This window comes from Rhodoferax fermentans (assembly GCF_002017865.1).
Taxonomy (GTDB): domain Bacteria; phylum Pseudomonadota; class Gammaproteobacteria; order Burkholderiales; family Burkholderiaceae_C; genus Rhodoferax; species Rhodoferax fermentans.
On record NZ_MTJN01000002.1, the window covers coordinates 2,164,543 to 2,222,213 of the forward strand.

Consider the following 57,671-nt stretch of genomic DNA (forward strand, 5'->3'; position numbering starts at 1 on the left):
ACAACATAGTGCGCCGAATATCGTTCATGAAGACTTCTTTTCAGGGGAAGTTGAGATCAACCGGGTCAACAGGCGACGCGGAGAAACAGTGTTGGGCGGCGGGACGGGGTCAAGCCCTCCCTCACACCAAGGATGGCAACGCCCCAAACGCCTGAGCGTGAGGTAGCTGCCTTGTGCCGCACCATGGGTTTGCAAAGCTTGCAGGGCATACGCAGAACAGGTCGGCTCAAAACGACAAGCCGACCCCAGCGACGGGCTCAAAAACAGCCGGTAGCCTTTAACCAGGCCAATCAACAGACGCGCCATCATGGCTGTTGCGGGCGTGCTGCCACGGCCCGAGCGAACAACTGTTGCAACTCACTGCGCACCGCTGCCTTCAGCACCTCAGACGTGGCACTGACAAAGTGCTGGCGATCAAAACCGCTGCGCAGTCGCACCACATGGGCAGACCGCGTCAGTGAAGAGGCAAAGTCCTGGCTCACGGCGTACACCTGGCGCTTGATGGTATTGCGGGTGACCGCACGTTTGGCCCAGCGTTTGGGCACCATGGCACCCAGCCAGACATCATCCACCGCAAACAGTGGTTGACGGGCTTCATCGGTTTGATTGGCATTCAGGGCCACGCAATGCAAGGCAAAGTGAGGGGTCCGCGCCAAAGTGGAGCCAGCCAATACCGCCTGGAACTGTGGGCGGTTTGCAAGACGCTGCAAGGTCAGGCCGCGTGGAGAAGGCTGGACAGCCGCTGACCCATCTCGCGACGGGAGTTAGACAGCCAGACGCTTGCGACCCTTGGCGCGGCGCGCATTGATCACAGCGCGGCCGCCACGGGTTTTCATGCGGACCAAAAAGCCGTGGGTGCGAGCGCGACGAATTTTGGAGGGTTGGTATGTGCGTTTCATTTTGGAAATCCTAAGAGGCTAAAGCAGCTGATTGCTCCACGGAACAAGTGCCCGTGCCAAATCAACCGACGTTCGGTTTTCTCCTGAAATGTTCAGGGAACCGCGGATTATCGCAAATTTTTGTGACCAGCGGTTCACTACTACTTTCATCGATGCTCGCAACTGCCTGCCAGCAGCAAGATTTGCGGGTTGCCACGGGGTGTGGATAAGGCTTTGATAAATTAGAATACAGGGCACAGCAATTTAAAACTATCCACACCAAGCTGACACCACATGACGCAGGGATCCCCACCGCAGCCAGACACCCACGAGGTCCTGGCCAGCCCCGATTTTTGGCAGACCTGCATCGAACAACTGGCGCAGGAGTTGCCTGACCAACAGTTCCAGACCTGGATCAAGCCACTAACAGCACAGGTCTCTGACGACCTGTCCAAAGTCACGATTTTTGTCGCCAACCGCTTCAAGATGGACTGGATCCGGGCGCAATACAGCGCCCGCCTGGCCGCCCTGATGGAGCGCCTCACAGGGCAACCCGTCAGCATTGAACTGGCTTTGGCCGCACGTGAGCCGACCCCCAGGGCTCCCATGCTCGGTAAACCCGCCATTGCGCCGGGCCCGGCGGCCGCCCCCAGTCCGGACAACAGCAACGAGCCCCTCAAAAGTCGACTCAATGCCGCTTTGACCTTTGACGCTCTGGTCGAGGGTAGCGCCAACCGCATGGCGCGCGCCGCTGCCATGCATGTGGCGGGCATGCCCGGCCATCTGTACAACCCACTGTTCATTTACGGCGGTGTCGGCTTGGGCAAAACCCATTTGATGCACGCTGTGGGTAACCAGCTGATCAGTGAGCGGCCCAACGCCAAGGTGCTCTACATCCACGCCGAACAATTTGTGACCGATGTGGTGAAAGCCTACCAGCGCAAAGCGTTCGACGAGTTCAAAGAGCGTTACCACTCGCTGGACCTGCTGCTGATCGATGACGTGCAGTTTTTTGCCAACAAGGAACGCACCCAGGAAGAGTTTTTCAACGCCTTTGAGGCCTTGCTGGCCCGCAAATCACACATCGTGATGACCAGCGACACCTACCCCAAAGGCCTGGCCGACATCCACGAGCGACTCGTCTCGCGCTTTGATTCGGGTTTGACGGTGGCCATCGAGCCGCCCGAGCTGGAAATGCGGGTGGCGATTCTGATCAACAAGGCACATGCCGAAGGCATCGTGATGCCCGAAGAGGTGGCATTTTTTGTCGCCAAAAATGTGCGCTCGAACGTGCGTGAGCTCGAAGGTGCTCTGCGCAAAATTCTGGCCTATTCACGCTTCAACCAGAAAGAGATCTCGATTGCGCTGGCACGCGAGGCGCTGCGCGACCTGCTGTCGATCCAGAACCGGCAGATTTCTGTGGAAAACATCCAGAAAACGGTGGCCGACTACTACAAAATCAAGATCGCCGACATGTACTCCAAAAAGCGCCCGGCCAGCATCGCCCGGCCGCGCCAGATTGCCATGTACCTGGCCAAGGAGTTGACACAAAAGAGTCTGCCGGAAATCGGCGAGTTGTTTGGCGGGCGCGACCACACCACGGTGTTGCATGCGGTGCGAAAAATAGGGGGGGAACGCCAACAATTGACGGAGCTCAACCAGCAGTTGCACGTGCTGGAGCAGACCCTCAAAGGTTGAAACAAATGAGTGGGAAAATAGCCGCAACACATCGACCAATCCATTAGAAACAGACCGGAAGAAGACAACATGATTGTGATCAAAGACACCCAAAGTAAAGTGCTCTCCGTGCTGCAGGCAGTCTCCGGCATTGTGGAGCGGCGTCATACCCTGCCGATTCTGGCCAACATCATGTTGCGCAAAACCGGCGCCAGCGTGCAGCTCACCACCAGCGACCTCGAGATCCAGATCCGCACCACCGCCGATCTGGGCGGTGATACCGGCGACTTCACCACCACCGTGGGTGCGCGCAAACTCATCGACATCCTGCGCAGCATGCCCAGCGACCAGGTGGTGTCCCTCGAATCCAGCGCGGCCAAGCTGATCCTCAAAGGTGGCAAGAGCAAGTTCACCCTGCAGACCATGCCCGCCGAAGACTTCCCGCTGGTGCAGGAATCGGCCAACTTTGGTCCGGTGTTCAGCGTGCCGCAAAAAACCCTCAAAAATTTGCTCAGCCAGGTGTCTTTTGCCATGGCGGTGCATGACATCCGTTATTACCTCAACGGCATCCTGTTTGTGGCCGAAGGCCAGCAGCTCAGCCTGGTCTCCACCGACGGCCACCGCCTGGCGTTTGCCAGCGCCACGCTGGATGTAGAAGTGCCCAAACAGGAAGTGATCCTGCCGCGCAAGACGGTGCTGGAGTTGCAGCGCCTGCTCTCTGATGCCGAAGGCGCCATCGAGATGCAGTTTGCCAACAACCAGGCCAAGTTCAGTTTTGACGGCATGGAGTTTGTCACCAAGCTGGTGGAAGGCAAGTTCCCGGACTACAACCGCGTCATCCCGCGCAACCACCAGAACGGCATCACTCTGGGCCGTGCGGCCTTGTTGTCCACCCTGCAGCGCACCGCCATCCTGACCAGCGACAAGTTCAAGGGTGTGCGCCTGAACATTGACCCCGGCACCCTGCGTGTGGCCGCCAACAACGCCGAGCAGGAAGAGGCCGTGGACGAGCTGGACATCGACTACAGCGGTGACAGCATCGAAATTGGTTTCAACGTGACCTACCTGATTGATGCGCTGTCCAACATGAGCCAGGAGATGGTCAAGATTGAGCTCTCTGACGGCAACAGTTCGGCCTTGATGACCATTCCCGACAACGACACGTTCAAGTACGTGGTAATGCCCATGCGAATCTAGACGCACAGGCTGCACCCGTGCACCCCACCAAACCCGCGATGAGCAGCTTGTTCCTTGCGGGTTTGATGTTTCCAGACTTCCCGAAATTTACGATGTTTTGCGACAGCGCTGACCGCCAAAAGCCTGTCTAACCTGATCAAGAGTGTGTCATGACCGAAGAAAACAAGCCCATCCCTGCCCCTGAAGCCACCGACAGCGGGGTTCACACGGGTGAAGGCAGCGCTGACAGCTCCAACTATCAGCCCACCATCGACGCACACCAGGCCGGCGCCTCCGAGGCCTACGGCGAAGGCTCGATCCAGATCCTCGAAGGCCTGGAAGCGGTGCGCAAGCGCCCGGGCATGTATATCGGCGACACATCTGACGGCACCGGTTTGCACCACCTGGTGTTTGAGGTGGTGGACAACTCGATTGACGAGTCGCTGGCGGGCCATTGCGACGACATCTTGGTCACCATCCACGCAGACAACTCGGTGTCGGTGGTGGACAACGGGCGCGGTATCCCCACTGGCGTCAAGATGGACGACAAACACGAGCCCAAGCGCTCTGCGGCCGAAATCGCGCTGACCGAATTGCACGCCGGTGGCAAGTTCAACCAGAACAGCTACAAGGTGTCTGGCGGTCTGCACGGTGTGGGTGTGAGTTGTGTCAACGCCCTCTCCAAAATGCTGCGCCTCACGGTGCGCCGCGATGGCAAGGTGCATGTGCTCGAGTTCAGCAAGGGTTTTGTGCAAAACCGCATCACCGAGGTGCAAGACGGCATCGAGGTCTCGCCGATGAAGGTCATTGGTGACACCGAACGCCGCGGGACTGAGGTGCACTTCCTGCCCGACACCGACATCTTCCAGCAGAACAACGACTTCCACTACGACGTGCTGGCCAAACGCCTGCGCGAGCTGAGCTTTTTGAACCACGGTGTGCGCATCCGCCTGAAAGACGAGCGCACTGGCAAGGAAGACGACTTTTCCGGCGCGGACGGCGTGCGTGGTTTTGTGAACTTCATCAACAAGGGCAAGACCATCCTCAACCCCAACATCTTCCACGCCCTGGGTGACCGCCAGAGTGACCAGAACACCAACATCGGTGTGGAAGTGGCGATGCAATGGAACAGCGGCTACAACGAACAGGTGCTGTGTTTCACCAACAACATTCCCCAGCGTGACGGTGGCACCCACCTGACCGGCCTGCGCGCCGCCATGACCCGGGTCATCAACAAATACATCGACGACACCGAAGTCGCCAAAAAAGCCAAGGTCGAAGTCACCGGCGACGACATGCGCGAAGGCTTGACCTGTGTGCTGAGCGTCAAGGTACCCGAGCCCAAGTTCAGCAGCCAGACCAAAGACAAGCTGGTGTCATCCGAAGTGCGCGGCCCGGTGGAAGACATCGTGTCCAAACTGCTGTACGACTACCTGCAAGAGCGCCCGGCCGACGCCAAGATCATCGTTGGCAAAATCATCGAAGCCGCGCGCGCCCGCGAAGCGGCCCGCAAGGCACGCGACATGACCCGCCGCAAGGGTGTGCTCGACGGCATGGGCCTGCCCGGCAAACTGGCCGACTGCCAGGAAAAAGACCCGGCTGGCTGCGAGATCTACATCGTCGAAGGGGACTCCGCCGGTGGCTCGGCCAAACAGGGACGCGACCGCAAGTTCCAGGCGATCCTGCCGCTGCGCGGCAAGATCCTGAACGTGGAAAAAGCGCGCTACGAAAAGCTGCTGACCAGCAATGAAATCTTGACGCTGATCACCGCTCTGGGCACCGGCATCGGCAAGGCTGGTGGCTCCACCGGCAACGACGACTTTGACGTGGCCAAGCTGCGTTACCACCGCATCATCATCATGACCGATGCCGACGTGGACGGCGCCCACATCCGCACCCTGCTGCTGACCTTCTTCTACCGCCAGATGCCCGAACTGGTGGAGCGCGGCCACATCTACATCGCCCAGCCACCGCTGTACAAGGTCAAGGCCGGGCGCGAAGAGCTCTACCTGCAAGGCCCGACCGACCTGGACAACTTCCTGCTGCGTGTGGCCCTGGTGAACGCCACCGTCCACACCGGTGGTGAGGCCAACACACCGCTCACGGGTGACACCCTGACCGAGCTGGCACGCAAACACCAGGTGGCGCAGACCGTGATTGCCCGCCTGGGCAACTTCATGGACGTGTCCGCCCTGCGTGCCATTGCCGACGGCGTGGCGCTCAACCTCGACACGGTGGCCGATGCCGAAGTCTCTGCCGCCGCGATGCAGGCCTTTTTGCCCGATGCCGAAGTGGCCGGGGAGTTTGACACGCGCACCGACAAACCGATTCTGCGCATCAGCCGTCGTTTGCACGGCAACATCAAGAGCAGCGTGCTCACGCAAGACTTTGTCCACGGCGCGGACTACGGTGCGCTGGCCGAGGCCGCCAAAACCTTCAAGGGCCTGCTGGGCGCGGGTGCCCGGGTCACACGCGGTGAAGGCGAGCGCCAAAAAGAGCAAAAAGTGGCAGATTTCCGCGAAGCCATGGACTGGCTCATCACCCAGGCCGAAGGCGCCACCAGCCGCCAGCGCTACAAAGGGCTGGGCGAAATGAACCCCGAACAACTATGGGAAACCACCATGGACCCGGCCGTGCGCACCTTGCTGCGGGTGCAGATTGACGACGCGATCGAGGCCGACAAGGTGTTCACCATGCTGATGGGTGACGAAGTAGAGCCAAGGCGAGAATTTATCGAAACCAACGCGCTGCGGGCGGGCAACATCGATATTTGACGCGATTGTAGCTGGAACCATAACCTGAGATTTTGGGAAGCATCCGTTGAGACTTTTATTGATGGATGTGTCTTGATAGCTCAGGCCTAAGCACCCAACATGATTAAAAAGGGCCACATTAACGTGGCCCTTTTTTATTTCTGCCTCTACTTTGCCAACTTGACAAGTTGACCGCCAACGCCTACGGTGGAGGTCCGAGCCAGTGCAATGCTGGCCCGTATTTGAGCTTGATCCACCAGTCTTAGCCCTGCGACCAGTGCGCCAGGGTTAGTCCCCCTTTTTGTGAGAGGGTACGAACGGGGGCTGGCGATGAAGCATGTCAAGCTTAGGACGAATCCGAGGTACGAGGTAGTACGCTGTAAGCGTGCCCGTCTGCATCTAGTCGAGCGATATCGTCTTCACTCCCATGGCACGCAGACATGCAACGAGAAATGCCGCACTGAACCGCTTGCGATTGACCTTGCGATTTATCTGTTCAGGCGACTCTTCGATTCCAAGCTCTTCGAGCATGCGCGCAAGCTGTTTGTAGCGGATACCGCGGCGTGCCATCTCAATCTCGATGAACTCCTTGGCTGTCTGTTCCCAGGCTTCATATGGCTGAGCACTCTCTTTTGGCGGTCTGTTCATCACCTTCCCACGGACTTCCAGTTGCAACCGCGAGATTCAATCGGGCGGCTTCCAACGAACATTTTAGGTCGTATACGACTGGTCTCAAATCCTCAGAACTATACGTTTCATGAGAGAAATTTATATGAGGCCCTCGTGATAGCAGATCATTTAACCGACCCAATCAGCCCATTGTTTGTGCCGACGTCAGGAGTTGCGCGATGAGAGTCGCACCCACCTTTGGTGTTCGCAGCAGCCGGACTGCAGTGAACACTGGCATCCGGCCCACGGCCCGCACTTATGGCAAAGCCCGCATTGGCACTTATGCAGCAAAAGCCGGAGGTCAAATTACTGTCGACTCCGACGCTGAGCGTCTGATGGGACACATCCTCGGCATCGACCCTCGGGTGCGATCCTTCAAGCAACAACCGTTTACCGTCGACTTGGTCGGCGAGCGGCTGCTGTTCACCCGCGAAGAAGTGTCCGAAGCACGCCGCAGCCGTGGCGGACGCAGAGGTACTGCGGAGTACACACCCGATTTCGCAACGATTCAAGCCGATGGCACGCAGTGCGCCTACGAAGTCAAACTTGAAGGCTACGAGGGTGACTGCGCTTACTGGGCAAAAGTCAAACAGGCCAAAGTCATTATGGAGGCGTACTGCTACTCCTTGTCTACTGTAGTGGTGCCCACAGACGAACGCCACCCGGTTCTAGTTAATGCCCAGCTACTCAAACCTGCACAAATGCGTGCGCGTACATACCTCAACTCGGACATCAGCGGCAGGGTCGAGCAATATTGCTCATCCGGCCCGGTATTGCAGCGAGACCTTTGCACTGACCTCCAGATTCCCACAGGCGTGATTCCCATTCTGCTTGTCAGCGGTGTGCTGCAGGCCGACCTGGCCCACCAGCACATCTGCGCCACCCTTGAGCTCTCTGCTGCCTTCGGTGATGTCAGCCATCTTTGCCTGATAGAACAGCTCGTGTCGAATGAGCTTTGTTCCGAGAGGTTTCTACCATGATGTCCGACCTGCGCAGGGGCGACAAACTGGCACTACCCAACCAGACCGAACACTACTGGGAGGTGTTAGATACCTGCAGTCATGCCGGAACCATCCATGTCTTCGACTCAGACAAGCGCGAGGCACGCTACGTCGATGAAGCAGGAATTCGAGCAGGACTGTCTAACGGTAGCCTCATTTTGCGTCGACAAGGAAAACCGCGTGTCAATGTCGCGGCCCAGTACGAAGCCTCGGAACTGCATGCCAATGTTTGTCATCTGCATGATGTACTGCGACGGATCGACGCCATACAGCGCAAACTGGACCTGTCCTTTGACGCAGCAATTTCGAGGGCGCGTGAAAACTACACGAAGGAGAACTCAAACAACAGTGAAGCGATCAAGTTTCCATCCCGCGCCACGCTTTACCGAGCGCACAAGAATCAGTTGCTGGGTCTGCCAGTTCTCAAGGGTGACAAAAACAAAGGAAACGCCACCTCCAGATATTCGAAGGAACTGCGCGATTTCATCGACCAGGCCATCCTTGACAAGTACTTGGTCCCAGGTTCCCAATGGACACTGTCGAACTTTACAGATTACATCAACCGCGAGGCCCGTCGGCAACTCCTCCTCAATGCCAAACACGACATCAGCCAAAAGTTTGTCTACAGGGCGATTCAAATCCAGTCGGTAGATGCCGAAGGCGACAGGATGGACCCGCTCACCCGGGTTGCTGGCAAGTCATTTGCCAAGAAGCGCATCCGGGCTGCGCTTCCCTTCGCGCGCATCGAGCAAGACGCCGTGCATCTACCTTTTGTGGTGCGCACTTTGCACGGTGTTGCTCGTACTGTCTATTTGGTGCTTGCCATTGATGTGTGCACTGCATATCCCGTGGGCTGGCACCTCACTCTTGGCGCACCGCGCGAGATGGATTCGCTATTGTGCCTGGAGATGTATCTGACACCTGCTAAAGCTGCTCGCTTCAAGGAACTGGGCATTGCCCATGCACTGAATGTCTACGGCACACCTTTGCAAGTCATTTTTGATAACGGTCCGGAAACCAAAGGTGGCCGTATCGTGCGTCTTGAGCTACTGGGCATAGACGTCAAGCACTGCAAAGCAAGAGAAGCGCAAGGCAAACCTTTCATCGAACGGCTGAACAGGTCCCTGAAGGAGGCGCTGGAACGCCTGCCAGGTTGCACAAGATTTGAGGGCAAGGACGGCAAGCGCGACCCCGAGGCGCTAGGCGACGAACTAATGACCATAGGCGATCTTGAGAAATGGGTTGTCCGCTGGCTCTATGAGTCCTGGGTCAACACACCGTTGGAGCGGCTGCGCTGGGACGAACTGCTGGTCGACACTGTCAGGGGCAAAACAGCCTTGGAGCGCCTGCGGTATTTGACTGAAGAGATGGGACACCCCATCACGATGCCTCCATCACGTCAAGAATGGATGACTGCGCTCTATGAGCACAAGACCTGCACGCTCAGCGCCAAGACGGGCATCACGCTGGAACATGGATTTCGCTTTAAGGGCGATGCGATGTCCTACTTGCTCAGCAAATACGGCGACCACGCACAGCTGCACGTGGTCTACAACCCAGACGATTTCCGCCACGCCTACGTGTATGAGTCCGATGAGCTGCCGCTGGTCACCCTGACACACGAACACGTGCGTGCCGACTCACCCGCATGGACCTTTGCCGAGGCCAAGGCACGGCTCGATGCCGACATGGAGGACTGGGCGCATCCCATTGCCAAAGTGCAGTTCTTGCAAGACATGGACGATGCAGTGACTGCCAAGTCACGCAAATCGACGCGTAAAGCCAAAACGCGTGGAAAGCGCGAAGAGAACCAGGAAACCGTGCGCCGTGCCAAGGATTACTCGGCCGTGGCGCGCACCTTCGAGCGGCCGCTCTCATCGGCTGCCCCGTTTGGACCGGCTCCTTCGAGCAATCCGTCCCTATCCCCCCAAGAACATCTACCGGCAGTCATCAATTACGACGACGCGCCGCTGATGACCATCGTTAACCGAACCACTGGAGAAAAACTGCTTTGACGCCTGCCGAACAACTGCGACGAAACATCGAAAACTGCGAACTTGCGCACCCGATGTTCGTTGAACACACCCGTGTTCTCAAGCAACACATCGATGATGCCCTGGCTGGCTTCGCACCCAAAATTAATCGGGTGCCTGGTCCAAGCGGTGTGGGCAAATCTTCACTGATTGCGACACTCGCACGTGCTTACCCCCAAACACGGGTGGACGGACGCCTACAGGCACCAGTGCTCGTTGTCGAGATACCTCAGTTCGCTAGCGCCAAACAGCTTCCTACATGTGTGCTGCATGCCCTGGGCCTACAGGTCGTTGCCAAAATGACAGTGGGATCGTTGTTCCACTTTATGAAGAAGCAACTTGAACTAGCGGGTACACGGGTGGTGATTTTTGATGAAATTTCCCACTTGGTGGATGAGGGCTCTCGAGTACCACCACGCGCCGTGAGCGACTGGCTCAAAACGCTTCTCGACCAAGCCCAAATTACCCTAATTCTCTTTGGCATTCCGCGGCTTGAGCGGTTGTTTTCTGCGAATGAACAGCTACGCCGCAGATCGCGTCCTGCCCGCGTCTTTTTACCCTACGACGCAAGTGATGCCAAACAAATGGCAGCCTATGCCGCTTGCGTCACGAACTACGCCCGCATGTTTGCTGCTGCTGGCTACCCGATTTCCGTGCCGCCGCGCGTGTTGGTGCAGCAGAGCTATCTGCTCACCGGAGGGCTCATTGGTGTGCTCGCTGATTTCATGCGGGAGCTCGCCAGAGGCGTAGCCGACAGCGCACCGCGCGCGCTCACTTATGCAGACTGCCAAATGGTGCTAGACGATGTCAGCCACGCGGGCTCACCCCACCAACTGGCTTTCCAGGGTTCTGGTGTCGAAGACACTGACGTGCCTCCGGCAGCCATGAAACAGGCCTACGTCCATGTACTGACCAGCAACTCGACGTCAGTGCCCGTTCGCAAGAAATCGGGAGACAAATAATGGGCCTCATCATTACCCACGCACCCCATGGTGACGAGTCCGGAATCGGCTACTACCGTCGACTATCTGCCGACAATGCGCTTTTCGGTTGGCGGAACCTGGCAGACGTCGCGGGCGTCGAGCGCAATCGCCGCGCATTGCTGATGCGCACAAATGATGTTGCAAGCAATCTGGGGCTGGAGCCGGCATGGACCGAATCCGCATGCAAGAAAGAAGAACTCTGCCGCAAGTGGGGGCGACTGCATCGCACCCAAGCGGATGCAGTTTGTCCGGCATGCATGGCTGAATCTCCCTATCTACGTCACCACTGGGAACACGCTTATGTCACTGCTTGCCCTAAACACCGCATTCAGTTGGTCGACCAGTGCAATGCATGTGGGGAACACCTCTCGCCGATGCGGCTTTACATCGGGCTGTGCACGTGCGGCCAGGACTTGGGCCGCCTGCCGCAGGTGCCGGCCACCAAGTCACAGCTCTGGTTGTCGACGCTGATTGGGGGCAACTGCTCGCTATCTGGCAACCTGAAACCCGTATTTCATGAAGTGGACACCGATGTACTCGTGAAGGTCATTCGAACGCTGTGCCGACATCCCGACCCGACTACGCCGTCTTTGCCACGTGGCGCCGACCTGCCAAAGAATGTGTCGAAAGCAATCGACTTCCTCGGCCCGCTTGAATCACTGCTGGCCGACTGGCCCACGAGTTTGCGCTCGCATGTTGAGCAGCGCATTGCCGCCGGGCGCAAAGATGCACGCACTTTGAACACCTTGTTGGGCGACTGGTACATCAGCTTGCGCAAGGCTTGTCAGGGCACAGCGCTCGAGCCGCTTCTTCAAGTCATCATCGACGTTGCCGCTGAAAAAACCGATTGTGTGCTGGGCATGGACTCGGCCAAGGCCATGGCTGAAGATGTCACCAAATATGTGAGGGCGCCAGATGCCGCCAAGGCTATCGGTGTTAGCGTGTCTCGTATGCTTGATGCGATCCATCATGGCGAGTGCGCGCATCGCACAAGGCGGATCGGTACCCGGGGTCAGGTCTTTGAAGTTTCCCGTGTGGAAGTCGAACGCATTCAACAACTGCGAGCCCAGTGGATTTCCGACGCCATGGCATGCGAGTTGGTAGGCGTCACCCCCGCGGTACTCGAACGCATGAAAGCAGCTGAAGTTATTCGCTCGGACATTCGCTGGCGCGAGGACTTCATGAAAGGCGGACCAGTCGAGCGTCAATCTTTGCTAGATTTGTATGAACGTGTCGACTCGTGGGCCAATTCTGCTGACGTCACAGAAGATACAACGCTCACCTGGTCTGAGTTCACGAGTCGGCGGATGGGGGAAAAGCGTGCTATTGAATCACTCATGAAAGCCATTGCGAGCGGCGCTGTGAGGGCTGTCGCGGGTGCACGAACACTGGGCGAGATGTCGTTCTGCATGACAGACGTGTCTCAGCATTTCGGAAGGCCATTGCTCGAAGCTGGCATGTCGATTCATCAACTATCCAAAGCGACGGGCTGGAAGTGGGAGTCGATCTCGCACTGGATCGACGCGGGTCTGCTGGCTTGCGAGTCGATTCAACTCCGGGGTCAGCCATGTCGCGTGGTCTTGCCGAAACAGCTGCTGGAATTTCGCCAAACGTACATTCCGCTGGCAGACTTGGCCCGCGCGATGGACAAGAGGGCATCAGCCTTGTCGCACATGCTCCCGGGCATTGAGCTATTTGGTGCGAAACAGTTACCTGATGGCGCGATGCGCGGCGGCTTGCTGCGCATGGCAGATGTTGGTCGGCTCGCGGTGATTGGGGCTAAGGCTGGACATGACCTGTTTGTGCCGGCTGAATGATTGGTGCTGGTGATGACGTCGATGAATGATGTGACGTGGTCTTCAATGAGCTGTTGTGCCCTGTGGGTGAACTGACCACGGTAGGCGTCACTAACGGGCAAACTCGGGCATCTCTATCGCTGCGGCTACTGGGATTCGGTCCTAATATGCGCATAGCTTCTTGAGCAGTCAGCTCCAATTCGGTTGCCAGCTTGTGTCACGTACGCATGCAGTTTCTGTGCGAAGAGCCGCGCATCTGGCTCATAGGGGCCCGTGTCCACCAAGCATGCTGCATGTTGTCCTACACCGCCAGCTACCTTCAACTGACCATCACCAAATTGGAGGCTGCCTCTGAACGGCAGCTCCCGCTACTTCCACCCCAATGCTGTCCTAGGCGGGTGTGTAAAACCGTCGTTCACCAAAGTCAGGGAATTTGAAAAGCAGTCATTCGACCAGCCGACAACAGCGCCGAGCGCAATCCGGTTCCAGTGTCTCTTTATGCTTCAGTTTCCGTCTTTTCCCGCTTCGTGAGCAATCGGGCAGATTCTGTCAGTTTCATCACGACGTTTCCCTCAAACTCAGCTGGATACTTCTTCACGCCAGTGGAAAATAATATCTGAAAGTGCCGTGCATTCGGGTTTTCAAGCAACTGAATCTGCTTCAGCATCTTAATAAGTCTCTCAAAGTCGATCCCCGCGGTCTCCGGCGTGTCCACCAACAGCAATCGGGGAAACGGTACATCAGATAGCAGGCTCAATTGCATTAGCGCAAGGTAGTACAAAAAGCGCTTCGGCACCTTCGCACTATGTTCTCTATATTCACCGTTATTGATTAGCGGTAGGTACGTTTGCGAGTCGATGCTGGCATTCCTGCACTCGGCCACGACTGACGTCATTGACTCGTTATAGACCCGATTAAATGCTTCAACTTGCTTGTGAAGCTCGGTTTTCGATTCGCCATCGAGCCGAATAACCTCAGCCTTAGCCAAATCAAATGCAGTTTTTTTGCTCTTGTATCGCTTCAGAAGCTCATCAAGCCTAGTTTCTAGGCGAAAAGCCTCTGTCGCCTTTGCGAGTCGATCTCGGGTTTCTAAGAGCTTCGTGTCGAGCTCTTCCATCGCCTGCTCAACGCTTGCAGGAGACGCGTTTGCTTCTTGGAGGCGGACGCGATGGAGCTGAAGTCGCTCCTGCACTACCGCGCGCTCCGAACTCCAGCGAACTGAGTCCTCCCGTACGCCGGCGATGGCAAGCCGCAACGTCTCAAGGGTTTTCGATTTGCTCTTAAGGATATCTAGATACTCTGCAGGACTATAGAAAAACCGTTGAAAATCCAGTTCTTCGACCTTGTTTCCGCAGATGCAATGTCCCGGCGTCCGAGCGACGTCATTAAGGCAATAGGGGCAAGTGTCGCTCGAAAATAGGTTCAGTTGCCCGTGCGCGTAAATCACCTTGTTAATGCGTTCAATGTCGGCCTGAAGGGAACGCTCAACGTCAATCAGTCGACCAGCCTCCTGAACTAACTTTTCTCTTTCTTCGTCCAACTCGCGCCTTCGAACTTCAAACGCACGGACATTGGCTAGTTCAGCATCGAGCGATTTCTGCGCTTCAGCAGAACCCAACTCACCTCGGGAGAAGCCTCGACGGGTAGCAAGAAGCTTCTCAATTTGCGCCTCTAGCCCTTCTATTCGTTCAGCAAGCGCTTTCGTGTTAGCGACATCGGTAATGCCGCTCGCCTTCAACAGCTGTTCAACAATGTTTTCGTACTCCTGATGAACAGCTTTCGCCGTAGCTGTATCCCGTTCAGCCAATTTCTGTTTGCCAATGGCATCGTACAAATCAAGAAGCGTCTTCCCGATCAATATTTGAAAGATAGCCTTCCGTATTTCGAGCGAGTCGGAAATGAAATTAGAAACCTCGGCTGGCTTGTAAATTCCGTTTGGATCAGGGCTCTGATTGTGATAAATCAGCCTTGCCAAATCCGAGAAATTCAACTTAAACTGCTTCCCTCCTTGAAATATATCTACGACAGGAATATTTAAGCGCTCAAGCAGCCAGTCCGAAAACGTCTTAGTATCTTCACGTCTTTGAATGGGAAGTGTAATAGAGTCAACAGTCGTGGTTACGTCATCTATGGCTGTGGATGCTTTCACCACTGTAATACTGTTTTCGCGCAGACGTCTGTTCAATGTGAACAACTCGCCACCTATTTGGATGACGAGACGCACCATATTATTCGAGTCGCCGATTATCTCTTTATGCGTCTCGAGAGAGTTTGAATCGAATTCGTCAACCTTACCGCCCAAGCCATAGTAGATCAAGTTGAAAAACGTAGATTTGCCCGTTCCGTTTGGGCCTTCAATAATGGACAGCCCATCATCAAATGTGGGAGACTCAAAAAAATACTGATCGCCAAAGTAGGCTACTTTTCTTATGGCTAAGCTGCCCATACGCGCACTCCCCGATCCATATATAAACGCTCCAGCAACGTATCAAAGTTTAATGTCGATATGCGTGAGATGATACGTTTTAGATTAGCGGCGTTGAGGCGCTCTTCGTCAAAGTGATCGGATTTGAAAAAACCTTCTGGCAAAGCAGCCGCAAGAAGGGTGATGTCCAAAACTTCCGCAGTGTCGGTGCGTTCGATTGACACGAAACCCCTTCGCCTCAATGAGAAAAGAACCTTAAATACTTCTCTTTTGTGGAGCTCCGCGGTCGTATAACTTGAAAACAGCAGTTCACGATCCACTGGATTTGCACGACGCTGGGCCTGTGTTCTGTCCAAGATATCGATTAATCGAGCATCGTTCAGAAACTGAATCAAGTATGCGAATTTGCGGTGGTCCTTTATTCGCCTAGGCGAACCACCGAGCAACTCCAACGTCAGAAGGATAGAGTACGCGATGAAATAGAAGTCTTCCCCTGAGATGAAATACAGGGGACGCTTGTTCCTACTTTCCATTGGGCGCCTCATCAAGAGCCAGGAAGCAGTCATCGAACAGTGTAAGAACTGCTCCCTTAATTGAATGATGGTCCCTTTGCTTGTACCTATATGTCGCTCGCAGGGTCAAAACGTGTTGCTCGGCCACCTTCGACAAGTGGTCAATTGCATCTAGGACTTCCTGCTCGGTCATTGCCTGGACCGACGGCATTCCCAAGAGTTCCGTCTCACAGACATCAAGTATGCGGCGTAGCATACCTTTCATTTCTCGCTGACCTTCTTGCTCGACATTCCTTGCAAGAGCGCAGACACGGGCCAGCACTTTCAGTTTTGACGAACTAAAGTTGGGGCAGACAGAAAGTATCTTCTCTTCAAGATTTCTGAAATCATTGGCTGTAAGAGCGTCCCAATGCTCTACCGCAGGGTCCTCTACGCGAAACTCTGCGTTGGAACCAAGAAGGATTTCATTGAAGATATTTTTGAGCGTATCAGTATTCAGGAGGCGATCCGATGGCACGGGTTTTGCGGACCTCTTTTCTAATTCGTCCAGAAGGGTAGATAGCAAATAGGTTTCAAGGTTCGCATGCCGGTGAGTAAATAAGCGGGAACTCCTGATGGCGTCAAGAGCTGACTGCTCTAGGGTCTCATTCGTTTCATCCGTTATGGACCAATCTATCCCTTCGAGAAATGTACGAAAATCCTTCGCCGTCAGGGCTTTCAACATTGACTGAAAGCCACCGCTCTTTTTCTTGCTGTACTGCTCGACGTACTCTTCAGTTACCAAGAATCGGGTGATAGCGAGTTCATCGGTAGTAAGGCTCTGGTTTTTAGCCAGTTTATCGAGAATCCTGTAGAGGGATTGCTCAGAATTTATCCCAAGTTCTTTGCGTAATTCTGCGGAAATTCGTTCTTGCGCGACCGTCGCGGACGCATATACCCCGAGCTTTAGATCACTTGTTCGGCCGAAAGTGAAATACAGGTCAAGAAATGCGACGACAGTGTTCTTAATCGCGGACGAATTGAAACTCAAGCTTGAGCCGTAATACTTGTTTTCCTCACCGCTAATCGCGGCGCCGCAACTACCGTCGATGAGAACGGAGTCCTCTAGCAGTTCCATCGCGCAGTGCACCAACCCTTCTCGATTGGAATCTATACGCTGAAGGAAGCGAATGGCTGCTCTTAACTTTTGAAATCTGAAACCCTTCGTCTTGTCGCCAGCCTCCCGGCTGATGACACACGGGGCATCGGCGCCACTGTCCACCGTCATCTCCCGCTCCTTAGCTGCATTAGATGTGCATGTTGTTGGCGTAAATGTAATGACTGCAACTATCGCCCTTTAAGCAGCGAGCGAAGGATGCGCAGGTATCTATTCATCCGACATTTCAGCTGTTTACCGAGTACGTCAGTTTAGCTGCCATTGGAATCAGGCCGCACAACTTTTGTGCCACCCAACACACCATTGATGCGCCCGTCATACAAGCCGAGGTTGGTGAACGCTATTCGAACCCGTATGATTTGCAGCTTCAGTTTTTCTGCGGCCAACACAGGGACGCGTGGTCATTGAGCAAGTCAGCAATTGGCGATGCCGAGTCGTATTTAAGTCAGGCAGGACTGGCCGCCAACAGCGGTCTTCTGGCCACGAACCGTCACTCCGCTCCAATCTGTTCTTGGTCAATGTCTCGCAGTTTCTTCCCTAACTCGATAAACACGCTTTGGGATACACGGGCGCAAGGGTGGGGAACCAGCCAGATGCTCGACTCACCCACCTGATAGTTGGGAATTAACGCACCTTTTTCTGGCCACGTCGCACTGTTTACGAGTTGGCCCCAGTATTTACGGTAGGTAGTGCCATATAAAACGACATGACGAGGCCTGTGGGTCAGCACGAGCTCCCGGATTTTGGGGATACGGTTAGCAAGCACGTACCTACGATACTTCGACCGACTGGCGAAGTAGGCGTGGTCTTGGTTTTCCAGACGCACGTAGTCGAAACTCTTGATAGAGGACGAAGGCAGGGGGAGTAGCTCAAGCAGGCAGGTATCACTCCCCTCCATCGCGAACGCGTTGGCTTGAAGCTGTCTTACGTTTTCTTCAGAGACCTCTTGTCCTTTGGCACAAAGTAACGTCTCCAGCAGCCGACGCCAGGTGCGCTGTACTTTGACCTGTCGCCCTGTCGGTGCCTCCCAGAATTCTCGGATGCCAAGGTCAAAGTGGTACTCCCGCGCGTCATCAATCATTTTGCGGCCTCGGGATTCCCAAATCTTAAAGCGGGGGATAACGTCATTCTCCCAACTCGGCCCACAACCTTCCTCCATGCCGATGAACCAGTAGGGAGCTTGGAGGTTTCCGTAACCGTAAAAGGTAGACATGAAATCTGTGATAAGTTTGTGCATGGTTTGGAGTTGTGCATGGCGCCGTCCGAGGTTCACCGAGGAGGAGAAATTTGCCCCATTGATTGGTTTACTGGACTTACGTGCCCGAATAACTGCTTCTGGCCGAAAGGGTATGACCGCACCCCCGGTGGCTCAGTATTCAATCGGCGCCGACACACTGTTCGCTTTATTGACATTCTGCGGCAGCAACCTGCACCATTGTTGAATAGTTGCGACCCAAGCGGGAGGTCGATGAACTAGTAGGTTCAATTTGAAGCCAAATCAGCTTGGCCTTATTTCTTTTCCCTCCCCCAGAATTCGCGTTACTTGACTAGCGCTTATCAGTCCAGCGTTGAACTTGGCTTGTTACCATTGCGTTCAACAATTGTCAGGGACTGAATACATGCTCACAGGCGAACTTCGCAGCCAAATCGACGCCATCTGGAACTCGTTCTGGACTGGCGGCATCTCCAACCCACTGGAGGTGATGGAGCAAATTACTTACCTGCTGTTTCTGCGCCGTCTGGACGACCTGCACACCCTGGAAGAAAACAAGTCCGTGCGACTGGGCAAGCCCATGGAGCGCCGCAACTTTCCTGAAGGGGCGGATGCCAAAGGGCGGTCATACAACGACCTGCGCTGGTCCCGCTTCAAGAACTTCGCCCCGGCTGAGATGTACACCGTTGTTGGTGAGCACGTGTTTCCGTTCCTGCGCAGCATGGGGGGTGATGGCTCCACCTATGCGCATCACATGAAAGACGCCCGCTTCACCATCCCGACCCCGGCGCTGCTGGCCAAGGTGGTGGACCTGCTGGACCACGTTCCGATGGAAGACCGTGACACCAAGGGTGACCTGTACGAGTACATGCTGGGCAAGATTGCCAGCGCTGGCCAAAACGGCCAGTTCCGAACCCCTCGCCACATCATCCGGCTGATGGTGGAAATGACAGCCCCCACCGCCAAAGATGTGATTTGTGACCCGGCCAGCGGCACCTGTGGTTTCCTGGTGGCTGCCGGTGAATACCTGCGTGCCAAGCACCCTGAAATCCTGCGTGATGCCGCATCCCGCGAACATTTCCACCACGGCATGTTCCACGGTTACGACTTTGACAACACCATGCTGCGCATTGGCAGCATGAACATGGCTCTGCACGGGGTGGACAACCCGGACATCCGCTACCAGGACTCCCTGGCGCAGGACCATGCGGGTGATGAAGAGAAGTATTCGCTGATTCTGGCCAATCCACCCTTTGCCGGGTCTTTGGACTATGAAGGCACCGCCAAAGACCTGTTGGCCATCATCAAGACCAAGAAAACCGAACTGCTGTTCTTGGCCTTGTTCCTGCGCCTGCTCAAGCCCGGTGGCCGCGCGGCGGTCATCGTGCCTGATGGCGTGCTGTTTGGCTCCAGCAAGGCGCACAAGGAACTGCGGCGCAAGTTGGTGGAAGAGCAGAAGCTCGATGCCGTCATCTCTCTGCCCTCGGGTGTGTTCAAACCCTATGCTGGCGTCTCAACGGCGATTCTGTTGTTCACCAAGACCAACTCGGGCGGTACCGACAACGTCTGGTTCTACGACATGAAGGCCGATGGCATGAGCCTGGACGACAAACGCCAGCCACTGCTGTCTGATGATAAATTGGGCCTTCAGCCCTTTCACAACGGGCGCAGTCAGCTATCGGAAGCGGAGCACGCCAAGAACAACCTGCCGGACGTGCTGCAGCGCTGGGCTGAGCGGGATGGCACCGAGCTTGACCGTGACCGCACCGACCAGAGCTTTTGCGTGCCCAAGGGTGACATCGTGGGCAATGACTATGACCTGTCCATCAACCGCTACAAGGAAGTGGTGTATGAGGTCAGTGAGCATCTGCCGCCGAGGGAGATTCTGGCCAGGCTGGCGGAGCTCGAAGCTGAGATTCAGGCGGGAATGATAGAGCTTGAGGGGATGCTGGGATGAAGTACCCAGCCGTTGAACTGGGTGGACTTGTTGACGTGGTGATGGGGCAAGCGCCCCCTGGCGATGCTTGCAACAAAGACGGCACCGGAACCATCTTCGTTAAGGCCGGGGAATTTCAAGAGCGCCATCCAGTGGTCCGAGAATGGACGACAAAGCCATTGAAGTTGTCCAAAGCTGGCGACGTGCTAGTTTGTGTGGTGGGTGCTACCGCAGGCAAAGTTAATGAAGGTGCATTCGATTGCGCAATTGGTCGCTCGGTAGCAGCCGTTCGCTCGAATCCACAGAAACTTGACGCACGGTTTTTGTTTCACTTTCTGAAAACCAAAGTGATGCAGCTACGTGAGGGGTCCCAGGGTGCTGCGCAAGGTGTCATCACCAGAGAGATGATTTTTTCACTTTCGGTCACCTTGTTACCCCTCCCCGAACAACGCCGCATCGCCGCCATCTTGGACCAAGCCGATGCGCTCAGAGCCAAGCGCCGGGAAGCCTTGGCGCAACTGGACAGCCTCACACAGTCGATTTTCATTGAGATGTTTGGGGACCCTGCTGCAAATCCCAAGGCATGGCCAAGATTGACTCTTAATGAGTTGATGGACGAAAACGGGCCTCAGAACGGCCTTTACAAACCATCCACAGACTATGGAACTGGTACGCCAATTTTGCGCATTGACGCTTTTTATGATGGTGTGGTGACGAAATTGCACTCTTTAAAGCGTGTTCGCTTATCTGCCTCAGAACTAAAACTCTACGGTTTACGCATCAACGACATTGTCATCAATCGCGTCAATAGCATTGAGTATCTTGGTAAGAGTGCATTGATACCGAGGCTCAGTGAGCATACTGTTTTTGAATCAAACATGATGAGATTTTCGGTAAGGCGGGACTTGGTCGAACCGGGCTATGTTGTTCAGTTTTTGCAGACGAAGTTCATCAAAAACCAAATCAAGTCCTGTTCAAAAAATGCGGTCAACCAGTCAAGTATCAATCAACAAGACGTGAAAAGTTTCCAGGTAAACGTCCCGCCGCTGACACTTCAACGAACCTTCGCTTTACGCGTTCAGTCCGTCGAAGCCCTAAAAATCACCCATCGCACTGCATTGGCCGAACTCGACACCCTCTTCGCGTCCCTCCAACACCGCGCCTTCCAAGGCGATTTGTAAATGAGCAATTTCGCCTTCCTCAAGTCTGAATGGTCCTTCCTTTACGGCGCGGCTATCAAGGCTGAAGGGATGGCGAATACCGATGCCCGCACCTCCTGCTTCTACGCGCGCCGCACGTTGGAACTGGCGGTCAACTGGCTCTACAAACACGACAAATCCCTGCGTCTGCCGTATCAGGACCACTTGAGTGCCCTGATTCACGAGCCCAGCTTTCGAGCCACCGCCGGCGACGCGGTCTTCACCAAAGCCAAGCTTATCAAAGACCTGGGCAACATGGCGGTGCACAGCACCCGCATCGTCCAGAGCACCGATGCCCTCACCGCCACCCGCGAGCTGTTCCATGTCTGCTATTGGCTGGCTCGGACCTACGGCCAGCGAGTTCGCCCGGCGCCGGACCTGCGTTTTGACCTGGCATTGGTTCCCCTGCCACCGGCACCATCAGCGGCGCCTGCCACCCCAGTCCAGTCCACAGACCAGCTCCAGAAACTGGAGACTCAGCTCAAAGTCAGCGACGAAAAGCTCTCAGCCCTGTTGTCCACCAATGCCGCGCTGGACGACGAACTCAAGAAGCTGCGCGAAGAAGTGGCGGCCGCCAAGAAGGCCAACACCGCCCAGCCCGACACCCACGACTACTGCGAAGCCGAAACCCGTGACAAATTCATCGACCTGCTGCTCAAGGAAGCCGGTTGGCAGCTGACGGCCAAGAACCTGGAAGTCGAAGTCAGCGGCATGCCCAACAACCAAGGCAAGGGCTTTGTCGACTACGTGCTCTGGGGTGACAACGGTTTGCCCTTGGCCCTGTTGGAAGCCAAGCGCACCCGCAAGGACGCGACCGTGGGCCAGCAACAGGCCAAGCTGTATGCCGACTGCCTACAAGCCCAGTATGGTCAGCGCCCCATCATCTTCTATTCCAATGGCTATGAGCACTGGATGTGGGACGATGCCAGCTACCCACCCCGGTCGGTGCAGGGCTTCTTCAAGAAGGAAGAACTCGACCTGCTGATTCAGCGCCGCAGCAGTCGCAAGAAGTTGGCTGATGCCGTCATCAACGACGACATCATCAACCGCTATTACCAGCACCGGGCGGTGCGCCGCATTGGTGAGACCTTTGAGCTGGACAACCAGCGCAAGGCCCTGCTGGTGATGGCCACCGGTGGCGGCAAGACGCGTGTGGTGGTGGCGCTGGCGGACGTGCTGACCCGCTGCAATTGGGCCAAACGCATCCTGTTCCTAGCCGACCGCGTGGCCTTGGTCAAGCAGGCGGTCAACGCCTTCAAGGCGCACCTGCCCGATTCATCTCCGGTTAACCTGGTCACCGAGAAAGCCACTGACGGCCGGGTGTTTGTCTCGACCTACCCAACCATGATGGGCCTGATTGACGACGCCGCTGACGGCCAGCGCCGTTTTGGCGTGGGTCACTTTGACCTCATCATCATCGACGAAGCCCACCGCTCGGTGTACCAAAAGTACCGTGCCATCTTCGATTACTTCGATGCCATGCTGGTGGGCCTGACCGCCACCCCCAAGGACGAGATAGACCACAACACCTACAGCCTGTTTGACCTGGAAAGTGGCGTCCCCACCGATGTCTACGGTCTGGATGAAGCCGTGGCCGAAGGCTACCTTGTGCCCCCCAAAGCCATTTCGGTGCCGCTGAAGTTCCAGCGCGAAGGCATCAGGTATGAGGACCTGTCCGATGAAGAGAAGGAGCAGTGGGACGCCTTGGAGTGGGATGAAGACGGCAACGTGCCCGATGCCGTGGACTCGGCAGCGCTGAACCAATGGTTATTCAACACCGATACCGTCGACAAAGTGCTGGAAAACCTGATGACCCAGGGCGAGAAGGTCGCCGGCGGTGACCGCCTGGGTAAAACCATTATCTTTGCCAAAAATAACGCCCATGCCGACTTCATTGCCAAGTGCTTCAATGACAACTATCCGCATTACAAGGGTGCTTTCGCCCGGGTTGTGACTTACAAGACAGAGTACGCCCAGACCCTGATTGATGCCTTTTCTGCCAAAGAGAGCATGCCGCACATCGCCATCTCGGTCGACATGCTCGACACCGGCATTGATGTGCCGGAGGTGGTCAATCTGGTGTTCTTCAAGGTGATTCGTTCCAAGACCAAGTTCTGGCAGATGATTGGCCGGGGCACCAGGTTGTGCCCTGACCTGTATGGCCCTGGTAAGCACAAGCAATTCTCTCGGGTCTTTGACTATTGCCAGAACCTCGAGTACTTCAACCAGGAACTGCCGCCAGACGATGCCAGGGCATCGGCACCACTGGGCGCCCGGCTGTTTCGGGCGCGGTTGCAGATGATTGGGGCACTGGACAGCCGCATGGCTGCGGACCCCCAGGTGGCCCAAGAGCCAGCCGCCTTCGGTGACAACCTCACCGATGGGCGGTTGCGCGGTGAACTGGCGGGCTTTCTGCAGCAGCAAGTGGCAGCCATGAACCTGGACAACTTTGTGGTGCGGCCCCGGCGAAAGTCGGTGGAGCGCTTTGCCCAGCTGGAATCCTGGAAATCGCTGGATGCCGATGCGCACCACGAACTGAGTCAGCAATTGGCAGAACTACCGACGGCCTTGCTGGACAACGACGAAGACGCCAAGCGCTTTGACCTGCTGATGCTGCGCATCCAGTTGTCCATTCTGCAGGCCCTGCCGGACTTTGCCAGCCTGCGCGAACGCACCCAGGCCATTGCCAGTGCCCTGGAAGCGCAAGAAGCCATCCCCGCCATCAAGGCACACATGGTGCTGATTCAGGCCATTGCCGGCGATGAATGGTGGGAAGACGTCACCATTGCCATGCTGGAGGCCGCGCGCAAGAAGTTGCGCGCCCTGGTCAAGCTGATTGAAAAAGGCAAAAAGAAGGTTGTCTACACCGACTTCGAGGATGAGTTGGGCGTTGGCACTGTCATCAACCTGCCAGGCGTGAGCACCGGCATGAATCTGGCCAAGTTCAAGGACAAGGCCCGCCAGTTCCTCAAAGCCCATGAAAGCCATGTGTCACTGCAACGCCTGCGGCGCAACCAACCACTGACGCCATCCGACCTAGACGAGCTGGAGCGGATGCTGGTCGATGCTGGTGGCACGACAGAGGTCATTGCCCAGGCCGCAGAACAAAGCCATGGACTAGGCATCTTCATCCGGTCATTGGTAGGCCTGGACCGTGAAACGGCAACGCAGGCGTTCAGCCAGTTTGTGGTCGGCACCACCGCCACTGCCAGCCAGATTGAGTTCATCGACCTGATTGTTCAGTACCTGACGGAAAACGGCGTGATGGATGCAGAGAGGCTGTATGAGTCACCGTTCACCGACATCAGCCAGCAGGGGCCAGAAGCGTTGTTCCTGCCTGCCAAAGTGACAGAAATGGTCCGGGTGCTGGAGGAGATTCGCGAGCGGGCAGTGGCTTGAGGCGCAAAGATGCTGAATGACGTGAGGGTGACTATGACTCACTCGTATGCAAGCAAGGTAATCTTGTAACCATCTTCTTGACACAAGGTTTGCTCGTAGACCATCTCAGGAAACTCGCCCCCACGACGCTCTTTTAGCCACCAGGTTGAATCAAGTTCATGCCATTCGTCGTGGGATGAAGTCTGCTGTCTGCTAGGACTACCAGCGGGAAGGCTATTTCCTTTCCATACACACAGTTGCTCTGCGAAATGGGCACTTTTCACTGAATACCTGACCTGGTTGTCCTTTGAAAACACGAAGGCGCAGGGGTAGTCGCTTTGTTCTGCCAGACGGTGCGCGGTCATGGTCACGCTTGTCCCAAATTCTTCAGCCAGCGTTAGCACATGGTCTAACTCCGGGTCTTGAAACTTGTGAAGTCGCGGTTTCAATAGCTTTTGCGGTATTAAAAGCTCAGCCGCAAACTGATTGGCCTGAATTTCCCAGTCTTTATTTGCCCTAGAGCCTATGTCTTCAGCCGTGCAATTAAAGGTTGTTTGCCGATGCCAGGGAAGCAAAAAATGCCCGAGTTCATGACCAATGGTGAAGCGCTGCCTAGGGCGTGGACTCCGGCTGCTATAAAAAATTGCTCCTGCAGATTTCTCTGCATTCGCAATTAGCGTGCCCTCAAAGCCCACACTTTCTAGAGGTTCAATTTTGGTAATTCCTGCCAGTCGCGCAAGCTCTTCAATGGGAATTGGAAGCTCAATGCCCGGATTCTGTTGAATGATGGCATCAACTAACTGCTCCGGATGAACTAAGTCCGCAAGCTCGATAAGCTCAAGTTTCAGCATCTCCCTGGGTCTTCTTCTTTTTGAATATTTCGAGAGTTTGCATCAAAACCGTTTGCTCTGACGCTGAAAGCGTCTTGAAGTCCCGGAAAAATTGTTGCGCATCTGCATCAACGAGTGACTCAGCGTCCCCCGTGCCAGCCAGGTACTCAACGGCCACATTGAAATACTCTGCCAAATTCTTCAACAGGTCTAACGACGGATTCTGAGTTGTTCCTTTTTCCAGTCCCCATATGTGGGTCTTGGAAACTTCTACTGCGTCAGCTACTTGCTGTAGCGACTTCCCCTTGCGTAACCGGAGTTCGGTCAGCTTAGCTCCTAGGGACATGTCATTTCTCCAAAAATTGGGGACTTTGCCCAACCTAAAAGTATATATCTAACGCCGAATACAACAACACTTGACAGTTACGTTCGTTCTATATATATTACGAATCGTAAACCAACGAAAGGATTTGTATGACCGGCAAAAACCAACATGTTGTTCCACACAAAGGCGGATGGGCCGTCAAGGGTGAGGGCAATAGCAAAGCGACATCCATCCAACCTACGCAGGCAAAAGCCACGGAAGTTGCCCGAGGCATTGCGAAGAATCAGGAATCGGAATTGATCATTCACCGCCCTGATGGCCGCATCCGTGACAAAGACAGTCATGGGCACGACCCGTTTCCGCCCAAAGGTTAGTCACCGTTCTCAAAACCACAACTCTGGAACAAACCATGTCCAATGAAAACTCTGCTGAGGCCCCCGGCCACAATAAAAGCTACGACATCGTCGTCAATGGCAAACAGCGCACCGTCACCGAAAAGACCATTTCGTACGAACAAGTTGTTCGCCTGGCCTTCCCTGAAGGCCCGTTTGACATCCTGTACACGGTCGCCTATGCCAATCCGCATGGCAAAGACGGGACATTGGCCCCAGGCCAAGACACTCATGTCAAAGACGGGATGAGCTTCAATGTCGTCAAAACCAACCGGTCTTAATTTCGGCCTTCAGAACCTTCTTGACGAGGGTTTTGAGGTCGAAGTCCGCCAGCAGCACTTGCTCGTGCACTCGGTCCCTTATGTCACAAGCGACAGAGAGTTGCGACGCGGCACCTTGGTATGCACCTTTATTGAAAGCGCAGGAACACTCCTGCCGCCGGACAACCATCAAGTTTGGTGGACCGGCCAATACCCTTGCTTTGCGAGTGGTGCACGCATTGCACACATCGAGAACGAAAACAACCGTCAAGAATTGTTTCGGGGGTGCACCATCCAGCACCGCTTCTCAAATAAGCCTGAAGGGTTTTCGAATTTCTCAGACCACTATTCGAAAATGGTCCACTACATCACCATCCTTCAAGACCAGGCAAAGGCCATCGACCCCAATGCGGATGCCCGGACTGGGCGCGTGATTGAGCCCGTGGAAGGTACATCCGTTTTTCGGTATGCCGACACGGCATCAGCACGTGCGGAAATCATGATGACTTCATCTCGCCTTGGCATTGGTCGGGTTGCAATCATCGGCCTGGGTGGTACAGGTTCATACGTGCTTGACCAGGTAGCCAAAACACCGGTGTCAGAGATTCACCTGTTCGATGGCGACAAATTTCTGCAGCACAACGCTTTCAGGTCACCAGGCGCAGCGAAGCTGGAGGACCTTGCCAAACTGATTCCTAAATCCGATTATTTCCAGCGAATTTATGATGCCATGCATCGCGGTATCGTGAGTCATCCGTACTACCTGACGGAACTGAACTTGGGCGAATTGACAGGATTTGATTTCATCTTTGTATGCGTGGACAACGGTGGAACCCGCTCAATGTTGAGTCAACATATTCAGTCTCTCTCGGTACCGTTCGTGGATGTGGGGATGAATATTCAACTCGTTCCCGATAGCCGAAAGCTCATCGGCACATGCCGCACTACTCTAAATACCCCGACACAAAAAGACCACTTCGCGCAATATGTCCCCATGGATGAAGTGGAACAGGACGTTCTCTATCGGCAGAACATTCAGGTCGCCGATATGAATGCCTTAAATGCTCAACTGGCCGTGATGAAGTGGAAGCAACTATTTGGGTTTTACGCGGACGATTTCAACCCACACAATATGACCTTTTCGGTCAACTCAATGTCATTGACGCGTGATGTCTTAGTTTCACCACCAGAACCATGAAGATTCACCAAATTCGACCGCAGTTCAGTGAATTTATTCCGGACAACCTGGAGGAAGGCGTTCTTTACATCAGTGAGCGCTACAAGACTGCATCGCATAAGTGTGCATGCGGATGTGGCGAAGAAGTTGTAACCCCGCTGTCGCCTGTTGAATGGCAGCTTCGCAAGGAGCGGGGCTTAGTCAGCTTGCACCCTTCCATCGGAAATTGGAACTACGCCTGTCGTTCCCACTACTGGATTCGCAGGAATGCAATTCAATGGGCCGGCGGTATGCCTGCCAAGCAAATTGCGCTGGTACAGGCCAAAGACAAAGCAGACAAGACACGGTACGTTGGCCAGATAAACCGGCTGAAAGACAGCGTTGCTCAAACGACGGCAGCGAACTCAACGACAAGTAATAAACCATCCTGGGTTACCAAGGCTCTTGACACGTTGATTCAGTGGCTCACAGGCCGTTAGGTTTGCCGAGATGTAGACGAAGAAAATTCATCAGCCCGGTTGTCTAAGCAGCGCAGCGAGAAAAGCACTTTTAAAACGAAGCATAGGGAGCAGAACAATGGCCACGAGAGCCCAAGCAATGTGACCGCCGATTCAGATATGACAGTGCGCTGGGAATAACTGATAGCCCCTCATTAGGAAGTTATCGCGGAAAGACGCGATTTGGCATCCACTTTGCGCCTGTCCAATTCTTTCGGCACATCCTGTCAAAGCCAAGCCAGCGGCCACAAAGGCACCTCTGTTGCTTAGGATTCAGGTGTTTGACGACTATCTGCGGGCAAACGCAAATCACAGGCTGTGACTGTCATGGCTAGACCGACGTTTTGCTTTTGAGTTTGGCCAGTAGGTCCAGCGCCTTTTGGAGTTGGATATCACTGCGTGCACATTCATCGGGGGAAATGCCACCCAGGGCTGGATTTGGCTGGACGAGCCATTAGATAGCATCGCTCATATCGCCCCTAAAGGCGTCGAATGCATGTCGATCTAGTTGGTCAAACCTGTCGTAATCTGGACTTCCGAACTCTCGACCAACAGGAACAGCATCAAGCCACGCTTGCTCCTCAGCGGATCGCCACAGAACCGCTCCATAAAAACGGTTGTAAAACAGTTGGGAAATCCTTTCCTTCCTGCGTCGTGTCATGAACGCTCCTTCTCACAATTGGCCAATCACTGACGTTCCAAGACCAAGGGCTCCCCCTTCAGGGCGGGTCAAATTCATCATCCTCTTCCCAAAAGTTCGGCAATGTGCCCTTGCGGCGCATTTTTTTGTGAACCGCACACAACTGCAGCATGTAACCATCAAACGTATCCAGCCGAGATGGCTCGCCACAGACAATGCACAACTGCATAGTTCTTGCTTCAGCCTCGTGCACAAGCGCTGCAATTTTTTCGCCCAGCATGTCGGGTGTTTTGTGCTTGTCGGGGACACGCAATGACATGACAACACCTTTGCTGTCTAGGATATCTACAGGCGTCCGCTGTTTGACTTTGTTGAGTTTGCAGTACCAGCGCGCTGATCCGAACTTTTGTTTGCATTGCACAAAGTGAAAACCACGCTTATCCGGCCCAAGAATTTCATCTATGTTTTCGCAGAGCTGTGCGAAGACCGACATCCATCCGGCGGGGATACCGATGCCAAGATTTTTCGCCTTAAACATATATAAATATCGTCCTTTGATACTTTGTAAGTTTGTGCTCATGACTTTTCCTTTGCTGCAGTTTGGCGCCGGATCGACTCATCAGACCGAAATGAAGATTGCGACACATAACAGCGTTCAAGCTTGAACTTCAGCTCGGCTTGCACGCTAAGGGACGACAGGCCAGTTGAGCCGTCACATTTCACAAAGTTGTCTATCGCTTCGACTGGCCAGCCGTCTGCGTCATCATCAAGGGCCAGCCAAAATGCTGGTCTTCGCCGCTGGACATCCATCAAGATTTGTTCTGCTCTCGATTTACCCTGAAAGTTTGTAAACGCTGGTGGATCGACTCTGTGAATTCGCTTGTGGAAAGTACCCCCAACAAAGCGCCCACGCAGGGCCGGTGGGAACCGTTTCAGGGTTTTGCCGTAACCAGGCCAAACACACCAACTGCTGGAGAGCACAAGTTTGACCAGCGGAAATGGCTGCAGGATAGTTTCAAGAATCGGAAGCCACTCAAAAAGTCTCCTCCCAGGCGCCCGTTTGGGGCACATATGGACTCCACAACGAGAGTTCCAGACGGCGTGTTCGTGGTGAAGTACGCCATCAATGTCCAGGTAAAGCACCACCAGGGCTGCGTCGGAGAGTGTTTGTTGATTGACCATAAAGGCCAATCTATCGCTGCGTTGAACAGGGGTCAACACGAAAAAATTCGCGACTTGGCACTTCACGATTTGCTCGGTAGATAAAGTGTCATAGAACGACAGTTTTTTTGGCACCTGTTGCAGGTTCCCGACAAACTGTCCATCTATCGGCACCAACATGTCTCACGCATCGTGTGCGTCTGGTTCGCTGGCGGTCACGTGCGGTGCGGCCAGATGTGGCCGAGGCATGTGGGCTGGTTGGGGGTCGGGATGAGGCGTATTTTTAGCTTTGCGGCTCAAAAAGTGAGGTGTATTTTCAGAGATGCGAGCCTCAAATTGAAAAACACGACACCCACGCCATCTAAGCACAGCTCTTTACGACAAGCACCTTGTCGCGGTAGCACCCAACGCATGAAAAGAGCGACAACCGACGATATCGCGCCAAGACCGCATCGTCACAACGCCAGTTATTCCGGCGAACCCTTGCGAGGGGGACGTGCCGTTTTAGGACACAGCCCAATTCCAGTCAGTCAGTTTTTGAGGAAGCGGCTATCGAACATTGGACAGGAGGCGCGGCTGTCGGCGTGGGTTAGCCCACGCAAAAGCGCGGCGGTTACTTGGATGAAAGGAACAACTTGATACCCAAGGCTCCTAATATCACCCCCACTGTGCGGTCTATGGCGAACTTTGTCCTGACGTACGCGTCTCGCGGTTTAGACGCAGAAAGCGCGAATGCAACAACCAAGTACCAGGATGCTTCAAGGGTGAAGACCCCGACTGGCAATGCTAGCGTGAGAGGCAACGATGGCGATGGCGGCAACATGTCACTCATTCATTTTTCTTCATGGACAATCAAAAAGAAGGTCATATAGGGAGGAAGAATGGTGCGGCGAATCGAGAGCAATCAAGTTCCGGCTGAAACACGCAGCATGCTGCGAGAGCGGCTAGCGCGATTTTTGCCAGCGCACTCGATGCCAAGAGGTGGTTTGGACTTGACAGTGCGTCCTCCTGTGTCCGACAAGGAACTCGTTGATCTCCTGTTAAACCTTGAGTTTTTACCCGGCGACGACATCGGGAGAGCGCGAGCCCTATATGAGGAAGCCGCTCAAAGACAGGCGCTCACCTGGACCGCCCCCCCGCCGGAGCCAGTGGCAACGTCTGCCGCGATTGAAGAAAATGAGCGCGGCGCACCTTCCGGGCAAATAGCGGTTTCTGTTCAGGTCATTCCAGATTGTCCTAGCTTCGATGGACTATTCCCACCTCCGTCGTTCGACGAACTGCTTGCGCGAGGATGGATTCGTCAGACGTGGGGACGATTCTCGGTGCCAGATGAACTTAGGATTGCCTGTCGTCGTCAGCCACAGGCTGCTGGCACGGCATTTAAGTTGTTGGTTGAAGCGCTGTACCGGGATGTATTTAAACAGCGAGAAGGATTCTCCCCTGAAGGCGACCTTCAGGTCATCGCCAACGGTATCGTCACAGAACAATTTCGGCCTAGTGAGGTTACATGTGTCTCTCGCCCTTGGATTGCTGCAAGACTATGGGACGCGCCTGTGGTTGCTTCAAATTGCTCCGGCATAGATGACGCCCAGCAGCGCCTGAGTCGCTGGATAGATAGTTGGACGCTCCTGAATTGCCCATCATTTTCAATAAGCAGTTATCTGGAGCCGGCCTCTTTTGAAGAATTCGTGAAGTCAGGCCTTGCTGTACTAGCGGCGGACTCAACCACGCCCGGATGGGCTGAGTTCAGAGAGGCAGCAAGAGCTCCGATAACCTTGCTGTATCCGCATCGAGCCGCGCATGTGGAAAACGTCGTTTCACCGGTACCGGCGACGACGGTTGAACGCGTAGACTGGATGTCACGGGGACTAGCGGAGCAAACCTTCCACGAATACTTGGAGACTAAAGGCTCGAGTCTGCTAGACGCGCTCCTAAATGAAATACAGGAAGCCACGTTCGACCCCAAGCATCTTGCTTCCAGGTTGATGGAATTTGTCGTCAAGCGGCCAGTCCTGCTTCAGCAGCTCGTATTGAGAGTTCGGCAAGCACCTGTGCTGCTTGCCGACATGCTTATGGTTCCGGCGACCTGCCCATTGGCGTGCAGCCTCATCGCAAGATGGGAGTACAACACAGGCGGCTGGAATCGGGATTTTCAAGCTCAGGCAAATGACACAACAGCAATGCTTGCGTTTGAAGACGCTATTGCGTTGTTGGGTGAACATCTTGATGCAGAACGAGTGCCCGCTACTGAGTTGGCGGCGCTGTATCGGTACATCTACGAGCTGGCGTCGAATCCTCGTAAGCGTTTTAGGCATTTCGCAACGCTGCCATTGCTGCGGCAGGAGCTGGCATCAGCGGCCACAAGCATCCAGGACGCAGTATTTGCCGCATTAGTGGCATCGGCTTCGTCCGGCACTGACAAAATGACCGGGTTTTGTGCAGCACTCGATTTTATTTCTGACGGAGGGGGGGTTGACCGCATTGACCCGTCAGAGATTGTTTCGTTATACCTAGATAATTTGCTTCTGCATACCGAGCGTGGCGGACTTACCCAACTGGGCTTGCCAGCCGCCCAGTCGTTTGTTTTCCTTGCTTTGAGATGTGAGGAGCGTCTTCGCAGCCGCTTCTTGGGGGCTATCGATGTACGGGCCTGGCTACAGGCCGAACCGACAGCCCCAGATGAGCAGCCTTCAGTACGCAACTTGTTGGCCCGGCGCATCAGGGCACATATTCGGTTATTGTCCCGAGCCACGGCAGGGTGGCCAACCGAAGTTCCGAATGAGCTCGTTGATGCGCTATCGAGTGCCGTCCACGCTGGAGCAACGGACCAACCACAGCGCGGCAGGGTCGATGCATTTGTTCCAGGACCTGGCTTCGGATGCAACTGGGGGGAGGAGGAGCCAATCGCACTAGATTTGGCAAAGGCGCTTCGACGACTACAGGGAAATTCACTCCAAAGACTCGTGACTGAGCTTTGCCAAATAGATGAGCCAATTGCTCTAGCTGGCATCATCGCAAATACGCCGGTAGCTGTTCACGAACAGATCAAGAGGCGCCTGCAAAGTTTGAACCCTGAAAATGCGCCTGAGGTGTGGAATTGGTCGGCACTGCAAGCCCGAGTTGATGCGCTTCTGAATGCAGAGCTGCCCGAAGTTGCGGAGGTTTTTATAGCAGCGGAGCGCGAAACCAGAACATGGGGGCCTGTGCGGGGCCGAGAAATTGCAACGATTCGAGCAACCCTTCGGATGCTGATGCTGCGGCAGGACTGGCCCGCCATCACTTCGTACAGCTTGCCGGAGAATTTGGGTGAAGCCCTACGGCGTGAGGGTGAAGATTTGCTGCTGTTCTATCGGGGTATCGCAGAGCTAAAGAAGACGGATGGAAATCCCGCGGCTGCCGAAGCTATGTTCTTGGAATTGACCCAACGGAACCGTGGGGTCACGTCTTACCGCATAAATCTTTTTGCTTGTCGTGTTAGCCGCTTACTTAGCGGCAATAGCTTTGGAATCTTGTCGGGAGATGCTCTTACGCAAGCAAAGCGCTACCTTGCCGAAGCTCAGCAAGAAACTCGGCCCCTAATCCAGCACTCTCCCGCAGACCTCAAAGCCCTGGACGTCAACCGCGCGATGTTGCTGATGGCCGTCGGCCAACCCCTGGAAAGCCTTCAGGTTTTGATGGACCTGACAGATGCGAATAATGACGCAAGCATTGAGGGGTTTCGAGCTCTTGCGATGGCACGACTTGACCGCAAGAGAGAAGCCTTGGTTGTGCTCACTCAAGCCGAGAGCGCATTTGGACGCTCTGACCTTCTCTCGGCTATACGGGCAAATATTGACACACACCGGCCATACGCAACGGCGCCAAACATGTGGATGGACGCTGATCCCGTGCCAGGAATTCGTCACGCGTTTGAGGCCTTCTTGAGATTGGGTGCTGCTGAGCAAGCCCAAGTACTTCATTCACGAGGTGATCTTGAGCTCTACCTGCTTGAGACGGTTCGCGCAGCATGCGCAAGCATCGTTGCCTTAGCCCCAATGATGAGGCGGCTTGACATAGATTGTGAGGACGACATTTCCGGGGTCTTGCTGCAAGTCTTACGCTCGCGTTTGACGCTAACTCAATGGGCAGTAGCAGACCAGTCTCGCGGTGGATTTTCCAAAAAAGGCGGTGTTGGAGAGCGAGACATCGTCATTAGTAAAGACACTGCAACACTTGCTGTGCTTGAGGCACTCATCGCTGACGCGGTCTCAACTGGCAATCTCACATCGCACTTCAAGAAGTTGCTGGGGTATGACACCTGCCGATTCTTCTTTCACATTACCTATGCCCGTCGGTCGAACTGTGCGGACATTCTTGCTCATCTGCGAACTGCATGCGCCAGCCCCCCGACAGGATTCAGCCATATTCGCACCGAACCATTGGACGACTATGATTCCATGCCTGTGGGCTTTAAGGCTTACTACGAGATTGACTCCCGTAATGTTGTTGTCGTTTTTCTGGCATTGGAGATAGGCCAACCTGTTCAACGGGCCGCTGCTGCAATGACATAAACACCCATGACGCCACTGAGGGGATAAAGCGTATTTTTAATTTTGCGGCTCATGAAGTGAAGTGTATTCACGGCGATGGGGCTCAATCTCGGTAGAACGATGGCAGAACTGCGCTTAGAGAAAGAAGCCATCATGCAATAGCTCTTCGCGGCAAGCGCAAAGTACTCACCTTCGACCGTCAGCAAGATTCCCTTGCTGAAGTCATGGGCGATGGGGTTTGGGGTCAGGGACGTTAAGTAGAATGAAAACTTGGTGTGCTATGGAGTCTCAACATATGCTTCCCGTCGTCTCAACTTTTGCATCCACCCCTTGCGTAAGTCTTTGTTTTTTTAAGAGCTGAAATCTCATGTTACGGGTCTAGCTACAGCGATTGCGATAAATGCAACGGTTGACAAAATTTGATATTATCAGAGACTTGTCAACTAGGAGGTCACGATGATTCATGATCGTATCCGTCGAGCGCGCGTGCTGCGGGGCCTCACTCTTGAAGTTCTTGCACAGCGCCTCGGCGACATTTCCAAGCAGGGTTTGAGCAAATTCGAAAAGGGTGAAAGTGCACCCAATTCGACCCGCATCCTGCAACTATCCAAAGCGCTTGGCGTAAAGCCGGAGTATTTTTTCAGGACCGATGCGGTTGAACTTGGGCCGCTGGAGTTCCGCAAGCTCGCAAAGATGCCCAATTACCGTCAGCAACAGGTGGCGGAGCAGATGCGCGAGCACCTGGAGCGGTACGTGGCACTGGAGGGCTGTTTCGACGTAACCGACGGCCTGGTACAACAGTTGCCTCCACGCTCTTTGCCGATCAAAGGCATTGACGAGGCCGAAGTTGCTGCACAGCGCTTGCGCGACCGTCTGCAAATTGGCAACGATGCCGTTGCGAACCTCACCGACCTGCTGGAAGAACACGGCATCAAAGTGGCATTGCTTGACGGTGTGGCCGACTTTGACGGCGCCTGCGCCGCCACCGACGACGAGAAGCATGTACTGATAGCGCTCAACCGCAACCGCCCAGGCGAACGCATGCGCTTTACCGCAGCCCACGAACTAGGCCACTGGGTCATGGCGTTCCCAGATGGCATGAGTGAGGCCGACAAAGAAACTGCTTGCCATCGCTTTGCGGGTGCTTTCCTTTACCCTTCTGACAAGGTTTTGTTGGACTTTGGCTCACACAAGCGCTCCCGCGTCTACCCCGTGGAACTGCTCAATGCCAAGCGCCGTTATGGTGTCTCCATGCAATTGGCGTTGCGGCGCCTGAAAGATCTGCATCTGCTCACCGATGCGGGCTACAGCCATGCGTTCATTGAATTCAGTCGCAATGGTTGGCGCAGCGCGGAACCTGAACCGCTGCGTGCAGAACAGCCGCGGCGCTTTGAGTCTTTGGTGTTTCGCGGTCTGGCCTCTGACCTGTTCAGCCCCTCGCGCGCGGCGGAATTCATGCAGTGTCGAGTGGATGAGCTGGACCCGGCGCTAAACCGTCTGCCAGAAACCGCATGACACAACAGGTCTATATCAGCGACACCAATATTTGGATCGACTTCCGCAATGCGGACCTGCTCGACGCGCTGTTTGACCTGCCTTTTCAACTCTGCTGCACTGACTTTGTACTGTCAGAGCTGCAAGATTTTGACCCGCAAGCGCTGCGCCAGCGCGGTCTCTTGGTGCATGGCCTTGACGAACGCGCAACTGCCCGATTGTTTGGCCTGATGACCGCGCACAACAACAGCTCTTTGGCAGATGTGTCGTGCTACTTGCTGGCACAGGAAACCGGCCATCCGTTGCTCACGGGTGACGGGCGCCTGCGCAAGCAGGCCGTACATGACGGCTTGCAGGTGCATGGTGCGTTGTGGCTGCTGGACCAACTGGTGGCATACCAAGTGACTTCACGCCATGCCGCCGCACTTGGGCTCAAAAGCATGCTGGATCTTGGCGCACGCCTGCCCCCCACCGAATGCCAGGCCAGGCTAAGAGACTGGCAAACCTGAAACCCGCAGATGCGGGCCGCGATCAGAACGTGATCACCTTGTCCGCTTGCAGCGTCCAGTCGGCCAGTTCCGGCAGGGTGCCAATGCTGACGCCGGGACTCAGCGGCAGCTCTGCCAGGCCACGCGCCAGGGCGCAGGTGCGGCACAGCTTGATGGGCACACCCTCATTCACCAGCAGTTCCATCAGGCCCTGCAGGCCGTTGCCACTACCGTCCACCTGGTTGGGCAAACCGGCCACGACCGCGTCGGACATCAAAAACAGACGAAGCTCGGGCCGATCGCCGTCCCGCCCGACCAACGCTGTAGCTAACCGCAGGGCCGAAAGACAGCGCTCGCTGCCATAAGGTGCTGCGTGAACGATGATGAGGATGTTTTGCATGGTGTTCCTCCAGAGTTGCGGGGCCCAGAAGTGTGGCCTCGGATGCTTGGGCAAAAGCTGGTGTCTTCTGCGCAAGGACGGGCACACCAGAATCAACACTGTCCACCAGCGCCTCGGCCAGCTGGGCTTGGGTGGATTGGCTGGCGGCCAGGCGGGCGCGTAACTCGGCGCACAGGTGACGCAACTGGGTGACGCGGGTGACGATGCGGGCCAATTCGTTCAGTGGCGGGAGCGGAATGAGTAGCGAACTAAGAATTTCGAGGTTGATGTTCTTCTGAGCAGTAGCAGGGGCAAATGCGAGCAAGTCAGCTTTTGCCGTTTCTACAAATAGCAAGAAATACTCGACATTGCCCATTGCACGCGCAGGCACAAAGCCTACGACGCTGTCTGGGAAGCAACTGTCGAAACCGAGGGTGGCCGATTCCGCAATATTGGCTGCGATCGTGATGCACAGCGTTCCCTTCGGCCACATTCGACTTTGTTCAAGCCCAAGGTCGCTGTAGTAAGAGTGGACTTCCTGAACAACGCCCTTGGCGCGCGAAACCTCTCCGGTTTGGATGAGTGGGTACTTCGGTGGATTGAATAAGGCAGGATCGTTGCGTGGTCGGTGCTTGGACTTGCCTCGACCAAACTCTCCAAGTTCCGGAAACCGCGCCCAACACCACCCCGGAGGCAAGGCAAACGGCTGTTCATCCTCGGCAACTGGTGGCAGGGGTTTGTCGCGTTTGATCTTGCCTTGGGCGATGAGTTGGTCTTTTTCGGCGCGGATTTTTTGCAGCAGGGCGCTGGCGGGTTCGTCTTGCGGGTCTTGGGGGACGAGCAGGCCGCGCACGGCGAGTTGCAGGATGGTTTGCTCCAGCGCATCCACGGCTTGAGGGCGGTCGAGCAGCAGGTCGAAGTAGCAGGCCACTCGTTGCCAGTTCTCGGCCAGTTGTGCGGGGGTGTCGCTGTCGGTGAGCGCGCCGAGCAGGGTGGCAACGAGTTGGGCGTGCTGCGCGGCTTCAAGCTGGCCTTTGACTTCGAGCGCGTCACACAGCCGCATGAGTTCTTCGACGCGGGTAACGATGCGGGATTGTTCGGCGAGGGGCGGCAGCGGGAACACACAATGCTTCAACTCGGTCATGTTGATCGAAGCCAGGTTGGTCGTCTGCTTTGCCGAGAATGCGAAATAGGCACGGGCAACAGGCGAGTTCAGAAAAAGTTGCGCCCATTGCGGATTCCATTCGGCGCTGGTGCCACGCACTTTGAAAACATGGTTCTGATGCAAGCACGTTGGCAACTCGTCACGCCAGATTGCGGTACGCCCAACTTTGTCCCAGTCGCCACCTTCAGTAATCAACAAATCACCGCTGACCAGTTGAAACCGGTCTAGCTCGGAGCTGTCAATTACCACGTTTTTTATCGAGCTTAGTTTCAGGTGCCAGCGCTGCACATTGGCTACGCGCAGGTAAGGCAACAAGAGGGGCGAGGCGATGAGTGTTTTTCGGCCCAAGGTGACACCACTGGAAATTAGAGCCAGATCGCCAAACCTTGCCCACTTCCACCCCACCGGCAACCCAAACGGCTTTTCCTCCTCCGTGATCTCCGCCAGCGGCTTGTCCCGCTTGATCTTGCCCGCCGCAATCAACCGGTCTTTCTCCACCCGAATCTTTTTCAGCAGTTCACTCGCAGGCTCGTCACCCGGGTCTTGCGGCACCAGTTTGCCCTGCACCGCCAGCGTCAGGATCAGCTCGCGTAGCCGCGCCACACCACCGGGAGCAGTGGCCAGTAGATTTATATTTAATAGCAACATGCGCTTGTTTTATGAGGGCTAGAGGCCAATTTCTCTTGTATTTTCAAGCAGCGCCCGATCACGGGTCAGCTCGGCTTGTAGCTCGGCCTCGGTGGGCAGCCAGGGCTGGTAGCGGCTGGCAAAAATTTGCTCGCTGCCCGCCAGCAGGGAGTAACGGGCCACGGCCTCGTTGCGTTCGGAACACAGGATCAGCCCGATGGTGGGGTTGTCGCCCGGCTGGCGCACTTGTTCGTCAAACACGCGCACGTACATGTCGAGTTGACCCACGTCTTGGTGGCTGAGCTTGCCGACTTTCAGCTCGATGAGCACAAAACATTTGAGGATGTAGTTGTAAAAGACCAGATCGACAAAGGCGTCTTCGCCCTCAATGCGCAGGTGGCGCTGGCGGGCTACAAAGGCGAAGCCTTTGCCCAGCTCCAGCAAGAACTTTTGCAACTGGTCAAGCAGGCCTTGCTCCATGTCTTTTTCGTACCAGCTGGCCTGCGGTTGGCCGTCCAGAAACTCCAGAATGTAGGGGTCGCGAATGAAGTCGCGCGGGCTGAGTGGTGCATCGCGCTGGATCAGGGCGCTGGCTTCGGCTTTGACACCGTCCTGATCCTGGCTGGAGAGGAGGCGCTGGTAATACAGGGTGCTGATCTGTCGGTCAAGCGCCGCCACGCTCCAGGTTTGGCTGACGGCCTCAAGCGCATACCACTGGCGGGCGGCTGGGTCTGGCACGCGCATGATGGCTTTGATGTGCGACCACCCCAATTCGCTCCACGGCGTGGAGCGAATCTCGTTGTGAGGAAAGGTCTGATAGAACTGGCGGTAATTGCGCAAACTTTGTACAGCAAAGCCGCTACCAAACTCCGCCGTCAAGCGCTGCGCCAGAACTTGCAAGGTTTGCGCACCATAAGCGGCGCGATCTTGCCCACCCTGTTCATGTTCCACGATCAACCTGCCCACCTGCCAATAGGCCTGCACCATGGCCTGGTTGACGCTGCGCTTGGCTTGCTGGCGGGCTTGCTGGAGAACGCCTTGAATTTGGGCGTACAGCGTTTCTGCCGAATTGACCACGGGTGCGCCCGTGCTGGCGCTTAAGTCGGTGCTTTGTTTCTTCATGACAAGACCTTCTTTGCAAGCGGAGATTCACTCAGGTTTGATAGCAACATGCCCATATTCAATAAGGGCCAGAGAGCGATTTGGACAAAATATTGCGCAACTCATCGCGCAGCGCCTGGGCCTCGGCTTGCAGGCGGTTGTAGTCGGCCAGCAGCTGCGCCGGGTCGTGGCTGACCGCATCGACCGCGTGGGGGTTTTTCTGGTCCAGGTTGTAGTTGGCGGCCTTGATCTGCGCAATGCTGACCTTCCAGGCGCGTTCGTTTTCAACGCGTGCGGCAAAGCCGTCTGCCTCGTTGCCCCACCAGGCTTTTTCGGCGTCAAACTCTTCGATACGGATGGGTTTGGTCTTGTTGTAGGTCTTGACGCCCGCCGGGTACGGGTGCTCGTAATACCAGACGTCTTGGGTCGGGGTGCCTTTGGTGAAAAACAGCAGGTTGGTCTTGATGCCGGTGTAGGGCGCAAACACGCCGTTGGGCAGGCGCACGATGGTGTGTAGGTTGCACTCACTCAGCAGCTGTTCCTTGATGCGGGTTTTGACACCTTCACCAAACAAGGTGCCGTCAGGCAGCACCAAGGCGGCGCGGCCATGGGTTTTGAGGATGTGTTTGATGAGCACCAGGAACAAATCCGCGGTTTCTTTGGTGCGTACGTCGGCCGGGAAGCCTTGCTCGATGCCCGGCTCTTCGACGCCGCCAAAGGGCGGGTTGGTGAGCACCACGTCCACGCGGTCGGCCTGGGTGACTTCGCGCAGCGGGCGGGCCAGGGTGTTGCCGTGCTGGATGAGGCTGGGCACCTCGATGCCGTGCAGCATCAGGTTGGTGACACACAACATGTGGGGCAGCTGCTTTTTCTCGACGCCGATGATGCTGTTTTGCAGCACCGCCTCTTGCTCGGTGTTGTGGACTTGCTGGCGCAGGTGTTCGATGGCGCAGACCAAGAAGCCGCCGGTGCCGGTGGCGGGGTCGAGCACCTTTTCACCCAGGCGCGGGTTGACCATGTCGACCATGAACTGGGTGACGGCGCGTGGGGTGTAGAACTCGCCCGCGTTGCCAGCGCTTTGCAAATCTTTGAGGATTTTTTCGTACAGGTCGTTGAACTGGTGCCGCTCGGCCTGGCGGTTGAAGTTGATGGTGTTGAGCTTGTTGATCACCTGGCGCAGCAGGTGGCCACTTTTCATGTAGTTGTAGGCGTCTTCAAACACACCCCGCACCACGTAGCCACGCGGGTTGCGCCGGGAGTCACCGCTGAGGCTTTTGAGCGTGGCAAAGAGTTCATTGTTGACAAAACTCAGCAGCACGTCGCCGGTCATGCCCTCGGCGTCCTGCGCCCAGTTGCGCCAGCGCATGGATTCGGGAATGGGGCTTTGGTAGTGGTCGCGGGTGAGTTCCAGCTCTTCTTCGAGCGCGTCAAACACTTTGAGGAACAAGAGCCAGGTGAGTTGCGAGATACGTTGCGCGTCGCCGTCGACGCCGCTGTCTTGGCGCATCACGTCCTGGATGGATTTGATGACGCTGGAAAGGTTGGACATGGGTTGTTGTGGTTTTATATGAAAAATCGGGCTCTAGCCCTTTTATAAAAAGGGCTAGTAGCTATTTAATAAATAGCGTTTGGTGGCTGTGGCAAGTCACTCGTCCAGCCAGTCAAGTTGTGGCCCGACGGGTGGCCAAGTGCCAGCGGCCACACGCTGGGCATACCAACGCAGCATGGCGGCATCTTCCACGGCGTATTCGCTGCGGGCAGATTTCCAGATCAGGCTGGGCTGGCGGGCGCGCAGACCTTCGAGCGCTTTTTGGGCTTTGGCCGGGGTGATCTTGTCGCCGGTTTTGTCGTTGTAAAACTGCAGGGCCTCTGCGTCGTAGGGGCGAAAGCGCGTGCCCAGCTCGAGCATGCGCCACAACACGGCTTGTTCGATGGGTTTGAGGGCGGTGTAGTCGCTGGCCATCTGGGCCTCGTCGTTTTGCTGCTGCTGCGCCGCCTGGGCCAACAAAGCATCTTCAAATCGACCCGTGTGGGTGGCCAGGGGGCTGAGCACTTGGCCCAGCGCCTCCATGAAAAACTGGGGGCGCTGGCCATACAAAACAAAGGCTTCGTGCAGTTTGGCGGTATTGACGTCCGCCAGATCAGACCGCTGCTGGGTGATGATCTGGGCTATGTGGGCGATGAAGTCAGGCCCCAGCTCGGGCATGCGCTGGATTTGTGAGCCGTAAAACGGCGCGGCGTTGGTATTGACCAGACGCAGGAGTTTGTCGCGGTCCGAGCCCGACATGATCAGCATGAGTTTGACCTGGCCGGGGCGATTGAGCTGGTCGCGGGCGGACTTGAGCGCGGCCATGGCGGTTTCACCGGCCTCGCTGGTGAGGGCGTGCTGGGCTTCGTCAATGATCAGCGCCACCGGGTGTTTGGCAGTTTCAACCAAGGCGCGCAACGCATCGGTCAGCGTGGTGCCGTCAACGCGACCTATTTTTGTGGTGTCGATCTTGATGCCACCCACGTTGATGCTCTCCAGACCGGCCGACTTGGCGGTTTTAGCCACCAGACCCAGCTCCTTGACAAGTGCCCGACCTACGGCCTCGGCAATCAGGCTGCCGGGGTCGCGCTTTTGGTCGGCCCACAAGTCCACATAGACCACCACCACCTGCCGCCGCGCCAACTCAGGGCTGAGGTCAGACTGCAAAAAAGTGGATTTACCTGTGCGCCGGGGTGCCGCCAGGAACAAGCCATTGGGCGCGTCGCTGAAAGCCGCTTTGCCTTGCAGGGCGTTGGCCAAGTCTGAAGCGAGGTTGGTGCGCGGGTAGTACAGCATGATTATCCAAGCTTATCAAGATAAAGATATTTTATCTACAACAAGATAAAAATAGATATTTCACCAAAAATAGGTATCAAACAGCGCTGTAGCCCTTATTGAATAAGAGCTGTCTACTATTTTATTTATAGCGTATTCAGGCTGCATACAGCGCCTGCTCCAGCGTCGCCAGGGCGCCCAGGTACTGGGCCCGCCCGCCAAAACTGTGGATGAGTTCGCTGGCGCTGCCCATTTGGGTGAAGGGCTGGACCTTGAACACGTCGTTGCTCTCGATGGTGGTGATGCCCTCATCAGCGTATTTGTCGAGCAAAGCGTCCAGCACCTTGCGCGCCACCGGGCCGTACTGGGTGAACAGGTTGCGCTTTTTGACGCGGCTGGCCCGCTCGCGCCGGGTGATCGGCGGCTGGTTGTAGGCCACGTGGAGTAACAGGTCAAACGGGTCGAGGTTGGTCAGGCCGCTGCTTGCCAGTTCTTCGGCCAGCGCGTCGATCAGCACACCTTGGTTTTCCAGCTCGGAGATCAGGGCGGCTTTGCGTTCGGCGTCGCTCCAAGCTTGCAGGAACTGGTCGAGTGAGTCAAAACGTTTGGTCAGGTTGATGCGGGTGTAGTCACGCAGGCTCTCGGTGATGAGTTTGCCTTGGGCGTTGAGGTACTGCACCCGCTCACGCGCCACGGCCACCGTGACCATACCGCCCACGATGTATTTTTTGGGTTCGTCCGTGTCGCCGGGGGCAAAGGGGCCCAGCGGGTCGTTGGGCGCAGCCGCCCCAGCCGGGTCAACACCTTCTGCGGGCAGCGCGGGGGCTACAAGTTCGGGCGGGTTGATCGGCTCACCAGCTTGGGGTTCGTAAATCTGCACCGGCTCACCGTCAAAGGCGGGGTCGGCAAAGTTGTCGGTGGCGCGTTTGAAGTCAAGGATGGTGAACCAGGTTTTGCCCAAATCCTCACGCAGGCGGGTGCCCCGGCCAATGATCTGCTTGAACAGGGTCATAGACTGGATGTTCTGGTCCAGCACGATGAGTTTGCAGGTCTGCGCGTCGACACCGGTGCTCATCAGGCGCGAGGTGGTGGCGATCACTGGGTAAAGCTTCTCGGGGTCGATGAAGTTGTCGAGCTGGGCTTTGCCCTGCGGGTTGTCGCCGGTGATCTGCACCACGTAGTTGGGCTGGGTGGCGCAGAGGTCGGCATTGGCATTGCTCAGCGCCTGGCGCATGCGCGCGGCGTGGTCGATGTCTTCACAAAAGACGATGGTTTTGGCGTAACGGTCAGTGGCTTTGAGGTACTCGGTGATTTTGGTCGCCACCACTTCGTCGCGTTTTTCCAGCACCAGCTTGCGGTTCATGTCGGGGCCGGTGTAGATACGGTCTTCGATCAAGTGGCCGAGTTTGTCGGTCATGCCGTCGGTGGGGCGCCAGCCAAAGGTGTCTTTGTCCAGGTCGACACGGATGACTTTGTAGGGTGCCAGGTAGCCGTCTTCAATGCCTTGTTTGAGGCTGTAGGTGTAGAGCGGCTCACCAAAGTAGTCGCTGTTGGAGATGTCTTTGGTTTCTTTGGGTGTGGCGGTCAGGCCGATCTGCGCGGCGCTGCTGAAATAGGAGAGGATTTCGCGCCAGGCCGAGTCTTCGGCGGCGCTGCCGCGGTGGCATTCGTCCACCACGATCAGGTCGAAAAAATCGGGGCTGAACTGTTTGTAGATGTTGCTGTCTTCATCCGTGCCGCTGACGGCCTGGTACAGCGAGAGGTAAATCTCGTACGACTTGTTGACTTCTTTGGTGCTCTTGTTGACGGCCAAGTCGATGTCTTCCACCGTGACATGGCCTTGCGCATCGACCCGCTCAATGCCCTTGGCATTGGGGCTGAGTTTGGCCATGGCGCCCTTGAAGGGCCGGAAGTCGTTGACCATGGTCTGGTCAACCAGGATGTTGCGGTCGGCCAGGAACAGGATGCGCTTTTGGCCTTTGGCCTTGTCGGCACGCCAGTCGGACTTCCAGAGCCGGTGAATGATCTGGAACGCGGTGTAGGTTTTGCCGGTGCCGGTGGCCATGACCAGCAGCACCCGGTGCTGCCCGGCGGCAATGGCTTCGACCGTGCGGTTGATGGCCGTCAGCTGGTAATAACGCGGTACCTTGGCAGGGGCGTAAGGGGTTTCGGCCACACGCTGCACCGCAGGTGCCCAGCCTTTCCAGGCGCAGTAACGACGCCACAGTTCTTGCGGGCTGGGAAATTCGTCCAGGCCAATGGTTTGCTCCAGCACGCCGGTGGCACAAGTCGCGTCACGAAAGACAAAACCCTCGCCATTGCTGGCAAAACTGAAGGGCACATCGAGCAACTGGGCGTATTGGATGGCCTGCTGCATGCCCGCATTGACGGATAGCCGGGCTTGTTTGACCTCGACCACGGCCAGCGGGATATTGGCTTTGAAAAACAGCGCGTAGTCGGCGCGCAGCACCGTGTTTTGGTCGCGACGGGCGGTTTTGCCACGCACCACCACGCGGCCGTCGCGCAAGGGGTATTGCGCGTAGATCTGGTCCAGCGTGTGCCAGCCTGCCTGCACCAAAGCCGGACGCACGAACTTGTCGCAGATGTCGCTCTCGGAGAGTGATTTTTTGTCCATGCCGCCGAATCGTCCCTGATTGGTTGCGGTCACCCACTGGGGATTCTCAGCGGTGGTTCAGTGGACGATTTTGCCACTCAGGCAGCCCGGCCTGGCTGGGCCTGGCGCTTCTTTCTTGGCCCGAGCAGCCGTCCAACCGGACGGCCTGGCCTGCTCAACAGCCTGCCGCTTGGGCAGGCTGCGTGATCACTTCACCTGCAACAGGCTCTCGTCCCACTTGGCGTGTTTTTCCAGACCTGCCAGGTTGGCCACGGTGGCGGCAATGTTGGACAAGCCGGCCGTCGGGGTTTGGTTCAGCGCCAGCTTGCCACCGGTGACCTTGTCAAACAGGATCAGCGGCACCGGGTTCAAGGTGTGGGCAGTCTTGGCCTTGTAAGAGCCGTCCTTGTTCAAGGATGGCTGCTTGGTCTTTTTGTCGAGCTCGTACATCTCGTCGGCGTTGCCGTGGTCGGCGGTGATCAGCGCGACGCCGCCAGCGGCTTCAATGACTGGCAGCAGGCGCGCCAGGGCCAGGTCAACGGCTTCGACAGCCATGGTGGCGGCGCGGAAGTTGCCGGTGTGGCCGACCATGTCGCCGTTGGCAAAGTTGCAGCGCAGCAGCTTGTACTGGCCGCTTTGGATGGCGGCGATCATGGCGTCGGCGATTTCGGCCGACTTCATCCAGGGGCGTTGCTCAAACGGCACCACGTCGCTGGGCACTTCTTGCCAGGTTTCGCCCTCAAACTTGTTGGAGCGGTTGCCGTTCCAGAAGTAGGTGACGTGGCCAAACTTCTGGGTTTCGGAACACGCAAACTGGGCCAAACCAGCCTGGCTGAACCACTCGCCCGAGGTGTCGCGGATGGCGGGCGGGGTCACCAGAAAACGCTCGGGCAGTTTCAGGTCGCCGTCGTACTGCAGCATGCCGGCATAGGTCACCTTGGGGGTACGCACGCGGTCAAAGCGGCTGAACGCCTGCTCAACAAAAGCACGGGTGATTTCAATGGCGCGGTCACCACGGAAGTTGTAGAAGACGACAGAGTCACCGTCTTCGATGGTGCCAATGGGCTGGCCGTTCTCGGCAATGACAAACTCGGGCAGATCCTGGTCGATGGTGCCGGGGTAGCTGGCGCGCAGGCCATTCACGGCGGCGGTGGCGTTGGCAAACTGCGGGCCCTGGCCCAGCACATGGGTTTTCCAGCCCTTTTCGACCATCGGCCAGTTGGCGTCGTAACGGTCCATGGTGATGTTCTGGCGGCCACCGCCGGAGGCAATGCGGGCGTCAAAACCATCGGTGCTGAGTTCGGCCAGAAAGGCTTCAAACGGCACCACATAGTCGAGCGCGCTGGTTTCGGGCACGTCGCGCCCGTCCAACATGGCGTGGATACGCACGGTTTTGACACCTTCGAGCTTGGCCTGGGCCACCATGGCCTTCAGGTGGTCGATGTGGCTGTGCACATTGCCGTCAGAAAACAGGCCCATGAAGTGCACCACACCCCGGCCGGCCTTGGCACCAGCCACGATCTGTTGCCAGGCTTCCCCTTGCCAGATCGATCCGTCGGCAATGGCGTTGGCCACCAACGCAGCGCCCTGGCTGTAGACCTGTCCGGCGCCGATGGCGTTGTGGCCGACTTCGGAGTTGCCCATGTCGTCATCGGACGGCATGCCCACAGCTGTGCCGTGGGCGCGCAGGCTGATGTGGGAGCATTCAGCAAACAGGCGGTCCAAGGTGGGCTTGTTGGCGGCGGCAATGGCGCTGCCTACTTCGAGTTTGGGGATGCCGTAACCGTCCATGACGATGACAACAACGGGGCCGGGCACGCCGGGGAAGGCAGAAAATTTTTGAAGCATGGTGGGTTCTGAAGTAAAAGTTCGGTGGATGCCTCGATTTTGCGACGCATCCCGGGCCAGGCCAGTTTATCGCTGGCCATCGGGTTAAAAAAACAAGCGGGGTACACAACGCAAGACTCCCCGCGCCTTGGCAGGCGAGGGGAGTTCTCGGTCAGGGCGCGTCGCTTGCGCTGAAGTCTTGCTTATTCCGCCTCAGACTCATACACCTCGCGGTAGGCGTTGCCATAGTAGCTGTGGATCAGCAGTTCCTTGAGTTCGCTGATCAGCGGGAAGCGCGGGTTGGCGCCGGTGCACTGGTCATCAAACGCGGCTTCTGCCAGGCTGTCCACCTTGGCCAGGAATTCGGCTTCGTTGACACCGGCGGCCTGGATGGAGGCAGGAATGCCCAACACTTTCTTCAGGCCATCGACCCATTCCACCAGTTTCTCAACGTGGTCGTGGTCGCTGGTGGCTTCCAGGCCAAGGTGTTTGGCGATCTGGGCATAACGCTCCACACCCTTGGGCCGGTCGTACTGGCTGAAGGCGGTTTGTTTGGTCGGGATGTCAGCGGCGTTGTAACGGATGACGTTCGAGATCAACAAGGCATTGGCCAGGCCGTGGGCCAGATGGAACTCGGCACCCAGCTTGTGCGCCATCGAGTGGCACACACCGAGGAAGGCGTTGGCAAACGCGATACCGGCGATACACGACGCGTTGTGGACTTGTTCACGCGCTTTCGGATCGTTGGCACCGTTGATGAACGAGGCTGGCAGGTAGTCCTTGAGCAGCTTGAGGGCCTGCAAGGCTTGTGCATCAGAGTACTCGTTCGCCATCACCGACACATAAGCTTCCAGCGCATGGGTCACCGCGTCGATACCACCCACAGCGGTGAGTGACTTGGGCATGTTCATGACCAGGTTGGCATCCACGATGGCGATGTTGGGGGTGAGTTCGTAGTCGGCAATCGGGTACTTCACACCGGTCACTTCATCGGTCACCACGGCAAACGGGGTCACTTCGGAGCCGGTACCGGAGGTGGTTGGCACCGCGACCATCATGGCCTTGAGGCCCATCTTGGGGAACTTGTAGATGCGTTTGCGGATGTCCATGAAACGCAGCGCCAGGTCTTCAAACTGGACTTCCGGATGTTCGTACATCACCCACATGATCTTGGCCGCGTCCATCGGTGAGCCACCGCCGAGCGCCAGGATCACATCAGGCTGGAAGGCGTTGGCCATCGACAGGCACTTGCGCACCACCGCCAGGGTCGGGTCAGCGGCCACTTCGTGGAAACACTCCACTTCCAGGCCTTGTTTCTTGAGGATGCGCACGGTGTCATCCACATAACCGTTCTCAAAAAGATAGCGGTCGGTCACGATCAGGCAACGCTTGCGGTCTGCCAGGTCTTCCAGGGCAATCGGCAGGCAGCCGCGACGGAAGTAGATGGATTTGGGGAGTTTGTGCCACAACATGTTCTCGGCCCTCTTGGCGACGGTTTTCTTGTTGATCAGGTGCTTGGGTCCGACGTTCTCGGAAATCGAGTTGCCACCCCAAGAACCACAGCCCAGAGTCAGGGACGGCGCCAGGTTGAAGTTGTAGAGGTCACCAATACCACCGTGTGAGGACGGTGTGTTGATAAGGATACGGGCGGTCTTCATCTTGTCGCCAAAGTAGGCGATGCGGTCACCCTGCAAATCCTGGTCGGTGTAGAGCGAAGAGGTGTGGCCAATGCCACCCATGGCCACCAAGGCTGCTGCTTTGCTGCAAGCATCAACAAAATCTGTGGCCTTGTACATGGCCAACATGGGTGAGAGTTTTTCGTGGGCAAAGGCTTCATTGGTTGACACATCGGTGACTTCACCAATGAGCACCTTGGTGTAACCGGGCACGGTGACGCCAGCCATGGCCGCAATCGTGATCGCCGATTGCCCCACGATGGCGCTGTTGAGTGAGCCGTTCTTGAGGATGACCTTGCGCACGGCTTCGGTTTCTTCCTGGCTCAGGATGTAGCCGCCATGTTTGGCAAAACGTTCACGCACCGCCTGGTAGGCCTGTTCCACAATGATGACCGACTGCTCGGACGCACAGACCACGCCGTTGTCGAAGGTTTTGGACATCAGGATGGAGGCCACCGCACGTTTGATGTCAGCGGTCTCATCAATCACGGCCGGGGTGTTGCCCGCACCCACACCAATGGCGGGTTTGCCGGAGGAATAAGCCGCACGCACCATGGCTGGGCCGCCGGTGGCCAGGATCAGGTTGATGTCTGGATGGCGCATCAGCTCGTTGGACAAGTCCACGGTGGGTTCGTCGATCCAGCCAATGATGTCGGCCGGTGCACCCGCTGCCACAGCGGCCTCCAACACCAGACGTGCTGCTTCGCAGGTAGACCTGCGGGCACGTGGGTGGGGCGAGAAGATGATGCCGTTACGTGTCTTGAGCGCGATCAGCGCCTTGAAGATGGCGGTGGAGGTGGGGTTGGTGGTGGGGACAATGCCGCACAGGATGCCAATGGGTTCGGCAATCGTGATGGTGCCGAAGTTGTCGTCTTCAGACAGGATGCCGCAGGTCTTCTCATCCTTGTACTTGTTGTAGATGTACTCTGACGAAAAGTGGTTTTTGATCACCTTGTCTTCGAGCACACCCATGCCGGTTTCCTGCACAGCGAGCTTGGCCAGCGGGATCCGCGCGTCGGTGGCAGCCAGCGCTGCGTTGCGGAAAATGGCATCCACTTTTTCCTGCGTGAAAGTCGCAAACAGTGCTTGCGCCTTCTTGACCCGCGCCACCAGTGCGTAGAGTTCTTCCTTGTTCGTCACAGCCATCTTGATTCTCCAAAACTGAAGTTAGTCACTCGCTGCCACCCCCAAAACACGTCGGACAGCGCGAGGGTTTTCTCAAAAACGCGCAAGTGATCTTGGCATACCGATGGATGAACAAGGCCTTGCATGAGCCAACAACACCTACCTCACTCTGTTTGTTTGGTGTGTGCTATTAGTTTGAGTATGGTCATTTTACACACATTAACGAACACATACGAACATTTGAAAATAGTTTTTGAAGTGCTTTGGGCCAAGGGCTCCGTTTCACAAACCTTCGGCGTAACAGAGGGTGATGCCGGCGGCCTTGGCTGCTGCCACGCCGTCAGGCGGCAGGCCGCGGTCCACCACCCAGCGGCTGACTCCTTCGAGAGGCACGATGGTGGCAAAAGACTCTTGCCCCCATTTGGCGCTGTCACAGATGGACACCACCGTCTTGCTGCGCGCCACCACCGCGCGCTTGACCGTGGCCTCGATCAGGTTGGAGTTGGTCCAGCCAGCGTGGCTGTCGACCGCACCCGGGGCCAGGAAGAACACGTCGATGTTGAGGTTCGCAATTTGTGCCAGGGCCACGGGGCCCACCGTGCTCAGTGCGTTCTGGTAGATGTCACCACCAATGAGCTGCAGCTGATACGGCGTGCGGCCCGCCAGTTCACCAGCGATGCTGATGCCGTGGGTCACGATGGACAGATCACTGACCTCGGGCAGGCCCTGGGCAATGGCGCGGGCCATTTCGCAGGCGGTGGTGCCCGCGTCCAGATACACCGTCTGGCCACTTTTGAGCAGACGTGTGGCCGCTCGCCCGACCCACTGCTTTTGTGCCTGGCCAAGGTCACGGCGCTGGACAAAGTCCACATCCCGGTTGAGCAGTACCGCGCCGCCATGGACCCGGCGCAGCAGGCCACGCTTCTCCAGCTCGGCCAGATCACGGCGCAGGGTCATTTCAGACGACTGGAACTGCGCTGCCAGCTGTTTGGTTCGGCACTCACCTCGGGCCGAAAGTACCGACATGATCAATTCTTGGCGATGGTCGGCCAGATGCTCAGCCATGGTGTCTCTTCCTGCAGTTTGGTGGCTGCTTGATAAGTTTGAAAATGTTCGTGTTGCAGAAAAGTCTCACAAATTCGAACACCCGCGAATTATCACCAAAAATGGCCGATTCGGCCACCTGTGCGGGCAGCGTCCGTGGCTTGAGTATGTTTGCGGCTGGGCATCTCAGCGGTGATGCGCCAGCCCAGCGCTCAGCTGGTGGTGGCCGTGGTGTCGCTGCAGACGGTGTTGCGGCCCGCCGCTTTGGCGCGGTAGAGTTGCACGTCAGCACGCTCGAGCAAGGCCGTGATCGATTCGCCGACCTGCCACGCCACCACCCCGGCACTGATCTGAATGGCTTCATTGGGGGCAGCCGGCATCTCTGCAATACGCAGGCGCAGGGTCTCGGCCACTTTCAGCGCCACCTCCATGGGGGTGTCCTTGAGCACAATCAAAAACTCTTCACCGCCCCAACGGCAGGCGATGTCAGAGGTGCGCAGGTTGGTTTGTAACAGCTGACCCAGATGGCGCAATACGCGGTCACCCGCCAGGTGGCCCAGGCTGTCGTTGAGCGCCTTGAAATGGTCGATGTCAAACAGGATGGCGGTCAGCGGCGAGTTTTGCCGTGTGGCCTCGCGCATCGCCTGCTCCAGCAACAGTTCAAGGGCATGCCGGTTGGCCAGCCCTGTCAGGCTGTCGGTGGCAGCCATCTCTTCGAGCGCCTTGTTGTAGCGGTTGAAGCTGATGTAGAGCAGCGTCAGCACCAGCAGCGTGACACAGGCACAGACCAGCAGGTTGAAGTAGAGCGCACGTTGCACATTGGAGACCGCCAGTTTGTCGTCTTTCACCACAAACAGCTGCCACTTGAGCTCGGGGATGTAGCGCACATTGACAAAGTGGTGAATGTCAGCACTCTCGTACTCGAAGCTGCCGCCCTTGCTGGCCAGGATGGTGTCGGCCAGATCCCGCAGGCCGGGGATGTCGCGGATGTTGCGCCTTTGCTCGCCACCTTCCTTGCTACGCCCGGCCAGCACAATGTCGCCGTCGCTGTTGGCAAAGTAGATGGTGCGACCAAAACGCCGTTGGTAGTCCTGGATGATGGCCACCACCGCATCCACCGTCAGCCCCACGCCGGTGGCACCGATGTACTGGCCCTGGTAGTCCAGCACCCGGTAGTTGATGAAGATGGTGAGCTTGTCACGGTTGGCCAAATCGGGGTCAACATTGATCTCGTAGGGCTCTTTCATCTGGCGCACCCGGAAATACCAGGCGTCGCGCGGCTCCTCAGGTGCCACGTGTTTCAGGACACCGTCGGCGTGGTAGTAGGTTTTGCTGGCGTCGGAGACAAAAAAAGCGGTGAAAGCGCCGTAGTGCGACATCACCTCCTTGAGGTAACGCGTCATCTGCCGGACGTCGCCCTCACCCTCAATGATCCAGTCGCGCAAAAAGGTGTCACGCGACATCATCGAAGAGATCAGTACCGGGCGCACCAGATCACGCTGGATTTCAGAATAGACGTTGTCCGAGGTCAGCGGCAGTTCGGTGTCGATGATCGCCGAGCGAATAGCGCCACGCGAGGAAAAGTAGCTGATCAGCGTGGTGGCCAGGAAGCCACAGCACAGCAGCAGGCAGACCAGTGCCATCAGTTTGCTGCGATCGGTGCCGCGTAGAGGTGTCATGCTTGTCAGGTCGAAAGTGATGGGGCCAAAGAGGGGACGCCTCGGAGGTGTTGTGCCAAGCGTACCCACTGACAACGGTCACCAAAGGCAGGTTCAAGTTGGCGCAATCACTGCTTGGCCACCCTGTATTCCCTGCGCGAACAGGCGGACGAGTTTACGTGCCGCTGAGCTTTTGTGGGCCTGCGGGGTTAAGGCCTGCGCCCGCTGCTGGGCCGGCCCACCCACTCAGCCACGGGCGAAGGCGGCCGCTTGTTGGAACAGGGCCTCACTCGGCCGTATCCCGGTGTACAGCACAAACTGCTCCACCGCCTGAATGGCAAACACCTCGGTACCGGTGATGACGGGTTTGCCCTGGGCCTGGGCGTAACGGATCAGAGGCGTGTCTGCGGGCAGGGCCACCACATCAAACACCACCTGGGCGCTTTTAATCGCCGACTCGGTAAAAGCCAGGGAGGACGCCTCCGCCCCACCAGCCATGCCGATGGGAGTGACATTGATCAGCAGCTGGGCCTGCACCTGCGCCATGTCGGGTCGCCACGCAAACCCATACACATCGGCCAACTGCCGCCCGGCCACCTCGTTTCTGGCCACAATGAAACCGTTCTTGAAACCCGCGTCTTTCAGGGCGCAGGCCACGGCCTTGGCCATGCCACCGCTGCCGCGCAGCGCAAACACCAGATCCGTTGGCACCTGGTGCTGGGCCAGCAGTTTGCTGATGGCGATGTAATCGGTGTTGTAGGCTTTGAGATGGCCCGCTGTGTTGACAAGGGTGTTGACGGAGTCGATGGCTTTGGCCGAGGCGTCGAGCTCATCCACCATCGGGATGCAGGCCTCTTTGAAGGGCATCGAGATCGCACAACCTCGGATGCCCAGCGCCCGCACCCCACCGATGGCGCCGGCCAGATCGGTGGTGGTGAAGGCTTTGTAGAGGTAGTCCAGGCCCAGCGCCTCGTAGAGAAAATTGTGGAAACGGGTGCCAAAGTTGCTCGGGCGCGCGGCCAGAGACATACAAACGATGGTGTCCTTGTTGATCTGTCGTGTCATGAGCGGATGGCCATTTCATCAAAGCGGGCGTGGGTTCTAGTTTAGGGTGTGCCAAACACCCCGTTCTGATAGACGGCATGACAACTAAAATTGACAGAAGATGGGCGGCCATGCGCTGTGTTGATGTCCCACAAAGACATCCCGGTCTTTGCTACCTAAGATCGCCATGCGGCGTGTTGTTGTGCCGTTAAAGGTATTTAATGCCTCTAGCCCTTATTTTATAAGGGCTGATAGCTACTGAATTTATAGTTAGGATGCCATGGCTGAGAAAACACCGTTCGAGGTTGCACGGGAAACGCTCAAGCAACTGAGCTTGCGCAAGCTGGCGCCCACCCCCTTGAACTACCAGAAGATCTACAGCGAGATCGCGCAGCTGCCGATGGAGCCACCGTTTCCGGTGGACCGCCTGCGTGACATTGCGCTGGCCCTGCCCACCAAAACACCGGGCCAGCAAAGGCAGCGGGGTTTGCTCGAGTCGTCGATCAACCAGCTCAACTGGGACGGGGTCAAGAACGCACTGATGGCCTATGGTGGTTTCAGCCCCCCGGCACCCGAGCCAGCCAAGGCGCCGGGCGGTGTGTCGACAGGCGCGTCCACGCTGCCTGTGCCCTTGGGCATTGAAGTCACCCCAGCCCCCGCCAGTGTCAGCGCCCCGGCACTGACGGCCGATTTTCTGGGCCAGATCGCGCGTTTGATCGAGTTCGCGTTGCCCGCGCTGGGTCAGGACGATGACCGTTTTGCGGAGCAGACCCAGACCCTGCTCAAGTCCTTGCGTGACCCCGGCGCGGATGTGGTGGCGGTCAAACAGGCGATTGGGCAATACAGCCACCGCCTGTCCTTTGCCGCCGAAGACCAGGCCGAGATCAAGACGGTGCTGCTCAAGCTGCTGCACCTGGTCATCGACAACATCAGCCATCTGAGCCTGGACGACAGCTGGCTCAAAGGTCAGGTGGATGCGGTGAAAGCCGCCTGTGTGCCGCCACTGACGCTGCGCCGCCTGGACGATGTGGAGGCCCGCCTCAAAGACGTGATCTTCAAACAGACCGAAGCCAAAAGCCTGGCGGTCCAGGCGCAGGAAGAGATGCGCCAGATGCTGGCCACCTTCATCGAGCGTCTGGCTGCCATGTCGCAGTCCACCACCGGTTTTCACAGCCAGCTGGAGGAGAGCGCCAAGCTGATCGAGCAGGCCCGCAGCATCACCGACATTGCGCCGGTACTCAAGGAGATGGTGGCAGCCACCCGCACCATGGCCAAGGACAGCCAGGCCGCGCGCGACGAGCTGCAGACCATGAAACAGCGCGCCGAAGCCACCGAGGCCGAAATCAGCAAATTGCACCAGGAGCTTGACCGCGTCAGCGCGCAGGCACGCCACGACCCCCTCACCGGCGCCCTCAACCGCCAGGGCCTCGAAGAAGCGGTGACACGTGAAGTGGCCAAGGTCAAGCGGCAGGACACCCCTTTGTGCATGGCACTGCTCGACATCGACAACTTCAAAAAACTCAACGACACCCTAGGCCACGGTGCGGGTGATGCCGCACTGACCCACCTGGCCAGCGTGACACGTGAGGTGATGCGCCCACAAGACACCCTGGCGCGTTACGGTGGTGAAGAATTTGTCATCCTGCTGCCTGACACACCGCTGGACAACGGCATTGAGGCCATGACCCGGCTGCAGCGCGAACTCACCAAACGTTTTTTCCTGGCCGGTACCGAGAAGGTGCTGATCACCTTCAGCGCCGGTGTGGCGCAACTGGCGCACGGAGAAACCGGACCCCAGGCCATCAAACGCGCCGACCAGGCCATGTACCTGGCCAAACGCGCCGGCAAAAACCGGGTGCTTGGCGCCTGACCCCCATTTTTTTAAGGACTGAACCATGGCCATGTTGACCCTGATCGCGGGTTTGATTTTGTTTTTGGGTGTGCACTCGGTGCGCATCTATGCCGACGACTGGCGCACACGCCAACAACAAAAGTGGGGCGCAGATGCCTGGCGTGGCATTTATGCCGTGTTGTCCCTGGCTGGCCTGGTGTTGGTGATTTATGGCTTTGGCCTGGTGCGCAACGAGCCGGTGTGGATCTGGATTCCGCCCATGGGCATGCGCCACGCGGCCTCGCTGTTGAACCTGTTTGGCTTCATCTTGCTGGCCGCAGCCTATGTGCCGGGCAACGCCATCAAGGCGCGGGTTTACCACCCGATGGTGGCCGGTGTGAAACTGTGGGCCGTGGCACATTTGATGGCCAATGGCAACCTCGGGCACCTGGTGTTGTTTGGCAGTTTTCTGGCCTGGGCGGTAGCGGACTTCATCTCCGCACGCCAACGTGACCGGCGCAACCCGCCAACCTCGGCCCCAGTCACCAAGCTGAGCGCGACCCTGATCACCGTGGTGGTGGGTGTGGTCGCCTGGCTGGTGTTTGCGTTCTGGCTACACGGCCTGCTGATTGGCATCAAGCCCTTCGGTTAAGCCCTTATTTGATGTCCATGAAGTACTGGATCAGGTACTTTGCGGCAAACCCCACAAAACCAAAGGCCAGCCCGAGAAACATCACAAAGGTGCCAAATTTGCCGGCCTTGGACTCCCAGGCCAGCTGGCCAATGATGAACAGCATGTAGAGGATGAAGGCACCGATGCCAAAGGTCATGCCAAAGTTGCTGATCTGTTCTTCGGTAAAGCCCCACATCAGCGTGTCTCCCGATGGTCAGTGGTGATCATGTTGCCGGGTTGGCGCATCACACCCGCCTGGGGCGCTGTGGTTTGGCTGGGGAAAGGGTGATGGGGCATGGTATGGGTCACTGAAGTCCGGCGCTGTCTGGCCAATGCAGCATGTTGCCATAAGCCTGCCCGCAAGCCCTTGCCCACCCAGAAAGACCGCGAGCGGCACGTGCTCATGACACATGCCGCTCGCGGTGGTCTCTCAGAAATGGCTGCAAACCCGTCGGTCACCTAGCTCAGGGTTTGGCAGCGGGTGCCGGGCGGAAGCCCTTGCGGTCACCGTGTCCATGGCCTGGCAGGGCCACTGCGTCAAACACCTTTTGCTGCTCCGGTGTCAGCGCGGCATAAAACGTCCGGGTGGCTTCGTCGTGTTTGGTCATGGCGGCGGTCATGGCCTTCTGATGTTCCTCACGCAAGGTTTTCATCTTGTCCAGGCGCTCAGGCGTGGTCAGCTTGGCCATCTCGACCGGGTCAGGGCGTTGCAGGTTGGCAGCAGGGGCGGCAGGCTTTCTGGCATCCACAAAACTCTTCCAGGCGCCTTCCTGGGCCGGGGTGAGTTTGAGTTGAGCCTTGAGCACGGCGTCACGTTTTTCCATCATGGCCTGCATACGGGCCGGGTCCATCTTGCCCATGCGGTCATGCCGCATGCCCATGCCAGGACCCATGGCCGGGTCACACTGGCCACCCATCGGGCCTTGGGCGTAAACCGCGCCGGTCACGGCCAGCAAACCGGCAATCAGGGAGAGTTTGAGATTCGTTTTCATGATGACTTCCTTTGGGTTAAGCCTCTGACCTGAAAGCGGCATCGGCGTGAAAAGAAGTATCTGCGTCGCATGTAAGCCAGCGATATCACGTGCAACAAGCTATGTAAAGTTGCATGAACCTTGGGCCCCGGATTTGATGGGATGATTGCGGGTTAGCCAATTCAGTTTTCCAGAACAAAGGGATTTTCAGTGTTCAAAAATATCATCATGTACCGCCTTGACGCCACATGGAGCAGCAGCGCCGAGCAGGTCGAAGCCAGCCTGCAGGCCGGGCGTTATGTCGAGTGCGGCGCCAGCCAGGAAAAATCCATCGGCTGGATTGAGCCGCGCGGCCAGGCCAACGGCCCCTTGCTGGAAGCCGTGGCTGGCCAATGGATCGTCAAGCTGATGGTCGAGACCCGTGCCCTGCCCGCCTCGGTGATCAACCGCAAGGCGCAGGAGCGGGTGGCACAGATTGAGGCCAGTACCGGACGCAAACCCGGCAAGAAAGAAATCCGCGACCTCAAGGACGACATCCGCCTGGAGCTGATGCCG

At 56.7% G+C, this 57,671-nt stretch carries 47 protein-coding genes (2 of these 47 only partly in view); 20 read left to right on the forward strand and 27 right to left on the reverse strand.

Annotated features, from left to right (window positions below):
• The 4 genes in view from yidC to rpmH are tightly spaced (at most 54 nt apart) and all read right to left on the reverse strand, a layout consistent with a single transcriptional unit that may run on beyond the window.
• Positions 1 to 28: the 5' end (the start) of a membrane protein insertase YidC gene (gene yidC / locus RF819_RS10270; protein ID WP_078364898.1), read on the reverse strand. 1,685 nt of this gene lie to the left of the window's left edge; only the first 28 of its 1,713 coding nucleotides appear in the window; the start codon lies at positions 26 to 28; its stop codon lies beyond the left edge, outside the window.
• Positions 25 to 309: a membrane protein insertion efficiency factor YidD gene (gene yidD, locus RF819_RS10275; protein ID WP_078364899.1), complete on the reverse strand. Its 285-nt coding sequence runs from the start codon at positions 307 to 309 to the stop codon at positions 25 to 27. Before yidD ends, yidC begins: the two co-directional genes overlap by 4 nt.
• Positions 306 to 710 (reverse strand): ribonuclease P protein component, encoded by a 405-nt coding sequence (locus RF819_RS10280; RefSeq protein WP_078364900.1) that lies wholly within the window; start codon positions 708 to 710, stop codon positions 306 to 308. Before RF819_RS10280 ends, yidD begins: the two co-directional genes overlap by 4 nt.
• 54 nt (positions 711 to 764) lie before the next feature.
• A complete protein-coding gene (gene rpmH, locus RF819_RS10285) occupies positions 765 to 899 on the reverse strand; it encodes a 50S ribosomal protein L34 (protein ID WP_006299042.1) in 135 nt (44 codons plus the stop codon).
• Between the two features lie 273 nt (positions 900 to 1,172).
• Between rpmH and dnaA the strand changes: the two genes are divergently transcribed.
• The 3 genes from dnaA to gyrB all read left to right on the forward strand — a co-directional run bounded on the left by dnaA (position 1,173) and on the right by gyrB (position 6,505).
• Entirely contained in the window at positions 1,173 to 2,576 is a 1,404-nt protein-coding gene (gene dnaA, locus RF819_RS10290) for a chromosomal replication initiator protein DnaA (protein ID WP_078364901.1), read from the forward strand.
• Between the two features lie 69 nt (positions 2,577 to 2,645).
• The gene (gene dnaN, locus RF819_RS10295; protein WP_078364902.1) at positions 2,646 to 3,752 is read left to right on the forward strand and encodes a DNA polymerase III subunit beta; all 1,107 of its coding nucleotides are present in this window, start codon (positions 2,646 to 2,648) and stop codon (positions 3,750 to 3,752) included.
• A 149-nt stretch (positions 3,753 to 3,901) separates the two neighbouring features.
• Complete coding sequence (gene gyrB, locus RF819_RS10300; RefSeq protein WP_078364903.1) at positions 3,902 to 6,505, forward strand: DNA topoisomerase (ATP-hydrolyzing) subunit B; 2,604 nt, start codon at positions 3,902 to 3,904, stop codon at positions 6,503 to 6,505.
• Positions 6,506 to 6,883: 378 nt separating this feature from the next.
• Here gyrB and RF819_RS10305 read toward each other — a convergent pair whose 3' ends face one another.
• Positions 6,884 to 7,159 (reverse strand): DUF6471 domain-containing protein, encoded by a 276-nt coding sequence (locus tag RF819_RS10305; RefSeq protein ID WP_242473046.1) that lies wholly within the window; start codon positions 7,157 to 7,159, stop codon positions 6,884 to 6,886.
• A 173-nt stretch (positions 7,160 to 7,332) separates the two neighbouring features.
• Between RF819_RS10305 and RF819_RS10310 the strand changes: the two genes are divergently transcribed.
• From RF819_RS10310 to RF819_RS10325, 4 genes are read left to right on the forward strand one after another with little or no spacing between them, the layout of a single operon-like run.
• On the forward strand, positions 7,333 to 8,133 hold the full coding sequence (locus tag RF819_RS10310; protein ID WP_078364904.1) for a hypothetical protein: 801 nt from the start codon (positions 7,333 to 7,335) through the stop codon (positions 8,131 to 8,133).
• Positions 8,130 to 10,169, forward strand: a complete 2,040-nt coding sequence (locus RF819_RS10315) for an integrase catalytic domain-containing protein (RefSeq protein WP_078364905.1) — start codon at positions 8,130 to 8,132, stop codon at positions 10,167 to 10,169. The genes RF819_RS10310 and RF819_RS10315 overlap by 4 nt, the downstream gene beginning before the upstream one ends.
• The gene (locus RF819_RS10320; RefSeq protein WP_242473048.1) at positions 10,166 to 11,149 is read left to right on the forward strand and encodes a TniB family NTP-binding protein; all 984 of its coding nucleotides are present in this window, start codon (positions 10,166 to 10,168) and stop codon (positions 11,147 to 11,149) included. The genes RF819_RS10315 and RF819_RS10320 overlap by 4 nt, the downstream gene beginning before the upstream one ends.
• Complete coding sequence (locus RF819_RS10325) at positions 11,149 to 12,987, forward strand: TniQ family protein (protein ID WP_078364907.1); 1,839 nt, start codon at positions 11,149 to 11,151, stop codon at positions 12,985 to 12,987. The genes RF819_RS10320 and RF819_RS10325 overlap by 1 nt, the downstream gene beginning before the upstream one ends.
• 475 nt (positions 12,988 to 13,462) lie before the next feature.
• On the opposite strand, the gene RF819_RS10330 is transcribed toward RF819_RS10325, so the two are convergent.
• The 4 genes from RF819_RS10330 to RF819_RS10345 all read right to left on the reverse strand — a co-directional run bounded on the left by RF819_RS10330 (position 13,463) and on the right by RF819_RS10345 (position 18,272).
• Positions 13,463 to 15,412 (reverse strand): AAA family ATPase, encoded by a 1,950-nt coding sequence (locus tag RF819_RS10330; protein ID WP_078364908.1) that lies wholly within the window; start codon positions 15,410 to 15,412, stop codon positions 13,463 to 13,465.
• Complete coding sequence (locus RF819_RS10335) at positions 15,400 to 15,786, reverse strand: hypothetical protein (RefSeq protein WP_143541667.1); 387 nt, start codon at positions 15,784 to 15,786, stop codon at positions 15,400 to 15,402. The genes RF819_RS10330 and RF819_RS10335 overlap by 13 nt, the downstream gene beginning before the upstream one ends.
• 127 nt (positions 15,787 to 15,913) lie before the next feature.
• Positions 15,914 to 17,170 (reverse strand): hypothetical protein, encoded by a 1,257-nt coding sequence (locus tag RF819_RS10340; protein WP_078364910.1) that lies wholly within the window; start codon positions 17,168 to 17,170, stop codon positions 15,914 to 15,916.
• Positions 17,171 to 17,549: 379 nt separating this feature from the next.
• Positions 17,550 to 18,272: a hypothetical protein gene (locus RF819_RS10345; protein ID WP_078364911.1), complete on the reverse strand. Its 723-nt coding sequence runs from the start codon at positions 18,270 to 18,272 to the stop codon at positions 17,550 to 17,552.
• A 406-nt stretch (positions 18,273 to 18,678) separates the two neighbouring features.
• Here RF819_RS10345 and RF819_RS10350 point away from each other — a divergent pair, with 406 nt between their 5' ends.
• Genes RF819_RS10350 through RF819_RS10360 form a run of 3 tightly spaced genes read left to right on the forward strand, consistent with a single transcriptional unit; the run spans position 18,679 to position 24,806 of the window.
• On the forward strand, positions 18,679 to 20,229 hold the full coding sequence (locus RF819_RS10350) for a class I SAM-dependent DNA methyltransferase (RefSeq protein WP_078364912.1): 1,551 nt from the start codon (positions 18,679 to 18,681) through the stop codon (positions 20,227 to 20,229).
• Positions 20,226 to 21,389, forward strand: coding sequence for a restriction endonuclease subunit S (locus RF819_RS10355; protein WP_078364913.1), 1,164 nt, complete (start codon positions 20,226 to 20,228; stop codon positions 21,387 to 21,389). Before RF819_RS10350 ends, RF819_RS10355 begins: the two co-directional genes overlap by 4 nt.
• Positions 21,390 to 24,806, forward strand: a complete 3,417-nt coding sequence (locus tag RF819_RS10360; RefSeq protein WP_078364914.1) for a DEAD/DEAH box helicase family protein — start codon at positions 21,390 to 21,392, stop codon at positions 24,804 to 24,806.
• Between the two features lie 38 nt (positions 24,807 to 24,844).
• Here the strand turns inward: RF819_RS10360 and RF819_RS10365 are convergent, their stop codons facing one another.
• On the reverse strand, positions 24,845 to 25,636 hold the full coding sequence (locus RF819_RS10365) for an ImmA/IrrE family metallo-endopeptidase (protein ID WP_078364915.1): 792 nt from the start codon (positions 25,634 to 25,636) through the stop codon (positions 24,845 to 24,847).
• Positions 25,623 to 25,961 (reverse strand): helix-turn-helix domain-containing protein, encoded by a 339-nt coding sequence (locus tag RF819_RS10370; RefSeq protein ID WP_078364916.1) that lies wholly within the window; start codon positions 25,959 to 25,961, stop codon positions 25,623 to 25,625. Before RF819_RS10370 ends, RF819_RS10365 begins: the two co-directional genes overlap by 14 nt.
• A gap of 128 nt (positions 25,962 to 26,089) precedes the next feature.
• Between RF819_RS10370 and RF819_RS10375 the strand changes: the two genes are divergently transcribed.
• The 4 genes from RF819_RS10375 to RF819_RS10390 are packed head-to-tail and all read left to right on the forward strand — an operon-like array spanning position 26,090 to position 28,248.
• Positions 26,090 to 26,314, forward strand: a complete 225-nt coding sequence (locus RF819_RS10375; protein ID WP_078364917.1) for a DUF2188 domain-containing protein — start codon at positions 26,090 to 26,092, stop codon at positions 26,312 to 26,314.
• A gap of 35 nt (positions 26,315 to 26,349) precedes the next feature.
• Complete coding sequence (locus RF819_RS10380) at positions 26,350 to 26,613, forward strand: multiubiquitin domain-containing protein (protein ID WP_078364918.1); 264 nt, start codon at positions 26,350 to 26,352, stop codon at positions 26,611 to 26,613.
• Positions 26,588 to 27,790, forward strand: coding sequence for a ThiF family adenylyltransferase (locus tag RF819_RS10385; protein WP_078364919.1), 1,203 nt, complete (start codon positions 26,588 to 26,590; stop codon positions 27,788 to 27,790). Before RF819_RS10380 ends, RF819_RS10385 begins: the two co-directional genes overlap by 26 nt.
• Complete coding sequence (locus RF819_RS10390; RefSeq protein WP_143541669.1) at positions 27,787 to 28,248, forward strand: ubiquitination-like system serine protease family protein; 462 nt, start codon at positions 27,787 to 27,789, stop codon at positions 28,246 to 28,248. The genes RF819_RS10385 and RF819_RS10390 overlap by 4 nt, the downstream gene beginning before the upstream one ends.
• A gap of 737 nt (positions 28,249 to 28,985) precedes the next feature.
• Here the strand turns inward: RF819_RS10390 and RF819_RS10395 are convergent.
• Together RF819_RS10395 and RF819_RS10400 are read right to left on the reverse strand one after the other, a co-directional pair.
• The gene (locus RF819_RS10395) at positions 28,986 to 29,486 is read right to left on the reverse strand and encodes a hypothetical protein (RefSeq protein ID WP_143541670.1); all 501 of its coding nucleotides are present in this window, start codon (positions 29,484 to 29,486) and stop codon (positions 28,986 to 28,988) included.
• Positions 29,483 to 30,247, reverse strand: coding sequence for an HAD domain-containing protein (locus RF819_RS10400; protein WP_242473051.1), 765 nt, complete (start codon positions 30,245 to 30,247; stop codon positions 29,483 to 29,485). Before RF819_RS10400 ends, RF819_RS10395 begins: the two co-directional genes overlap by 4 nt.
• Positions 30,248 to 31,215: 968 nt before the next feature.
• Here RF819_RS10400 and RF819_RS10410 point away from each other — a divergent pair.
• Positions 31,216 to 34,617, forward strand: coding sequence for a hypothetical protein (locus RF819_RS10410; protein WP_143541671.1), 3,402 nt, complete (start codon positions 31,216 to 31,218; stop codon positions 34,615 to 34,617).
• On the opposite strand, the gene RF819_RS21000 is transcribed toward RF819_RS10410, so the two are convergent.
• Positions 34,590 to 34,802 (reverse strand): hypothetical protein, encoded by a 213-nt coding sequence (locus tag RF819_RS21000; protein WP_143541672.1) that lies wholly within the window; start codon positions 34,800 to 34,802, stop codon positions 34,590 to 34,592. The genes RF819_RS10410 and RF819_RS21000 overlap by 28 nt on opposite strands.
• Positions 34,803 to 35,052: 250 nt before the next feature.
• Between RF819_RS21000 and RF819_RS10415 the strand changes: the two genes are divergently transcribed.
• Complete coding sequence (locus RF819_RS10415; protein ID WP_078364923.1) at positions 35,053 to 36,111, forward strand: helix-turn-helix domain-containing protein; 1,059 nt, start codon at positions 35,053 to 35,055, stop codon at positions 36,109 to 36,111.
• On the forward strand, positions 36,108 to 36,599 hold the full coding sequence (locus RF819_RS10420; RefSeq protein ID WP_078364924.1) for a PIN domain-containing protein: 492 nt from the start codon (positions 36,108 to 36,110) through the stop codon (positions 36,597 to 36,599). The genes RF819_RS10415 and RF819_RS10420 overlap by 4 nt, the downstream gene beginning before the upstream one ends.
• 22 nt (positions 36,600 to 36,621) lie before the next feature.
• Here RF819_RS10420 and RF819_RS21500 read toward each other — a convergent pair whose 3' ends face one another.
• The 11 genes from RF819_RS21500 to RF819_RS10475 all read right to left on the reverse strand — a co-directional run bounded on the left by RF819_RS21500 (position 36,622) and on the right by RF819_RS10475 (position 53,662).
• A complete protein-coding gene (locus RF819_RS21500; RefSeq protein WP_242473076.1) occupies positions 36,622 to 36,915 on the reverse strand; it encodes a DsrE/DsrF/TusD sulfur relay family protein in 294 nt (97 codons plus the stop codon).
• Entirely contained in the window at positions 36,806 to 38,770 is a 1,965-nt protein-coding gene (locus RF819_RS21505; protein WP_078364926.1) for a restriction endonuclease subunit S, read from the reverse strand. The genes RF819_RS21500 and RF819_RS21505 overlap by 110 nt, the downstream gene beginning before the upstream one ends.
• A gap of 18 nt (positions 38,771 to 38,788) precedes the next feature.
• Positions 38,789 to 39,871, reverse strand: coding sequence for a PDDEXK nuclease domain-containing protein (locus tag RF819_RS10435; RefSeq protein ID WP_078364927.1), 1,083 nt, complete (start codon positions 39,869 to 39,871; stop codon positions 38,789 to 38,791).
• Positions 39,872 to 39,929: 58 nt separating this feature from the next.
• A complete protein-coding gene (locus RF819_RS10440) occupies positions 39,930 to 41,399 on the reverse strand; it encodes a type I restriction-modification system subunit M (RefSeq protein ID WP_078364928.1) in 1,470 nt (489 codons plus the stop codon).
• A 96-nt stretch (positions 41,400 to 41,495) separates the two neighbouring features.
• Positions 41,496 to 42,674: an AAA family ATPase gene (locus RF819_RS10445; RefSeq protein ID WP_078364929.1), complete on the reverse strand. Its 1,179-nt coding sequence runs from the start codon at positions 42,672 to 42,674 to the stop codon at positions 41,496 to 41,498.
• 136 nt (positions 42,675 to 42,810) lie between these two features.
• Positions 42,811 to 45,288, reverse strand: coding sequence for an EcoAI/FtnUII family type I restriction enzme subunit R (gene hsdR, locus RF819_RS10450; protein WP_078364930.1), 2,478 nt, complete (start codon positions 45,286 to 45,288; stop codon positions 42,811 to 42,813).
• A 186-nt stretch (positions 45,289 to 45,474) separates the two neighbouring features.
• A complete protein-coding gene (gene gpmI / locus RF819_RS10455; RefSeq protein WP_078364931.1) occupies positions 45,475 to 47,115 on the reverse strand; it encodes a 2,3-bisphosphoglycerate-independent phosphoglycerate mutase in 1,641 nt (546 codons plus the stop codon).
• Between the two features lie 182 nt (positions 47,116 to 47,297).
• Positions 47,298 to 49,916, reverse strand: a complete 2,619-nt coding sequence (gene adhE, locus RF819_RS10460) for a bifunctional acetaldehyde-CoA/alcohol dehydrogenase (RefSeq protein ID WP_078364932.1) — start codon at positions 49,914 to 49,916, stop codon at positions 47,298 to 47,300.
• A gap of 261 nt (positions 49,917 to 50,177) precedes the next feature.
• Positions 50,178 to 50,960: a DeoR/GlpR family DNA-binding transcription regulator gene (locus RF819_RS10465; protein WP_078364933.1), complete on the reverse strand. Its 783-nt coding sequence runs from the start codon at positions 50,958 to 50,960 to the stop codon at positions 50,178 to 50,180.
• 191 nt (positions 50,961 to 51,151) lie between these two features.
• Positions 51,152 to 52,618 carry a sensor domain-containing diguanylate cyclase gene (locus tag RF819_RS10470; protein ID WP_078364934.1) on the reverse strand — a complete coding sequence of 489 codons (1,467 nt, stop codon included), beginning with the start codon at positions 52,616 to 52,618 and terminating at the stop codon, positions 51,152 to 51,154.
• A 225-nt stretch (positions 52,619 to 52,843) separates the two neighbouring features.
• Positions 52,844 to 53,662 (reverse strand): shikimate 5-dehydrogenase, encoded by an 819-nt coding sequence (locus tag RF819_RS10475; protein ID WP_078364935.1) that lies wholly within the window; start codon positions 53,660 to 53,662, stop codon positions 52,844 to 52,846.
• Positions 53,663 to 53,921: 259 nt separating this feature from the next.
• Here RF819_RS10475 and RF819_RS10480 point away from each other — a divergent pair, with 259 nt between their 5' ends.
• Positions 53,922 to 55,511, forward strand: a complete 1,590-nt coding sequence (locus RF819_RS10480; protein ID WP_078364936.1) for a sensor domain-containing diguanylate cyclase — start codon at positions 53,922 to 53,924, stop codon at positions 55,509 to 55,511.
• Between the two features lie 25 nt (positions 55,512 to 55,536).
• Positions 55,537 to 56,124, forward strand: coding sequence for an NnrU family protein (locus tag RF819_RS10485; protein WP_338109570.1), 588 nt, complete (start codon positions 55,537 to 55,539; stop codon positions 56,122 to 56,124).
• A 4-nt stretch (positions 56,125 to 56,128) separates the two neighbouring features.
• Here the strand turns inward: RF819_RS10485 and RF819_RS10490 are convergent, their stop codons facing one another.
• Together RF819_RS10490 and RF819_RS10495 are read right to left on the reverse strand one after the other, a co-directional pair.
• Entirely contained in the window at positions 56,129 to 56,341 is a 213-nt protein-coding gene (locus RF819_RS10490; RefSeq protein WP_180126019.1) for a DUF2788 domain-containing protein, read from the reverse strand.
• Between the two features lie 268 nt (positions 56,342 to 56,609).
• Positions 56,610 to 57,137: a Spy/CpxP family protein refolding chaperone gene (locus RF819_RS10495; RefSeq protein ID WP_143541673.1), complete on the reverse strand. Its 528-nt coding sequence runs from the start codon at positions 57,135 to 57,137 to the stop codon at positions 56,610 to 56,612.
• A 189-nt stretch (positions 57,138 to 57,326) separates the two neighbouring features.
• Between RF819_RS10495 and RF819_RS10500 the strand changes: the two genes are divergently transcribed.
• A protein-coding gene (locus RF819_RS10500; RefSeq protein ID WP_078364939.1) for a recombination-associated protein RdgC crosses the window boundary here: on the forward strand, positions 57,327 to 57,671 show its 5' portion. The gene runs 558 nt beyond the window's last position; 345 of the gene's 903 nt are visible here — the first part of the coding sequence; its start codon is at positions 57,327 to 57,329; its stop codon lies beyond the right edge, outside the window.

Bases quoted from the DNA above. Each gene is read 5' to 3' on its own strand.
- yidD (WP_078364899.1), bottom strand. From the start codon at position 309: ATGATGGCGCGTCTGTTGATTGGCCTGGTTAAAGGCTACCGGCTGTTT.
- rpmH (WP_006299042.1), bottom strand. From the start codon at position 899: ATGAAACGCACATACCAACCCTCCAAAATTCGTCGCGCTCGCACCCAC.
- dnaA (WP_078364901.1), top strand. From the start codon at position 1,173: ATGACGCAGGGATCCCCACCGCAGCCAGACACCCACGAGGTCCTGGCC.
- dnaN (WP_078364902.1), top strand. From the start codon at position 2,646: ATGATTGTGATCAAAGACACCCAAAGTAAAGTGCTCTCCGTGCTGCAG.
- gyrB (WP_078364903.1), top strand. From the start codon at position 3,902: ATGACCGAAGAAAACAAGCCCATCCCTGCCCCTGAAGCCACCGACAGC.
- RF819_RS10310 (WP_078364904.1), top strand. From the start codon at position 7,333: ATGAGAGTCGCACCCACCTTTGGTGTTCGCAGCAGCCGGACTGCAGTG.
- RF819_RS10315 (WP_078364905.1), top strand. From the start codon at position 8,130: ATGATGTCCGACCTGCGCAGGGGCGACAAACTGGCACTACCCAACCAG.
- RF819_RS10325 (WP_078364907.1), top strand. From the start codon at position 11,149: ATGGGCCTCATCATTACCCACGCACCCCATGGTGACGAGTCCGGAATC.
- RF819_RS10330 (WP_078364908.1), bottom strand. From the start codon at position 15,412: ATGGGCAGCTTAGCCATAAGAAAAGTAGCCTACTTTGGCGATCAGTAT.
- RF819_RS10340 (WP_078364910.1), bottom strand. From the start codon at position 17,170: ATGACGGTGGACAGTGGCGCCGATGCCCCGTGTGTCATCAGCCGGGAG.
- RF819_RS10345 (WP_078364911.1), bottom strand. From the start codon at position 18,272: ATGTCTACCTTTTACGGTTACGGAAACCTCCAAGCTCCCTACTGGTTC.
- RF819_RS10350 (WP_078364912.1), top strand. From the start codon at position 18,679: ATGCTCACAGGCGAACTTCGCAGCCAAATCGACGCCATCTGGAACTCG.
- RF819_RS10355 (WP_078364913.1), top strand. From the start codon at position 20,226: ATGAAGTACCCAGCCGTTGAACTGGGTGGACTTGTTGACGTGGTGATG.
- RF819_RS10360 (WP_078364914.1), top strand. From the start codon at position 21,390: ATGAGCAATTTCGCCTTCCTCAAGTCTGAATGGTCCTTCCTTTACGGC.
- RF819_RS10365 (WP_078364915.1), bottom strand. From the start codon at position 25,636: ATGCTGAAACTTGAGCTTATCGAGCTTGCGGACTTAGTTCATCCGGAG.
- RF819_RS10370 (WP_078364916.1), bottom strand. From the start codon at position 25,961: ATGTCCCTAGGAGCTAAGCTGACCGAACTCCGGTTACGCAAGGGGAAG.
- RF819_RS10375 (WP_078364917.1), top strand. From the start codon at position 26,090: ATGACCGGCAAAAACCAACATGTTGTTCCACACAAAGGCGGATGGGCC.
- RF819_RS10380 (WP_078364918.1), top strand. From the start codon at position 26,350: ATGTCCAATGAAAACTCTGCTGAGGCCCCCGGCCACAATAAAAGCTAC.
- RF819_RS10385 (WP_078364919.1), top strand. From the start codon at position 26,588: ATGTCGTCAAAACCAACCGGTCTTAATTTCGGCCTTCAGAACCTTCTT.
- RF819_RS10390 (WP_143541669.1), top strand. From the start codon at position 27,787: ATGAAGATTCACCAAATTCGACCGCAGTTCAGTGAATTTATTCCGGAC.
- RF819_RS10395 (WP_143541670.1), bottom strand. From the start codon at position 29,486: ATGAGCACAAACTTACAAAGTATCAAAGGACGATATTTATATATGTTT.
- RF819_RS10400 (WP_242473051.1), bottom strand. From the start codon at position 30,247: ATGTTGGTGCCGATAGATGGACAGTTTGTCGGGAACCTGCAACAGGTG.
- RF819_RS10415 (WP_078364923.1), top strand. From the start codon at position 35,053: ATGATTCATGATCGTATCCGTCGAGCGCGCGTGCTGCGGGGCCTCACT.
- RF819_RS10420 (WP_078364924.1), top strand. From the start codon at position 36,108: ATGACACAACAGGTCTATATCAGCGACACCAATATTTGGATCGACTTC.
- RF819_RS21505 (WP_078364926.1), bottom strand. From the start codon at position 38,770: ATGTTGCTATTAAATATAAATCTACTGGCCACTGCTCCCGGTGGTGTG.
- RF819_RS10435 (WP_078364927.1), bottom strand. From the start codon at position 39,871: ATGAAGAAACAAAGCACCGACTTAAGCGCCAGCACGGGCGCACCCGTG.
- RF819_RS10440 (WP_078364928.1), bottom strand. From the start codon at position 41,399: ATGTCCAACCTTTCCAGCGTCATCAAATCCATCCAGGACGTGATGCGC.
- RF819_RS10445 (WP_078364929.1), bottom strand. From the start codon at position 42,674: ATGCTGTACTACCCGCGCACCAACCTCGCTTCAGACTTGGCCAACGCC.
- hsdR (WP_078364930.1), bottom strand. From the start codon at position 45,288: ATGGACAAAAAATCACTCTCCGAGAGCGACATCTGCGACAAGTTCGTG.
- gpmI (WP_078364931.1), bottom strand. From the start codon at position 47,115: ATGCTTCAAAAATTTTCTGCCTTCCCCGGCGTGCCCGGCCCCGTTGTT.
- adhE (WP_078364932.1), bottom strand. From the start codon at position 49,916: ATGGCTGTGACGAACAAGGAAGAACTCTACGCACTGGTGGCGCGGGTC.
- RF819_RS10465 (WP_078364933.1), bottom strand. From the start codon at position 50,960: ATGGCTGAGCATCTGGCCGACCATCGCCAAGAATTGATCATGTCGGTA.
- RF819_RS10470 (WP_078364934.1), bottom strand. From the start codon at position 52,618: ATGACACCTCTACGCGGCACCGATCGCAGCAAACTGATGGCACTGGTC.
- RF819_RS10475 (WP_078364935.1), bottom strand. From the start codon at position 53,662: ATGACACGACAGATCAACAAGGACACCATCGTTTGTATGTCTCTGGCC.
- RF819_RS10480 (WP_078364936.1), top strand. From the start codon at position 53,922: ATGGCTGAGAAAACACCGTTCGAGGTTGCACGGGAAACGCTCAAGCAA.
- RF819_RS10485 (WP_338109570.1), top strand. From the start codon at position 55,537: ATGGCCATGTTGACCCTGATCGCGGGTTTGATTTTGTTTTTGGGTGTG.
- RF819_RS10490 (WP_180126019.1), bottom strand. From the start codon at position 56,341: ATGTGGGGCTTTACCGAAGAACAGATCAGCAACTTTGGCATGACCTTT.
- RF819_RS10495 (WP_143541673.1), bottom strand. From the start codon at position 57,137: ATGAAAACGAATCTCAAACTCTCCCTGATTGCCGGTTTGCTGGCCGTG.